The sequence below is a fragment of the Streptomyces sp. WMMB 322 genome (assembly GCF_900090145.1).
In the GTDB taxonomy this organism is placed as follows: Bacteria; Actinomycetota; Actinomycetes; order Streptomycetales; family Streptomycetaceae; genus Streptomyces.
Window position 1 is genome coordinate 113,075 of record NZ_FMHI01000013.1, and the last position, 57,671, is coordinate 170,745.

Annotated in this window: 41 protein-coding genes (2 of these 41 running past the window's edge); 20 read left to right on the top strand and 21 right to left on the bottom strand. The window is 71.7% G+C overall.

The genetic code is table 11. From position 1 onward, the window contains the following. Together H180DRAFT_RS20265 and boxB are read left to right on the top strand one after the other, a co-directional pair. Positions 1-1,041, top strand: the 3' portion of a protein-coding gene (locus H180DRAFT_RS20265; RefSeq protein WP_055487513.1) for an NAD(P)/FAD-dependent oxidoreductase. Its footprint begins 597 nt before the window's first position; the window shows 1,041 of its 1,638 coding nt (coding positions 598-1,638); the start codon falls outside the window, past its left edge; its stop codon occupies positions 1,039-1,041. Positions 1,042-1,435: 394 nt separating this feature from the next. Further along, the gene (boxB, locus tag H180DRAFT_RS20270) at positions 1,436-2,914 is read left to right on the top strand and encodes a benzoyl-CoA 2,3-epoxidase subunit BoxB (protein ID WP_055487514.1); all 1,479 of its coding nucleotides are present in this window, start codon (positions 1,436-1,438) and stop codon (positions 2,912-2,914) included. An 84-nt stretch (positions 2,915-2,998) separates the two neighbouring features. On the opposite strand, the gene H180DRAFT_RS20275 is transcribed toward boxB, so the two are convergent. Then, a complete protein-coding gene (locus tag H180DRAFT_RS20275; protein ID WP_107097710.1) occupies positions 2,999-3,868 on the bottom strand; it encodes a PaaX family transcriptional regulator in 870 nt (289 codons plus the stop codon). A gap of 165 nt (positions 3,869-4,033) precedes the next feature. On the opposite strand from H180DRAFT_RS20275, the gene boxC reads away from it, so the two are divergent. From boxC to H180DRAFT_RS20305, 6 genes are read left to right on the top strand one after another with little or no spacing between them, the layout of a single operon-like run. Further along, positions 4,034-5,782 (top strand): 2,3-epoxybenzoyl-CoA dihydrolase, encoded by a 1,749-nt coding sequence (gene boxC, locus H180DRAFT_RS20280; protein ID WP_055487515.1) that lies wholly within the window; start codon positions 4,034-4,036, stop codon positions 5,780-5,782. A gap of 39 nt (positions 5,783-5,821) precedes the next feature. After that, positions 5,822-7,483, top strand: coding sequence for a benzoate-CoA ligase family protein (locus H180DRAFT_RS20285; RefSeq protein ID WP_074466891.1), 1,662 nt, complete (start codon positions 5,822-5,824; stop codon positions 7,481-7,483). Positions 7,484-7,509: 26 nt separating this feature from the next. Continuing rightward, complete coding sequence (locus H180DRAFT_RS20290; protein WP_055487516.1) at positions 7,510-8,550, top strand: NAD(P)/FAD-dependent oxidoreductase; 1,041 nt, start codon at positions 7,510-7,512, stop codon at positions 8,548-8,550. Positions 8,551-8,563: 13 nt separating this feature from the next. Next, the gene (gene fdxA / locus H180DRAFT_RS20295) at positions 8,564-8,905 is read left to right on the top strand and encodes a ferredoxin (RefSeq protein ID WP_055487517.1); all 342 of its coding nucleotides are present in this window, start codon (positions 8,564-8,566) and stop codon (positions 8,903-8,905) included. 17 nt (positions 8,906-8,922) lie between these two features. Further along, the gene (locus H180DRAFT_RS20300) at positions 8,923-9,789 is read left to right on the top strand and encodes an amidohydrolase family protein (protein WP_055487518.1); all 867 of its coding nucleotides are present in this window, start codon (positions 8,923-8,925) and stop codon (positions 9,787-9,789) included. A 3-nt stretch (positions 9,790-9,792) separates the two neighbouring features. Further along, on the top strand, positions 9,793-10,347 hold the full coding sequence (locus H180DRAFT_RS20305; RefSeq protein WP_055487519.1) for a gamma carbonic anhydrase family protein: 555 nt from the start codon (positions 9,793-9,795) through the stop codon (positions 10,345-10,347). A gap of 105 nt (positions 10,348-10,452) precedes the next feature. Here H180DRAFT_RS20305 and H180DRAFT_RS20310 read toward each other — a convergent pair whose 3' ends face one another. From H180DRAFT_RS20310 to H180DRAFT_RS20335, 6 genes are all read right to left on the bottom strand, one after another. Continuing rightward, positions 10,453-12,147, bottom strand: a complete 1,695-nt coding sequence (locus tag H180DRAFT_RS20310) for a thiamine pyrophosphate-binding protein (protein WP_055487520.1) — start codon at positions 12,145-12,147, stop codon at positions 10,453-10,455. A gap of 94 nt (positions 12,148-12,241) precedes the next feature. Further along, positions 12,242-13,573 (bottom strand): MFS transporter, encoded by a 1,332-nt coding sequence (locus tag H180DRAFT_RS20315; protein WP_199822504.1) that lies wholly within the window; start codon positions 13,571-13,573, stop codon positions 12,242-12,244. A gap of 488 nt (positions 13,574-14,061) precedes the next feature. Then, complete coding sequence (locus tag H180DRAFT_RS20320) at positions 14,062-14,523, bottom strand: lamin tail domain-containing protein (protein WP_055487522.1); 462 nt, start codon at positions 14,521-14,523, stop codon at positions 14,062-14,064. Between the two features lie 452 nt (positions 14,524-14,975). Then, positions 14,976-16,193 (bottom strand): glycosyltransferase, encoded by a 1,218-nt coding sequence (locus H180DRAFT_RS20325; protein ID WP_055487523.1) that lies wholly within the window; start codon positions 16,191-16,193, stop codon positions 14,976-14,978. Between the two features lie 299 nt (positions 16,194-16,492). Beyond that, positions 16,493-17,896: an SLC13 family permease gene (locus H180DRAFT_RS20330; RefSeq protein ID WP_055487524.1), complete on the bottom strand. Its 1,404-nt coding sequence runs from the start codon at positions 17,894-17,896 to the stop codon at positions 16,493-16,495. Between the two features lie 15 nt (positions 17,897-17,911). After that, positions 17,912-19,099, bottom strand: a complete 1,188-nt coding sequence (locus H180DRAFT_RS20335) for a CaiB/BaiF CoA transferase family protein (RefSeq protein ID WP_055487525.1) — start codon at positions 19,097-19,099, stop codon at positions 17,912-17,914. A 134-nt stretch (positions 19,100-19,233) separates the two neighbouring features. On the opposite strand from H180DRAFT_RS20335, the gene H180DRAFT_RS20340 reads away from it, so the two are divergent. Beyond that, positions 19,234-20,133, top strand: coding sequence for a LysR family transcriptional regulator (locus H180DRAFT_RS20340; RefSeq protein ID WP_159033591.1), 900 nt, complete (start codon positions 19,234-19,236; stop codon positions 20,131-20,133). Between the two features lie 63 nt (positions 20,134-20,196). Here the strand turns inward: H180DRAFT_RS20340 and H180DRAFT_RS20345 are convergent, their stop codons facing one another. The 7 genes from H180DRAFT_RS20345 to H180DRAFT_RS20375 form a co-directional block, all read right to left on the bottom strand. Continuing rightward, the gene (locus H180DRAFT_RS20345) at positions 20,197-20,514 is read right to left on the bottom strand and encodes an SCO5918 family protein (RefSeq protein ID WP_055487527.1); all 318 of its coding nucleotides are present in this window, start codon (positions 20,512-20,514) and stop codon (positions 20,197-20,199) included. Between the two features lie 264 nt (positions 20,515-20,778). Continuing rightward, entirely contained in the window at positions 20,779-22,281 is a 1,503-nt protein-coding gene (locus H180DRAFT_RS20350) for a DEAD/DEAH box helicase (RefSeq protein ID WP_055487528.1), read from the bottom strand. A 297-nt stretch (positions 22,282-22,578) separates the two neighbouring features. Further along, positions 22,579-22,782 (bottom strand): cold-shock protein, encoded by a 204-nt coding sequence (locus H180DRAFT_RS20355; RefSeq protein ID WP_055487529.1) that lies wholly within the window; start codon positions 22,780-22,782, stop codon positions 22,579-22,581. Positions 22,783-23,276: 494 nt separating this feature from the next. Next, on the bottom strand, positions 23,277-24,398 hold the full coding sequence (locus tag H180DRAFT_RS20360) for a M20 family metallopeptidase (RefSeq protein ID WP_055487530.1): 1,122 nt from the start codon (positions 24,396-24,398) through the stop codon (positions 23,277-23,279). Continuing rightward, the gene (locus H180DRAFT_RS20365) at positions 24,395-25,708 is read right to left on the bottom strand and encodes an MFS transporter (protein WP_055487531.1); all 1,314 of its coding nucleotides are present in this window, start codon (positions 25,706-25,708) and stop codon (positions 24,395-24,397) included. The genes H180DRAFT_RS20360 and H180DRAFT_RS20365 overlap by 4 nt, the downstream gene beginning before the upstream one ends. Positions 25,709-26,071: 363 nt before the next feature. Next, a complete protein-coding gene (locus H180DRAFT_RS20370) occupies positions 26,072-26,941 on the bottom strand; it encodes an ABC transporter permease (protein ID WP_055487532.1) in 870 nt (289 codons plus the stop codon). Further along, positions 26,938-29,637, bottom strand: coding sequence for an alpha/beta fold hydrolase (locus H180DRAFT_RS20375; protein ID WP_055487533.1), 2,700 nt, complete (start codon positions 29,635-29,637; stop codon positions 26,938-26,940). Before H180DRAFT_RS20375 ends, H180DRAFT_RS20370 begins: the two co-directional genes overlap by 4 nt. 438 nt (positions 29,638-30,075) lie before the next feature. Here H180DRAFT_RS20375 and oxc point away from each other — a divergent pair, with 438 nt between their 5' ends. After that, a complete protein-coding gene (oxc, locus tag H180DRAFT_RS20380; protein ID WP_055487534.1) occupies positions 30,076-31,806 on the top strand; it encodes an oxalyl-CoA decarboxylase in 1,731 nt (576 codons plus the stop codon). A gap of 147 nt (positions 31,807-31,953) precedes the next feature. Here oxc and H180DRAFT_RS20385 read toward each other — a convergent pair whose 3' ends face one another. Beyond that, the gene (locus H180DRAFT_RS20385; protein ID WP_055487535.1) at positions 31,954-32,952 is read right to left on the bottom strand and encodes an RNA polymerase subunit sigma-70; all 999 of its coding nucleotides are present in this window, start codon (positions 32,950-32,952) and stop codon (positions 31,954-31,956) included. Between the two features lie 98 nt (positions 32,953-33,050). Between H180DRAFT_RS20385 and H180DRAFT_RS20390 the strand changes: the two genes are divergently transcribed. Beyond that, positions 33,051-33,488 carry a VOC family protein gene (locus H180DRAFT_RS20390; RefSeq protein WP_055487536.1) on the top strand — a complete coding sequence of 146 codons (438 nt, stop codon included), beginning with the start codon at positions 33,051-33,053 and terminating at the stop codon, positions 33,486-33,488. 301 nt (positions 33,489-33,789) lie between these two features. On the opposite strand, the gene H180DRAFT_RS20395 is transcribed toward H180DRAFT_RS20390, so the two are convergent. From H180DRAFT_RS20395 to H180DRAFT_RS20420, 6 genes are all read right to left on the bottom strand, one after another. Continuing rightward, on the bottom strand, positions 33,790-35,250 hold the full coding sequence (locus H180DRAFT_RS20395; protein ID WP_055487537.1) for a sodium:solute symporter family transporter: 1,461 nt from the start codon (positions 35,248-35,250) through the stop codon (positions 33,790-33,792). After that, positions 35,247-35,732, bottom strand: coding sequence for a hypothetical protein (locus H180DRAFT_RS20400; RefSeq protein ID WP_055487538.1), 486 nt, complete (start codon positions 35,730-35,732; stop codon positions 35,247-35,249). The genes H180DRAFT_RS20395 and H180DRAFT_RS20400 overlap by 4 nt, the downstream gene beginning before the upstream one ends. Next, the gene (locus tag H180DRAFT_RS20405) at positions 35,729-36,511 is read right to left on the bottom strand and encodes a LytR/AlgR family response regulator transcription factor (protein ID WP_055487539.1); all 783 of its coding nucleotides are present in this window, start codon (positions 36,509-36,511) and stop codon (positions 35,729-35,731) included. The genes H180DRAFT_RS20400 and H180DRAFT_RS20405 overlap by 4 nt, the downstream gene beginning before the upstream one ends. Next, the gene (locus H180DRAFT_RS20410) at positions 36,508-37,602 is read right to left on the bottom strand and encodes a sensor histidine kinase (protein WP_254666096.1); all 1,095 of its coding nucleotides are present in this window, start codon (positions 37,600-37,602) and stop codon (positions 36,508-36,510) included. Before H180DRAFT_RS20410 ends, H180DRAFT_RS20405 begins: the two co-directional genes overlap by 4 nt. A 188-nt stretch (positions 37,603-37,790) precedes the next feature. Next, positions 37,791-39,470 carry a solute symporter family protein gene (locus H180DRAFT_RS20415; RefSeq protein WP_055487540.1) on the bottom strand — a complete coding sequence of 560 codons (1,680 nt, stop codon included), beginning with the start codon at positions 39,468-39,470 and terminating at the stop codon, positions 37,791-37,793. Then, positions 39,467-39,841 carry a DUF485 domain-containing protein gene (locus H180DRAFT_RS20420; RefSeq protein WP_055487541.1) on the bottom strand — a complete coding sequence of 125 codons (375 nt, stop codon included), beginning with the start codon at positions 39,839-39,841 and terminating at the stop codon, positions 39,467-39,469. The genes H180DRAFT_RS20415 and H180DRAFT_RS20420 overlap by 4 nt, the downstream gene beginning before the upstream one ends. Positions 39,842-40,342: 501 nt before the next feature. Here H180DRAFT_RS20420 and H180DRAFT_RS20425 point away from each other — a divergent pair. The 9 genes from H180DRAFT_RS20425 to H180DRAFT_RS20465 all read left to right on the top strand — a co-directional run. After that, positions 40,343-40,549 carry an MbtH family protein gene (locus H180DRAFT_RS20425; RefSeq protein ID WP_055487542.1) on the top strand — a complete coding sequence of 69 codons (207 nt, stop codon included), beginning with the start codon at positions 40,343-40,345 and terminating at the stop codon, positions 40,547-40,549. A 607-nt stretch (positions 40,550-41,156) separates the two neighbouring features. Further along, positions 41,157-42,194: a 3-oxoacyl-ACP synthase gene (locus tag H180DRAFT_RS20430; protein WP_368073136.1), complete on the top strand. Its 1,038-nt coding sequence runs from the start codon at positions 41,157-41,159 to the stop codon at positions 42,192-42,194. Continuing rightward, complete coding sequence (locus H180DRAFT_RS20435) at positions 42,191-42,448, top strand: acyl carrier protein (RefSeq protein WP_055487544.1); 258 nt, start codon at positions 42,191-42,193, stop codon at positions 42,446-42,448. The genes H180DRAFT_RS20430 and H180DRAFT_RS20435 overlap by 4 nt, the downstream gene beginning before the upstream one ends. Next, the gene (locus H180DRAFT_RS20440; RefSeq protein WP_055487545.1) at positions 42,445-43,650 is read left to right on the top strand and encodes an acyl-CoA dehydrogenase family protein; all 1,206 of its coding nucleotides are present in this window, start codon (positions 42,445-42,447) and stop codon (positions 43,648-43,650) included. The genes H180DRAFT_RS20435 and H180DRAFT_RS20440 overlap by 4 nt, the downstream gene beginning before the upstream one ends. Continuing rightward, a complete protein-coding gene (locus H180DRAFT_RS20445; protein WP_055487546.1) occupies positions 43,647-44,729 on the top strand; it encodes an HAD-IIIC family phosphatase in 1,083 nt (360 codons plus the stop codon). Before H180DRAFT_RS20440 ends, H180DRAFT_RS20445 begins: the two co-directional genes overlap by 4 nt. A gap of 12 nt (positions 44,730-44,741) precedes the next feature. Next, on the top strand, positions 44,742-46,712 hold the full coding sequence (locus H180DRAFT_RS20450; RefSeq protein ID WP_055487547.1) for a non-ribosomal peptide synthetase: 1,971 nt from the start codon (positions 44,742-44,744) through the stop codon (positions 46,710-46,712). 66 nt (positions 46,713-46,778) lie between these two features. Further along, positions 46,779-52,607, top strand: a complete 5,829-nt coding sequence (locus H180DRAFT_RS20455) for a condensation domain-containing protein (RefSeq protein ID WP_055487548.1) — start codon at positions 46,779-46,781, stop codon at positions 52,605-52,607. A 37-nt stretch (positions 52,608-52,644) separates the two neighbouring features. After that, positions 52,645-53,637 carry a 3-hydroxyacyl-CoA dehydrogenase family protein gene (locus tag H180DRAFT_RS20460; RefSeq protein ID WP_074466899.1) on the top strand — a complete coding sequence of 331 codons (993 nt, stop codon included), beginning with the start codon at positions 52,645-52,647 and terminating at the stop codon, positions 53,635-53,637. After that, positions 53,630-57,671, top strand: the 5' portion of a protein-coding gene (locus H180DRAFT_RS20465; protein ID WP_055487549.1) for a non-ribosomal peptide synthetase. 3,245 nt of this gene lie beyond the right edge of the window; only the first 4,042 of its 7,287 coding nucleotides appear in the window; it begins with the start codon at positions 53,630-53,632; its stop codon lies beyond the right edge, outside the window. Before H180DRAFT_RS20460 ends, H180DRAFT_RS20465 begins: the two co-directional genes overlap by 8 nt.

Here is a 57,671-nt window from a genome sequence, read left to right on the forward strand (position 1 = left end):
TTCGTCCAGCCCGGACTGCCCGATCTCGCGCGTGCGCTCGGGGTCAACGTCACCAACGACGTCGACGTCTGCGACGTGGCGGTCGTCGGTGCGGGACCGGCCGGGCTGACGGCGGCCGTCTACGCGGCGTCCGAGGGCCTCGACACCGTGCTCCTCGAGCAGGCCATCTCGGGCGGGCAGGCCGGGACGAGCCCGATGATCAGGAACTATCCGGGCTTCCCCCACGGCATCGCGGGCGGCGCCCTCATGGAGCAGACCTGCGAGCAGGCGTGGCTGATGGGGGCTCACATCGTCTTCGCACAGCGGGCGGTCGCCCTCGAGGTCCGCGGCGAGCGGCGAGTGGTGCACATGCTGGACGGCTCCCGGGTCAGCGCACGCGCGGTACTGATCGCCACGGGGGTCGACTGGCGGCGCCTCGGGGTGCCCGCCCTCGAAGCCCTGGTCGGTTCCGGTGTGTTCTACGGCTCGGTCATGGGTGAGACCCGATCGATGCGGGGCCAGGACGTCTTCATCGTCGGAGCCGGGAACTCGGCCGCCCAGGCCGCCGTCCACCTGGCCCGGTACGCCCGCACGGTCACCCTGGTGGTGCGCGGCGACAGCCTGGCGGATTCGGCCTCCGCCTATGTGGTGGATGCCGTCGGGGCGACGCCGAACATCCTCGTCCGTCACCGCACCGAGGTGGTCGACGGCGGTGGCGACGGGCACCTGGAGCACCTCACGCTCGCGGACCGGGAAGCGGGCACCGCCGAACGCGTCCCGGCGGCCGGGCTGTTCATCATGATCGGCGGCGAACCGCACACGCAGTGGCTCCGGGGCAGCGTCGCCTGCGACGGGCAGGGCTATGTGCAGACCGGTCGCGAAGTCCTCCAGGAGGCCTCCGCGGAATGGCCGCTGCACAGGGAACCCATGCCGCTGGAGACGAGCATGCCGGGCGTCTTCGCGGCGGGAGACACCCGGCGCGGATCCATCAAGCGCGTCGCCTCGGCGGTGGGCGAGGGCTCCACGGCGGTGCGCCTGATGCACGAATACCTGGGCGGCTGAGCCGCGGGCGCCCGGCGTTCCGGGCGGCGGCATCGCGGGCGGCCGCGGCCCGGCAGGCCCGGCAGCCTCCGGCGCGTGCGGGAGCGGGGGGAGCGGGCGGGACGTCCCGCGCCGGGGTGGAACCGGGTGGCCGAATCACGCCACTGCCGTCTCACGGCACGTAGTTGATCCGTAGCAGGTTCTTGCCGCGCACGGACGCGGGGCGGCGGCGCGGGGGAGGGTGGCGTTCTGCGCGCTGGCGCACATCACCGTCTGCGTGGGCAGGTTCGGGTGCCGCCGCGCTCCCGGTTGCTCCCGGGCGGGGTCGGCTGTTCACTCTACATGCTACATTCAAATGGCGTGACGGCGTGTAGACGTGGACTGAAGAGGACCCCGCACAGAAGGGCAGGAGCGGATGACGACGACGGAGGACCGCCTGGGAGCCGCGCCCGAGCCCACCGGCCCGGTGAGCAGGATCGACTACAGCGAGCGGATCCCGAACAACGTCGATCTGGCCGGTGACCGCAGGCTCCAGAGGGCGCTGGAGCGCTGGCAGCCGAAGTTCATCGACTGGTGGAAGAACCTCGGCCCGCAGGTGCCGACCAAGGAGGTCTACCTGCGCACCGCCGTCGCCATCGACCGCGACGGATGGGCCGTCTACGACTTCGTGCCGATGGAGGAGTACCGCTGGGGCATCTTCCTCGCCGAGACCGACCCGGACCGTGTGATCGGCTTCGGCCGGCACAAGGGCGAGAAGGTCTGGACCGAGGTCCCCGGTGAGTACCGCGCCGAGCTGCAGCGGCTCATCGTCATCCAGGGGGACACCGAGCCGGCCAGCGTGGAGCAGCAGCGCCGGCTGGGTGCCACCGCGCCGAGCCTGTACGACATGCGCAACCTCTTCCAGATCAACGTGGAGGAGGGGCGTCACCTGTGGGCCATGGTCTACCTGCTGCAGGCGTTCTTCGGGCGTGAGGGACGCGAGGAGGCGGAGGAACTGCTCCGCCGCAACAGCGGGGACTACGACAACCCGCGCATCCTCGGCGCGTTCAACGAGGACACCACGGACTGGCTGAACTTCTTCATGTTCACCTACTTCACCGACCGCGACGGCAAGTACCAGCTCGGCACGCTGAAGGAGAGCGGCTTCGATCCGCTGGCCCGCACCTGCGAGTTCATGCTCAAGGAAGAGGCCCATCACATGTTCGTGGGCACCACCGGCATCCAGCGTGTGGTCCAGCGGACCGCCGAGCTGATGAAGGAGCACGGCACCGACGACATCCTCCAGTACGGGGGGATACCGCTCGCCGTCATCCAGAAGTACCTGAACCAGCAGTTCTCCGCCTCCATGGACCTCTTCGGTTCCGAGCTGTCCTCCAACGCCGCCGCGTACTACACGGCCGGGCTGAAGGGCCGCTGGCAGGAGCGGCGGCGCAAGGACGACCACCGGCTGCAGGGCCGGACACGGGAGATGACGAAGGCCGGGAACGGTGAACTGGTCACCGAGACCGTCCCCCTGCTCAACGCGCTGAACCTGGACCTGCGCGACGAGTACGTCGCCGACTGCGAGAACGGCATCCGCCGCTGGAACCAGGCGCTGGAGGACGCCGGACTGCCGCACCGCCTGACGCTCCCGCACGAGGGCTTCAACCGCCAGGTCGGTGTGTACGCCGGCAACCACGTCAGTCCCGGCGGTGAGGTGCTCACGCGGGAGCAGTGGGACGCCAAGGTCCACCAGTGGCTGCCCTCGGAGCAGGACATGGCCGACGTGCGTTCGCTGATGAAGCCCGTGTACGAGCCGGGCGAGTTCGCCGGGTGGATCGCGCCGCCCGCGCAGGGCATCAACAAGCTGGGCGTGGAGTTCGACTACGTGCGCTTCTGGCAGGAGGACAACTGATCCGGCACCGCGCCGCAGCGCGGCAACGCTTCCCCGCCGCCGGAGGGCGCCAGGTCCGCAGGCGGGCCGGGCGCCCTCCGGGTGTCAGGTGCGGTCGTCCGCTCCGGCGCACAGGTGCTCCCAGTACGCCTGGGCGCGGCGGTGCCAGCGCTCGTGGCGGCGGTGGAAGAGCGTGGCCGCGTCGGGGCCGGGCCAGTCGTGATCGAGGAGCTCCGCGGGAAGTGCCGGGTCCAGTGCGGGGAAGTGCCGCCAGGCGTGGACCAGTTGCACCTGGGCGACGAACGCCTCCTGCCGGCCGCTCACGTCCAGGCTGCCGAATTGTTCGACAAATTCGCCGTAGGCCGACTCGATCTTGTCGAGTGGCCAGGCGGCTGCCACGACATCCTGCGGGTCGCCGATGCCCGCCGAGGGGCCCGTCCAGGACATGGTGCTGTGCTCGATGCCGAGCTCCCGCACGATGCCCTTGACCTCCTCCGCGCGCCCCGCGTCCGGCACCACCCACAGGCCGTGTGCGGGGGACCCCATGCCGGCCCACGTGAGGCGGGTGCGCAGCTTGTGCCGCAGCCGGCGCTGCGTCTCGGGCACCGTCACGGCGAGCACCAGCCACCGGCCGTCCCAGCGGCGGGTGTGCCGCATGAACGAGTAGATCCGTTCGGTGCCTTCCTCCAGCAGCTGCTGACCGTGCGCGGTCAGGCTCCAGCGGGTGCGCCGCCCGACCCGGTCCGCGGCCAGCAGTCCCTCGGTGGCGGAGCGGGCCAGCGCCTGCCGGGCCGCCTTCTCCTCGACGCCGAGGGCCTCCAGCGCCCGCAGGAGCGCGCCCGTCCACACCGGCTCGCGGCCGGGCAGCACGAATTCCCCGAGCACGGTCAGCAGCAAGGAGCGCGCGCTCGTGGAGCCGGGCCAGGCGCGCGCCGCGCGCGGTGGGCTCTCTGCGGTGCTGCCGGCAGCGGCCACGGTGTGAAGTCCTTTCGAAGGGGCTGGTCGGGATCATCCGGATTCTAGTGCGGCCGGGAGCCGCGACGGAGCGCACCGACGGAAAAACATGCTACGCACTATTGACGACTCGACACGCCATTGTAGAGTCATAGCTCTACTGACCCGATCGTTTGGAGGAGCTCGATGACCGCCGCGGTCGAATCCAGCACCCAGCCGTCCGCCACGGAGCCGGGCGTCGCGGACGCCGAGGCGGCTCCGGTTCAACACACCGCGCCCACGGTCTCGTTCGACACCTCGCCCGAGAGGTACCGGCACTGGAAGCTCGAGACCGACGGCGAGATCGCGACGCTCACGCTGCTGGTGGACCAGGAGGGCGGGATCGCCCCCGGCTACGAGCTGAAGAGCAACTCCTACGACCTGGGCGTCGACATCGAGCTCCACGACGCCGTGCAGCGGCTCCGGTTCGAGTACCCGCAGGTCAAGGCCGTGGTCATCACGGGAGGACTGGAGCGGATGTTCTGCGCCGGCGCGAACATCAAGATGCTCGCCCAGTCCACGCACGCCTGGAAGGTGAACTTCTGCAAGTTCACCAACGAGACCCGCAACGGCTTCGAGGACGCCACGGAGCACTCCGGGCAGACCTACATCGCCGCGGTCAACGGCACCTGTGCCGGCGGCGGTTACGAGATCGCCCTGGCCTGCGACCAGATCGTGCTCGTCGACGACGGCTCGTCCGCCGTCGCCCTGCCGGAGGTGCCGCTGCTGGGTGTGCTGCCCGGCACCGGCGGCCTGACCCGGGTGGTCGACAAGCGCCACGTCCGCAAGGACCGGGCCGACGTCTTCGCCACCAAGTCCGAAGGCCTCAAGGGCGCCACAGCCGTGGAGTGGAATCTGGTCGACGCCGCCGTGCCCCGCGGCCGGTTCGACGAGGAAGTGACGTCGCGGGCCAGGGAAGCGGCGAAGCGCTCACACCGCCCCTCGCAGGGACCGGGCGTCCGGCTGACGCCGCTGGAGCGCACGGAGACGGGCGACTCGATCACCTATCGGCACGTCAAGGCGCGGCTGCTGCGCGACCGGCGCCGCGTCGAGATCACCGTCGAGGCGCCCGCCACAGCCCCGCCGGCGGATGCGTCGGCCGCGCGTGAACAGGGCGCGGACTACTGGCCGCTCGCGCTCGCCCGCGAACTCGACGACCTGATCCTGAGGCTGCGCACCAACGAACTCGAGCTCGGCACCTGGGTGTTCCGCACAGCCGGAGACGCCGACGCCGTGCTGGCCCACGACGAGCAGCTCGACTCGCTCGCCGGCGACTGGTTCGTCAACGAGGTCCGGCACTACCTCAAGCGCACCTTCAAACGCCTGGACGTCACCAGCCGCAGTCTCGTCGCGATGATCGAGCCGGGCAGCTGCTTCGCGGGGACGTTGCTGGAACTCGCGCTGGCCTGCGACCGGCAGTACATGCTGGCCGGAGTTTTCGAGGACGTCGACCCCGACGCCGAGCCTGCGGCCCTGGTCATCGGCCGGGCCAACCAGGGTGCGTACCCGATGGGCAACGGGCTGACCCGGCTCCAGTCGCGGTTCCACGCGTCCGACGAGGAGCTCGAAGCGGCGCTCAAGCGCACGGGGACCCCGCTCACCGCGGACGACGCGGCCGGGCTGGGCCTCGTGACCATGGCACTCGACGACATCGACTACGAGGACGAGCTGCGCATCGTGCTGGAGGAGCGCGCGTCGCTCTCACCGGACGCCCTGACCGGCATGGAGGCCAACCACCGCTTCGTGGGGCCCGAGTCGATGGAGACCAAGATCTTCGGGCGGCTGACCGCCTGGCAGAACTGGATCTTCAACCGTCCCAACGCCTCCGGCGCCGAGGGCGCGTTGCGCCGCTTCGGCACCGGCAGGCGGGCCGACTTCGACGTCAAGCGCGTCTGACGGACCGCGGCAGCCCACGAAGAAGGAGGCGCATCGCCCATGTCCACGCCGTCACGGTCCTTCAACGCGGCCACCTACCTGGTCGACCGGCACCTCGAGCGCGGCCGGGGCCACCACACCGCGGTCCGCCACGAGGGAGAGGACATCAGCTACGCACAACTGGCGGACGACACCGCCCGCGTGGCCGCCGCGCTGCTGCGTCTGGGCATGCATCGCGACGAGCGCGTGATGTGCTGCATGTCCGACACCCCGGAGCTGCTGACGGCCATTCTGGGCGCGTTCCGCGCCGGGCTGGTCGCCGTGCCCGTCAGCACGATGCTGACCGGCAAGGAACTCGGCGACATCCTCGCCGACTGCGGCGCACGGGTCCTGGTGTGCACACCGGAGTTCGCCGACGCGTGCGGCGAGGCCGTGTCGGCGTCGCCCGACGTGAGCCACCTGGTCGTGGTGGGCGACGCCGGACCGCAGGTGCCGCAACGTGTGGTCCGCCTCTCGTGGGCCGAGTTCACCGGCGGTCTCGCGCCGGAGGACGGCGCCGTCGCGGGCACGGTCGAGGACACACCGGCGCTGTGGCTCTACACCTCCGGAACGACCGGCATGCCGAAGGCCGCCATGCACCGGCACGCCAACATCCGGCACGTGTGCGAGACGTACGGGCAGCAGGTGCTGGGAATCCGCCCCGACGACCGCTGCCTGTCGGTCGCGAAGCTCTTCTTCGCCTACGGCATCGGGAATTCGGCGTTCTTTCCCCTCTCAGCCGGTGCCACGACCGTGCTGGAGCGGCGCCGTCCCACCCCGGCGGTGATCGCCGAACGGGTGGGTGCAGACCGGCCCACCCTGTTCTTCGGCGTGCCCACGTTCTATGCGGCGATGCTCTCCGCGGAACTGCCCGGCGAGTTGATGTCGCCGGTGCGGCTGGCCGTCTCGGCGGGCGAGGCGCTGCCCGCGCCGCTGCTGCGCCGCTGGCAGGACCACTTCGGCGTGAAGATCATCGACGGTCTGGGTTCCACCGAGGCCCTGCACATCTTCCTGTCGAACCGGCCCGACGACATCGGCCCCGGCACGAGCGGTTTCCCCGTCCCCGGCTACGAGTTGCAGATACGCGACGAGGAAGGCACCGTGCGCCCGCCGGGCGAGCCGGGTTCGCTGTACGTCAAGGGACAGTCGATCGCCACGGGTTACTGGTGCCGCACCGAAACCAGCCGCCACGTCTTCCAGGGGGACTGGCTGGCCACCGGAGACACCTACGTGCAGGACGACGAGGGCCGCTACACATGCCTGGGCCGCTCCGACGACATGCTCAAGGCAGGCGGCATCTGGGTCTCGCCGAGCGAGGTCGAGAGCCGCCTGACCGAACACGAGGACGTCGTCGAGGCCGCCGTCGTCGGTGTGCCCGACGGTGAGGGCCTGGACAAGCCGGTGGGCTACGTGGTGCTCGCGAAGGGCGCCGCCGCGACACCCGAGGACCTGATCGGCTTCTGCCGGGACGGCCTCGCCCACTTCAAGGCGCCCCGGCGAGTGGTGTGCGTGGAGGCGCTGCCGCGCACCGCCACCGGCAAGCTCCAGCGCTTCAAGATCCGTCAGATGGCCGCTGACGCCGGCACGGACGCCGACGCCGACGCCGGCCCCGCGGACACCGCGGAGGGCGCCCCGGCGCAACGTCCGTCCCGCGCGTCCGCCGAGCCCGAAGCCGTCAGTTGAGCGCGAGCACCACGCAGGAGGAAGAGATGACGAGTGGGGAGCGGATTGCCTCCGGCGGCCACCACGAGGTGGACCTCGTGCTCGTGGGAGCGGGACCGGTCGGCCTGTACGGCGCGTACTACGCGGGTGTCCGCGGGCTGCGCGTCGCCCTGGTGGACTCGCTGCCCGAACCGGGCGGCCAGGTCACGGCGATGTACCCGGAGAAGCCCATCTACGACATCGCCGGGTTCCCCAGCGTGCGGGGGCGGGAACTCGTCGACAACCTCGTCGGACAGGCGGACCGTTACAGCCCGTTGTACCTCCTCGGCCGGCAGGCCCGCTCGCTGGAGAGCGTCGCGTCCGGCGGGGGCCCGGGCCGGTTCCGGCTGACGGCGTCCGACGGAACGGCGATCGACTGCGGTGCCGTGGTCGTGACCGGCGGCATCGGCACCTTCACGCCCCGGCCGCTGCCGGCCGGCGAGGAGTTCCTCGGGCGCGGACTGTCGTACTTCGTGCCGTCGCCCGGCGACTTCGAGGGCACCGACGTCGTCGTGGTCGGCGGCGGCGACAGCGCCTGCGACTGGGCACTGGCACTGAAGCCGGTCGCCCGGTCGGTGACCCTCGTGCACAGGCGGGCAGCCTTCCGCGCGCACGCCGCCACCGTCGAGGCCGTGCGCTCCTGCGGCGCCACGGTGATCACCGACGCACAGGTCACCCGCATCGAAGGGGGCGCAGCGATGGAGAAGGTCGAGGTGACCCCCAGGAACCAGGAGCCCTTCTCGCTGCCCGCACAGCGGGTCGTCGCCGCGCTCGGCTTCCTCGCCGACCTCGGACCGGTGCGCGAGTGGGGCTTCGACCTGCACGACAACCGCCACCTCGTGGTGGATTCGACAATGGCGACGGACCTGCCCGGCGTCTACGCGGCGGGGGACATCGCCGAGTACCCGGGGAAGGTGCGGCTGATCTCGGTCGGCTTCGGCGAGGTGGCCACCGCGGTCAACAACGCGGCGGTGCACCTGGACCCCGAGGCCTCGCTGTTCCCCGGGCACAGCACCGACGAGGCGCCCGTCGCCGCGGCCGCGGCCTGAGGAGGAGACCACGATGCCCTACGTGATCATGTCGGACTGCATCGACATCACCGACCAGTCCTGCGTCGAGGAGTGCCCCGTCGACTGCATCTACGTCGGCGAGCGCAAGCTCTACATCAACGGCAAGGAGTGCATCGACTGCGGTGCCTGCGAACCCGTGTGCCCCGTCGAGGCGATATCGCAGGACCGCCGGGTACCGGAGGAACAGCAGGAGTTCATCGAGGACAACAAGACCTTCTTCACCCAGGTGCTCCCGGGGCGCCAGGAGCCGATAGGAACACCCGGCGGCTCACGGCTGACCGGCGACATCGGCGTCGACACCCCGCTCGTGGCGAAGCACCCGAGCAACGACTAGGCAGGAGTCCCCCACGAATGCTGGACGGTCATCTCCTCATCGACGCCCATGTCCACGTGCCCGTGCTGTCCTCCATCGCCCCCGCATGGTCGCAGTGGGCACGCGATTTCGGACCCGAGGGAGTGCTGGGACTGGTCTGGGACGCCGACGGCAGGCCGGACCCGGCGAAACTGGACGGGCTGTTCGCCGCCGAAGGCGTCGACGTGGCGCTGCTGTTGTGCGAGTACAGCCCGAAAGCCACCGGCTACCAGCACTTCGACGACCTGCTGCCGCTCGTCGAGCAGAACCCGCGGCGCTTCCGTCCGGTGGCCAACGTCAATCCGCACCTGCACTTCCCGGTCGACCGGGAGCTGCGGCGCCAGCTCGACAAAGGAGCGGCCGCGCTCAAACTGCACCCCGTGCACGGGGGTTTCCGCCTGGACGATCCCGCGCTCTTCCCGGCGTACTCGGTGCTCGTCGAGCGGAACGTCCCGCTCGTGACGCACTGCGGGACCTCGTCCTTCCCGGGGTCGATGAACGAGAACGCGGACCCCACGCAGCTCTACCCCGTGCTGCGGCACTTCCCCGGCCTCAAGGTCGTCCTCGCACACGGGGGCCGGGGGTGGTGGTACGACGCGGCGGCGTTCCTCGCGCTCTCGCACGAGAACGTGTGGATCGAACTGTCGGGGCTGCCCCCCAAGCGCCTGACGACGTACTACGCGCGCCACGACCTGAACCGGCTCGCACGCAAATGGATCTTCGGCACCGACTGGCCCGGAGTCCCCGGAACCGCCGTGAACGCACGGGCGGTCGCCGGGCTGGGGTTCGCCGGCGATACGGTGCCGCTGGTGCTCGGGGAGAACGCCCTGCACGTCTACCACGGCCTCGACCCCGAAAGGGACTGACGCATGCCGATCTACGCCTTCGACGGAGTACGTCCGCGGGTGGGCGCCGGGGCCTACGTCCACCCCGACGCGGTGCTGATCGGGCACGTCACGCTCGGCCCCGAGTCGTCGGTGTGGCCGGGGGCGGTCCTGCGGGGCGACCACGGCAGGATCGAGGTCGGCGCGCGGACATCCGTCCAGGACGGCACCGTCGTTCACACCACCAGGCAGTGGCCCACGGTCATCGGTGACGAGTGCGTCGTCGGGCACAACGCGCACCTGGAGGGATGCACGGTCGCCGGCCGCTGCCTGGTCGGGTCCATGTCGGTGGTGCTCAACAGGGCCGTGATCGGCGGCGGTTCGGTCGTCGCAGCCGCGGCGCTCGTACCCGAAGGGCTCGACGTGCCCGAACGGTCGATGGTGGTGGGCGTCCCCGGCCGCGTGAAGCCGCTGCCCGACGAGCGGATGAAGGACCGGATCGAGCACGGGGTGGACGTCTACGTCGACTTCGCCCGCCGCTATCCGCAGGCGCTGACCCGCGTCGACCTGGCCGAGTGCCGCGTGGACGGACCCGGCTGAGGCGGGCCGGGGCAAGTCCGGGAAAGGGGGCGGGCATTCGGCCTCCCGGCCCGGTGGCCGAGGCAGTCCCGTCAGCGGAACGGGGGAGAGCCGCTCGGCGTCCGGTCAGTGCCCGTGGAAGGCCTCCTTCAGCCACCAGGAGCCCTGCTCGGATGTGATCTTGGCGTCGACGAGAAGCGGCGTGCTGCGCGGCCCGTTCACCCACGCGGCGACGGACGCCAGATCGTCTTCGCCTCGTACGGTGACCGCCGTGAAGCCGAGGCCGCGGGCAAGCGCGGCGATGTCGGTGTCGGGGAAGGTCACGGTGCTCAGGTCGGTGCCCCCGCCGGCGAAGTGGTGCACCTCGGCGCCGTACGCGCGGTCGTTGTAGACGACGACCGCCATGGGCAGGCCCAGCCTGACGACTGTCTCCAGCTCCGAGACACCCATGAGCGCACCGCCGTCGCCGAGCGCGGCCACCGGAAGGCGGTCCGGCCTGGCCAGAGCCGCTCCGATCGCCGTGGCCAGGCCGAGACCGATCGACTGGAAGGCCTGCGTGAAGCAGAATCCCCGCTCGTCCGGCACCGAAAGGAACATGGCCGGATAGCCCATGAAGTTGCCCGAATCGACGGCGAGTACGCGCTCGCGCGGCAGCAGTTCGTCGAGCCGGACGGACAGCGTGCGCGGATCGATGCTGCCGCCTGCCGAATCGTCCGTGTACGCAACGGTCCGCCAGGCGAGTTCGCGCTCGATGCGCGCCCGCACCTCGGGGGAGCGGTAACCGTGCCGGCCGTCCTGCGGCGGGTCCTCCGCGGGCGACGGGCCGCCTCCGGTGAACAGCGCCGTCACCGCCGAGGCCGTCGCTGCCGCATCGCCCACGACACCGAGGTCGACGGGCCGGTGGGCTCCGATCGCCTCGGCCTCGACGTCGACCTGCACCAAGGACGCGTCCGCAGCGATCAGCGAACCGTGGCGCGTCGTCCACTTGTTGAGCGCGCATCCCCAGCCGACGACGAGGTCGGCCCCTGAGATCAGCTCGGCCGCCAGCGGCGAGGAGAAGCCGCCGGCGACGTCGAGGGACCACGGGTCGCCGTGGAAGAGACCGCGCGCGACGGCCGAGGTGGCGAGCAACGCGCCGGTGGCGGCGCCGAGTTCGCGCAAGGCCTCCGCGGCGGGCCTTCCCTGTGAGCAGGGCCCGCGGAGCGCACCGCGGCCGGCGATGAAGACGGGACGCCGCGCCCGCGCGAGCAGCCCCGCGAGTTCGGCCACCGCTTCCTGCGCCGGAGCCGGGCTGTGCAGCCGCGGCGCTTCGGGTTCCGGCAGCGGCAGGGCAACTTCCCGGCTCTGCACATCGGTTGGAAGGTTCAGCACCACTGTGCGCCGCCCCGAGACCGCCAGACGGCAGGCCCGTACCGTGTCGGCGACGGCCGTGTCCGGTCCGTGCACCCGTTCCGGGCGCGCGCCCACGGCCCGGGCCAACGCGTCCTGGTCGATGCGGAAGTTGGAGCGCAGATCGGCTGCCGGGGTGTCGGCGGCCAGAACGACCAGCGGGGTGCGGCTCTTTGCCGCTTCGGTGATGCCGGTCAGGGCGTTGGTCAGACCGCAGCCCTGATGCACCGTGACGACACCGAGCCTGCCCGACACTCTCGCGTAGGCGTCCGCCATGACGGCCGCGCCGCTCTCGTGCCTCGCCGCCACGTACCGGGCGCCCGCGGCGACCATGGCGCCGGTGACGTGGAAGTTGCCGCTGCCCACCACTCCGAATGCTCTGTCGGCGCCGAGCCGGACGAGAGTGCGGCCCACGGCTTCCGCGACGATCACCAGCTCGTCTCCCCTCTCCCCGGGTCACGGACCTCCCCGGGCCTCGAACCGGCCCGTGAAGGCTGACCTGTGTTGATACGCGTCGATACCCGCTTCACTTCCGCAGCGCGGGTATCAGCAGCATGGCGACCGCGCCCAGCACGGCCGGCGCCGCGAACGCGTAGAAGTTCGCATCCAGCCCCCACCCGGAGGCGAGGATGAATGCACCGTAGATCGGCCCGAGGACGGCGCCCAGCCGTCCCACACCCAGGGCCCAGCCGAGACCGGTGGCCCGCATGTGGGCGGGGTAGAAGTTCGCCGTGTAGGCGTTCACCAGGATCGTCGTCCCGATCGTGCACGCACCTGCGATGCCGACCAGCACGAACAGCACGAACCCCGGCAGTTCGAAGCTCAGCAGGAAGATGCACAGCGCGGCCGCGAGGAACATGCCCACAGTCACCGGCTTCGACCCGACGCGGTCGGCCAGCGCGCCGAACAGCGGAGTGCCGAGGATGGCGCCCAGGTTGAGCACGAGCAGGAAAGCCAGCGCCGACCCCAGCGGATAGCCGGCCTCCCGCATGATCTGGGCGAGCCAGGTGTTGAGGCCGTACACGAGCAGCAGTCCGACACCGGTACCGAGCCAGAACAGCAGCGTGCCGGCCACGTAGCGCGGGACGAACAGCGCCTTCAGGGTGGACAGTCCGCGAGGGGCGCTGTCCGTGTGCGCCGGCGGCTCCTCCAGGGCGAGGCGGTAGCGGCGCGCCAGCCTCTCGGCCTCTTCCCTGCGGCCGCGTGCGAGCAGGAAGCTCGCCGACTCGGGCAGCATTCGCCATGCGACCGGGAGGAGCGCGACGCCCAGCGCGACGCCGATCCAGAACATCGCGCGCCAGCCCAGCTGCGGCAGCACGACGATGGCCGTGAGCGCGGCCAGGATGCCGCCGACGGAATAGCCGGAGAACATCAGGCCGTTGGTGCGGCTGCGGTGCCGCGGGTGGGCGTACTCGATCGTCAGCGCGATGGCGGTGGGCACGACGCCGCCGAGCCCGAGGCCGGCGAGGAACCTCGCCGCACCGAAGAAGCCCGGTGTCGGCGCGATCGCGGCGAGCCCCATGGCCGCCGTGAACCAGGTGATGCAGCCCAGCATGATGCGCCGGCGGCCCACGAGGTCGGTGACGGTGCCGGTCAGCATCGCGCCGAAGAGCATGCCGACGAGCGCATAGGCCCCGATACGTCCCGTCTCGGCCTCGGAGAGCTTCCACTCGGCCGAACCGTCGAGAAGGCTGGGCACGACGGTGCCGTAGACGATCAGGTCGTAGCCGTCGATGACGATCGTCGCGCAGCACAGGGCGACGACGAGAGCTCGTGAGCGGGTACGGGCTGCGGGCTCGGGCCGGGACGGCACCGGTCCGGAGGGTGTGGGTTCGGCGGGGGCGGGATCAGAAGTCACGCGATCTCCGGCGGGAGCGGTGCGTGCGCCCGCATTGCGGCGCGCACTGGGGACGGCATGGCCGGGGGAGGCCCTGGTGAGGCGCGTGGGGGCCACAGGAAACCACGCCGGGAAGCGCGGCGGAAGACTCTGGCGCCGCCGGAGACCGTGCGCGAGTTTTCACCGACCTGGCATCGCCTCGCGGTTGAGGGCCAGTTGCGGGTGCTGCCACGCAGCCGAGCGTGCGCGGCGGACGGGGCGGCCTCGTACGGAGGGAGCGGTCGTGCCTGCGCTCCCACGGCAGGCATGCGGTCGTTCGAAGACCGAACACCCGGGACGGGCGGACGAGTTGGCATCGTCCCTCATCGTCCCTCCGCCAACCGCGCCTTCTCACACAGTGGTTGCCCCGCACCCGCCGTCAACGGGACGCCGGCGTCCCGCTCGACGGACAGCCCTGCGCCCCACGGTCCGGATCCGGACCGTGGGGCGCAGAGCGGATGTGTTACCGGTCAGCGGCGGTGGTGGCGGCCCCAGGACTTGGTGTCGATCCAGCGGCCGCGGGCGTCGCGGAGGGTGGCTGCGTCGTTGTGGTCCCACACCTGGGCGCGGCGGCCCTGGTAGACGTGCCGGCTGTTGTCGCGGCCGAAACCGGTGTGGACCCGGACCGAGTCATGGCCCCGCAGCCACAGGTGGCGGAAGCGGTAGCGGTTCCCGTCGCGGTCGGTGAGGGTCCAGCCCTTCAGCCTCACCGTGTGGCGGCTGGTGTTGCGCACCTCGACCCACTCGGCATTGAGGCTGCGGTTGGAGTGGTGGCCCCAGCGGGGGCTTTCGTACTGCACCTGTCCGATCTTCACGGCCGAGCGGGGCGCGTGAGAGAAGTCGGAGGCCGTCGCAGGCAGGGCCGCTGCGCCCAGAAGGGCGCCGGAGGCCAGAAGCGTCGCCGCGAAGCGGAACGGACGGGAAGCAGCCATGTGGTGTCTCCTCGAAGTCATGCACACACGGCCGCCCTTGACCGGCCGGTGCGATCGGATTCCCGGCCGAGTGCCGAGAGGCACCAATGTGGTGGGGCATCACTCCCAGGAAGGGATACACGAGGGCGTATTACAGAATGCGGACAAATCTGCAATCTGCCGGTGGCCGTGTGCAGCGGCACCCCGCACCGGCCCGGCGAGCTGCGGCACCCGCACCGCTACCGGCCGCTCCTCGTGGGTCGGTTGCTGAGAGGCGTCCACAGTGGGTGCGCGAACGGGTCCCCGAACACGTCCCGTTCGGCCCCCGGCAGTGCGTTTCCGCCCGCCGGGGACTCTTCTTCGCCCCCGGGCACGCCTCGTGGTTGCCGGTTCAAGGCGTCACGACTCGCAGGGTGTCCACTTCCGGGGGGCCCGCTCGACGATCCGCACGGGCTCACGCGCACCCCGCCCTCTTACCGGCCGACCGCGTCGAGCAGCGACTTCGCGGCCACCGCGGCCCCGTCGGTGCGAATCTTGCAGGCCACGCTGGTCGCCCGTGCGCGGGCACCGGAGCTCAATGCGACTTCGAGCGCGGCAGACAGAGACTCCGAGGTCGGAACCGGACCGTCGTGTGCCGCCCCGATTCCCAGCTCGGCCACCCGTCCCGCCCAGTAGGGCTGGTCCGCCGCCTGCGGCACCACCACCTGAGGCGCACCTGCCCGGGCGGCCGTGGTCGTGGTGCCCGCGCCGCCGTGGTGCACGACGGCGGCCACGCGAGCGAACAGCGCCTGATGGTTGACCTCGCCCACGACGAAACAGTCGTCCCCGTCGTCGATCAGGGCGAGGCCGGCCCAGCCGCGGGTCAGTACGGCGCGGCGGCCCTGCGACCGGACCGCGTCGACGGCCACCCGGGCGACGTCTGCCGCGGCGTGCATCGGCATGCTGCCGAAGCCGACGTACACCGGCGGCGCACCGGCGTCCAGGAAGGCCTCCAGCTCGTCCGGTAGAGGGCGTTCGTCCGGCAGGATCCACGCGCCGGTCTGGACGACGTCGAGGTCCGGCGTCCCGTGCCACGGGTCCAGTACCGGGTCCGTCGCCAGCCACGGCCGCAGTCCGATCACGTAGTCGCGGACGCTGTCCACCGGCGAAAGGCCGGCCGACGCCCGGTTCGAGTTGAGCGCCTCACCGAACAGCGCGTCGATGCTCCGGGCGTCCAGGTCCCACAGGACCCGGTTGTCCGTCACCTCGGGCGGGTGCGGCCGTCCCGGATACTCCAGCGGCCGGCGGTGCGGCGAGGGCAGGGTGAGCTGCTGGAAGGTCACGGACGCAGAGGGCACGCCCAGTTTCTCCGCCACCGACAGAGCGCCCGCCGCAGCCGGCATCACGCCGGTCGCGACCAGGGCGTCGCATCCCTCGGCCGCCGCTTCGGTCACGGCGTCCAACTGGGCGGCGATCAGCTCGGCAGCGCGCCGGGGCAGCGACGACGGCGGCGGCGCCGCCTTCGTCAGTGAGCGCGCCGACAGCCAGACGGGCACCAGCGGCACGCCGGCACCGTCCAGGCGCCGGGCGAAGTCCTCGTCCGGCGGCGCACACACGCAAACCTCCGCGCCCAGTGTCCGCAACTCCACCGCGAGTGCCACCAGCGGTTCGACATCCCCCCGCGACCCGTACGTCGACAACAGCACGCGCATTCCGCATCCCCCGCTCTCCGGCCTCTTCCGGGCTTCGGCCGGTGATTCTGCGGCACAAGAGGGGCCTTGCCGCAAGGCCCCCTGTGCGCTATACGTTGAGAGTGGCAAGGAGCGGACGACCTCCTTGCCTTTCCTTTTGCACCCCGGTCGCGGACGATTCGCCGGGCAATCGGCAGCTGACGGTCGACTTCCCCTGGGGGAGGGGCAGTTCGGTGTGAGGCGGATCCGATGTCCGTACGGGCCGGGGCGCCGCGGTGCCCCGGCCCGCAGGTGCGGCACGGCTCGTCAGCCCGGCCGGCTCACCACCAGCCGAAGGCCAGCCAGGCGAGGAAGGGCGCCACGACGATCGACACGAGCCCGTAGGTGAGGAGCTGGCGGAAGAGGCGTGGCCGTGCGGACGGTTCCGCGGCCCCCAGGATCAGGCCGCCGGTGATGCCCAGCGGGTTGATGTCGACCAGTACCGATGCCAGCGCCAGGGCGAGCACGCCGCCCACGGGGGAGAGGCCGTCGGCAACCAGCGGGGGCAGCAGCGGCATCGCGGTGACGAACACGGCGATCGAGCTGGCGGCGAACGAGGTGATGCCCGCTATGTAGCAGAGCACCAGCAGGCTGAGAACCGGCGACCCGTGGACCTGGAGCAGGTCGCTGATCTTCTTGAACGCACCGAGGTCCTCCATGAGGCCCACGTACGTCAGCAGGCCGCCGATCAGCAGCACCACTCCCCACGGGATCCGCGAGACGACCGCCCCGGGCTTCAGGCGCAGCACAAGCTGGAGAAGCATCGCCGCGGTCAGACCGAGGTACCCCACGTTCATCTCCAAGCCGACCGACAGCACGACGACGGTGAGCAGGCAGAACACCGTGAGGGTGCGGGTTCCGCGGCTTGCACGCGGTGCTTCGGACAATGGCGGCGCGTCCGCCGGGCCGGAAGGCGCGTCTGACGCGCCGGCAGGACGGGGGTGTGCGGGTGCTTCCTGCGGATCCGGTGAGGTGCCCTCGGCCCGGCCGCCCCCGGCAGGCGCCGCCGGTGCGGCAGCGCCGACGCGTGCGGCCCGGGCACCCGCGCCGGCCGGTGCGGCGGCCCTGCCTTTCGGCACGGCACCGGTCCGCGAAGCGACGAAAAGGCAGCCCGTGCACACCGCCAGACCTGTCAGCACCCCGCCGAGGAGGAAGGTCACCGGAGCCGAACCGGGCAGGCCGACGCCGAGCTTGGTGCTCAGCTCGCGGGCGGTGACGCCGTAGACCGCGAGTGGCGAGAGCAGCCCGCTGATGATTCCGGTGACTCCGAGGACGGCCGCCACCAGCGGCGAGATCCCGTACCGCGCGGCGAGGCCGAGCGCGATCGGGGCGACGATGGCGGTCGCGGCGGCCGGCAGCGTGCCGACCGCGGTGAGCACGGCACCGATGACGAACGGAACCAGCGCAATCAGCACCAGCCGCCCGCCGACCAGCCGCAGCAGCAGGTCGAGCAGCCAGTCGAGCGTGCCGTTGAGGTGGGCGACGGCGAACAGGGCCGTCACGCCGACGATGAGCACGAAGAAGTCCGCCGGGAAGAAACCCGTCACGTCGTCAGCCGGCACACCGGCGGCGATACCGAGGAGGAACGCGGCCGACAGGGCGGCCAGCCCCAGGTCGAACCCGCGTATCAGGGTCGCCGCGAAGAGGACGACCAGCACGATGATGGACAGGACTGCGACTGTCATGAGCAAGCTCTTTCCTCAGACCACTCCGCGGTGGCGCAGATCATCGATCTCCGGCTCGGTCAGCCCGGCAAGGTCCCGCAGCACTTCGGTGGTGTGCTGACCGAGGGCCGGGGCGTCGCGGCCGACCGTGCTCCCGAAACCCGAGAAACGGCCGGCCGGAGCCTGCATGAGACGGGGACGTCCCCCGTCTTCGTCCGGTACCTCCACCACCGACCCGCGGAAGCGGATGTGCGGGTCGGCGCAGATGTCCGCCGCCGAGTTCACCGGTCCCGCGGCGACACCGGCCTCCACGAGCAGGGACATCAGCGGTTCCAGGTCGTGAGCCGCGACGAAGGAGGCGACTCGCGCCTCGATCTCCTCGCGGTGCTTCAGACGCGCGGTCATGGAGTCGTGGACGGCGAGATCCTCGGCGCCCATGACGGTGACCAGACGCCGCCACATCTGCTCCGTCGACGCGGGCAGGGCCAGCCAGCGGCCGTCGCGCGTGCGGTAGAGGCTGTTGGGGCTGATGTGGGGGTTCTGGTTGCCCTGACGTTCGCGGCTCTCACCCGTCGCGCCGTACTCGACGACGAAGTCCTCCATCATGCGGAGCAACGGCTCGTAGAGGGGGATGTCGGCGAGCTGTGCCTGCCCGGTCAGGTCCCGCTGACGCAGCGCCAGCATGGCCGCGAACGCCGCATAGATGCCGGTGACGCCGTCGGCGACCGGATAGCCGGCGAAGAACGGCGGCTGCTCCGGTGAACCGGTGCGGTGGGTCAGGCCGGCGAAGGCCTCCGCGACGCGTGCGAACCCCGGGCGGTCCGCGTAGGGGCCGGTGCGGCCGTATGCGCTGACGTGAACCATCACCAGGTCCGGCCGGTAGGCGCGGAGGTCGTCGAAGTCGATCCGGAAGCGGCGCAGCGTCGCCGGGCGGAAGTTGGTCACCACGATGTCCGCGGCTCCGGCCAGCCGTCCGACCACTTCCGCCGCGCCGTCCTGGTGCAGATCGACCGTCACGCTCCGCTTGGCCCGGCCCAGCATCGTCCAGGCCGCCGAGACGCCGTCCTCCAGCGGCGGATAGCCCCGCGCCGGGTCGCCGTCGACGGGATGCTCGACCTTGACCACCTCGGCACCGAACTCGCCGAGCAGTGAGGACGCCAGCGGTCCGGCCAGGATCGTCGAGACGTCCAGGACGCGGACTCCGTGCAGCGGACCATCGGACACTGCGTATTCCTTTCACGCCGGGACATCGGAGCGGCCCTGTCTCCAGGGCACTCGTCACAATGCCCCGCTCCGAGGGCGCCGGGAAGGCACGATCCGAGCTCACAGGTGAAAGGTTCTGCCTTTATGGTGGGCCGGTGCGGGTGGAGAGAGCGCGGTACTTCCTTGCCGCCGTCGAGACAGGGTCGCTGCGTTCGGCGGCCGTCCGGTGCGGAGTGAGCCAGCCCACCGTCGGGCAGCAGATCGCCCTGCTCGAAGAGGAACTCGACGTCGTCCTGCTCACCCGCAGCCGGCACGGTGTGCGTCCCACACCGGCCGGTCAGGCCCTCCTCGACCCGCTGGGCCGGCTGGTCGCGGCCGAGGACGCGGTGCGGGAATCGGCCATGGAATCCAGCGACGCATATCGCGGACGGGTCCAGATCGGCGGCGTCTCGGTGACCGCGGAGACGGTGATCGCTCCCGTGATCGGCGACCTTCGCCGCCACCATCCCGGACTGCGCTTCACCGTCCGTGAAGGAGCCTCGAGCGACATCGAGGCCGCCGTACTCGACGGCGGGCTGGACTTCGGAGTCATCACGACGCCGATGAGCCCGGCCGCGACGGGACTGCACCGGATACCCCTCGTCTCGGCTCCCGTCGGGATCTACGCGCGCACCGACCATCCCCTCGCCGGGCGCGGCAACGTCCACTGGCACGACCTGGAGGCCTGGCCCGTCGTCACCATGCGGAAGGGCACCGTGATGTGGGAAATGCTGCACCGGCACGTCGCCGCCCCCGACGTCGTCGTCCAGGCCATGTCGGCGCGCACCGTGAAGGTGATGGTCGGGCGGGGAGCCGGACTCGGGCTCCTCGCCGGCTTCGAGACCTCGGCCGACATCTCCGGCCTGGTCTGGCTGCCGCTGCGCGACGCGGACCCCGTCCACCTGTGCCTGACCCAGCGGCGGGAAGGCCGGCCCTCACGGTCCGCCCTGATCGTACGGCGCCTCATACGGGCCAGGGCCGACGAGTTGAGGGAGTCGGGGGAGCTGAGGGAGTAGGGCGCGGGGCGGCTCCGGGCCGGACCCTCACCGCTTCCAGCCGGGGCCGCTCGCGCCTGCCGGTCAGCTGATCTCAGGCCCGCCGAGCGTCGCGGACGCCTGCTGGAGCGGGCTGAGGGCGGGCGCGGACGCAGGCGCGGACGCAGCGGGAAGGCCGTGGCAGGTGAAGCCGAGCCGGGTCATGGCCCGGAGGACTTCGGCGGCGCTGAAATCGCGGCGGTCCTGGCGTGTGACGACCTGCCCGACCTGTTTGGCCGGGTAGGTGCGGCGGCCGATGACGACGGATTCGCCGGAGACCTGCTCGGGCTTGACGCCCTTCATCGATTCCAGGACGCCGCTCTTGGTGAGGTCGAAGGGGAAGCGGGCGATGATACAGCGCATGGTGCCTCACAGGGGAGAAGGGCCAAGGGGGACGGGTGCTGCGGCAGTGAACTGTCAGCAGTCGGCGGAGGCCGCCCGGAGCGCTGCCCGGTCCGTCAACGACAGGCAGGGCAGCGAGCCGGAGGCCGTCGTTGTCGCAGACGAGCGGGCGCCAGGAGCGAGCACCGGCCGTGACGGACAGGGTCGCCGTCGGGCACGGCCGTATTCGAAGCGGCGTCAACAGGTGCCTCCTGCATGGTGGCCGGCTTCCGGATCACGAAGTGCCTATGCCGCAGCGTCGACGGAGGACCGCCGCACGTTCCCGCGCCGCGCCCCCGAGGCGGAGCCGCGTCGGCGGCGTGGAGCCGACCCGCGCTTACGCTGCTCGGTCACCGGCGCTTTGATCGTCACGGGGATGCCGGACGGGGCCTGGGCGCCGGTGATCCGGGTGAGTGCCTCTTCGCCGGAGCGGACGGGGGTGGTCTCGGGCACGATGCCGGCGGCCGCCATGAGGCGGGTCATGTCGCGGCGCTGGTCGGGAGTGACCAGGGTGACGACTCTGCCGGACTCGCCCGCGCGCGCGGTACGCCCGCCGCGGTGCAGGTAGTCCTTGTGGTCGGTCGGCGGGTCGACGTTGACGACGAGTTCGAGGTTGTCGACATGGATGCCGCGCGCCGCGACGTTCGTCGCCACGAGCACGGTGACCTCACCGGACTTGAACTGGGCCAGGGTCCGGGTGCGTTGCGGCTGCGACTTGCCGCCGTGCAGCGCGGCGGCGCGAACGCCGCTCTTCAGCAGGTCCCGCGTCAGCCGGTCGACGGCGCGCTTGGTGTCCAGGAACATGATCACCCGGCCTTCGCGCGCCGCGATCTGCGTCGTCGTCCGGTGCTTGTCGGTCCCGTGGACGTGCAGGACGTGATGTTCCATCGTGGCCACCGCATTCGCCGACGGGTCGACGGAGTGCACGACCGGGTCGGTGAGGTAACGGCGGACGAGGAGATCGACATTGCGGTCGAGGGTCGCGGAGAACAGCATCCGCTGGCCCTCGGGGCGGACCTGGTCCAGGAGCGCGGTGACCTGGGGCATGAAGCCCATGTCGGCCATCTGGTCGGCCTCGTCCAGGACGGTGATCTCAACCTGGTTCAGCCGGCAGTCGCCGCGGTCGATGAGGTCCATGAGGCGGCCCGGCGTCGCGACGACGACCTCGGCGCCGCCTCGCAGCGCACTGACCTGCCTGCTGATCGACATTCCGCCGACGACGGTGGCCATGCGCAGCTGCACCGAGCGGGCGTAGGGGGCGAGAGCGTCGGTCACCTGCTGTGCCAGCTCACGCGTCGGTACGAGGACCAAGGCCAGCGGTTGGCGGGGCTCGGCGCGCTGTCCGGCGGTGCGGGCCAGCAGGGCCAGGCCGAAGGCGAGGGTCTTGCCGGAGCCGGTGCGCCCGCGTCCCAGGGCGTCGCGACCGGCGAGGGTGTCGGGCAGGGTCGCGCCCTGGATCGGGAACGGGACGCTCACACCTTGTGCGGACAGCGCGGCCAGCAGCCGCTCGGTGATGTCGAGGTCGGCGAACGCCTCCACGGCGGGCAGCGCGGGGGTGATCGTCTTCGGCAGGGCGAACTCGCCCTGGACCGCTGCGGGCCGCCGGCCCCGGCCGTCCGGCCGGCGCGGACCCCCGGAACGGTTCGGCGTCTTCGGGGCGAAGCGGCCGCCCCGGCCGGAGCCGGCGCCGGCAGCGGGTCCGCCGGTGCGCCTGCGGGAGGAGCGGTTGTTCGTACGTGCGGGGTTCATTCAGAACCTTCCTTGATACGGCACGCATCAAGGAAATTCCCGCAGCGGAAGAATATCGCGGGGAATCACAAGAACGAGCCGGATTGAAACGAGAATCTGGACTGCGGTGAATCCGTTGGATTTCGGGTGAAGAAATGGGCGACGTCATTGAGGGGGAATCGAGGACATCGAACGGGGGCAGATCAGAGGAGCCCCGTGCCGCTGCAGAGAGGTCTTGTCCACGGATCAACCACCGCGCGGAATCCCCGCAGCCGGTCTCCACGTCCCGGGGGGTGCGGGTCCCGGTCGCGGTCGGCGTCAGGTGGGCACGATGTTCTCGGCCGTGAGGCCCTTCTTGCCCGGTGCGATCTCAAATGTGACCTTCTGGCCTTCGAGCAGCTCACGGTAGCCCTCGGCGGCGATGTTGGAGAAGTGGGCGAAGACGTCGGCGCCACCGCCGTCCTGCTCGATGAAGCCGAAACCCTTGGCCGCGTTGAACCACTTCACGGTGCCTGATGCCATGTCATATCTCCTTCGGGGCGATGCGCCGGGAACCGCAGTGCGCGGATACCGGGTCGCTGCGATGATGCCCCGTCCGGAGAATCATCCGGAAATACAAGAGCGCTTCCAGTGGCAGGAACACCGCCGAAGGCGTCGAAAGTTTTGGGAACCAAGACTGCAACTGACGCCGACAGTAGCATGCGCCCGCGGGCCTGCGTGCGCCGAATAATTACACTCTGTCCGCCGCGCCAGGAACACTGCCCGCCCCGCGGGGCACACCCTCAACTCGCGGGCACAGATATTGTTCCCCCGGGGCTGGGGTTCTCGGCTCTCGGCTCTCGGTCCTCGGTCCTCCGTCCGGTGCGGGCGCCCGGGCAGAGCCTCCCGGGTCCGTGAGCGCAGCAGCCGCGGCCGCCGCCCCGGCGTCCTGAGGCCAGGAGTGCGCTCACGGTGCCGGCGTCGGGAGGCCGCTTCCTGTGCTGCTGCGCACTCCCGCCACCTGGCCGCTTCGGGCGTCACCGGTCGCGGCACCACCTGTCGAACAGCCGGCGGTAGACCTCGGCGGCGGCCTCGACCTTGGACGCCGAGCACCACTCGTCGACGACGTGGCACTGGTCGGGCTCGCCCGGCCCGAGCACGACCGTGGGCGCCGGGCGGTCGTCCCCGGACGGAGCGAGCAGTCGCGCGAGCACCGAGGCGTCCGTGAAGTACCGGGCGGGGGAGTGGGGTTCGTCCTCCTCGCCGGCGGCGACCAGAGCCTCGCGCACGAGACCGGCGAACGGGTCGTGCTCGTCGGTGTCGACGACGGGCAGCACCACATGGTCGTCGACCCGGACCCCGTCGCCGGCCAGTCCGGTGACGAGGGAGCGCACGTCGTCACCGTCCAGCCCCGGGACGGTGCGGACGTCGAGGAGCATCTCCGCGAAGTCGGGCACGACGTTGGGCTGGACGCCGCCGCGCAGCAGACCCACGTTCGCGGTCACCGGGCCGAACGTCGCGTGGGAGGGCCAGGCATCGTGGTCGTGCAGCGCTCCGGCGACCCGGGCCAGCCGCACGACGGCGTTGTCGCCGAGCTGGGGCGCCGAACCGTGCGCGGCGCGGCCTGTGGCGGTCAGCCGCATCCAGTGCGCGCCCTTGTGGCCGAGGACGAGACGGTTGGCCGTCGGCTCGGCCACGAGCAGCGGGCCTCCCGGCGCGAGCGACGAGCGCCGCAGACGGAGCGCTCCGGTGCAGCCGGTCTCCTCCCCGGCGGTCAGAACCAGCTGAAGGCCGCGGCAGTCGTGTGGCCGCGCGGCGTGGTCGACTGCGGCGGCGACGGCGGCGGCCACCCCCGATTTCATGTCGCTGGTGCCGCGCCCGACCACGCGGTCCCCGTCCCGTTCCGCCGCCCACGGGTCGACGGTCCACTGCGCGGGGTCGGCGGGGACGGTGTCGAGGTGCCCCGTCACCGTGAGCGGGGCGGAGCCCGAGCCGGTACGGGCGACGAGTTGTTCGCGTCCCTCCTCCCAGCCGGGCGTGGACACCTCGAAGCCGTTGCCGCGCAGCAGGCCGGCGCACAGCGCAGCCAGGGCGCCCTCGCCGGAGGCCACCGTCCTCCGCCGCACCAGCTCGGTGAGGAGGTCGAGTACGGAGGTCACCGGAGCGCCTCGTGGGCGGTCTCGCGCAGCGAGAAGATCGTCAGGAACGCGACGACCGCGCCGGCGGTGACGTAGACGAAGAACAGGTCGGGGCGGCCTGCGTTGGACAGGGAGGTGATCACCAGAGGCGCCGTGCCGCCGAAGGTCGCGACCGTGATGTTGTACCAGGCGCCGATGCCCACGCCGCGCAGCTCGGTGGGGAACAGCTCGCTCATGATGGCCGGCGCGATGGAGGACATCAGGGCGTACAGGCCCAGGCCCGTGCAGAAGACGACCAGCAGTCGCAGCAGCCCGGCTCCGGGGGTGATGAGCATGGACAGCGGGATCACCAGGCAGGCGAGTGCCGCGGACCAGAACAGCAGCTGCGGCTTGCGTCCGAACCGGTCCGACAGCTTGCCGCACGGATACTGCAGTGCGATGAACAGCGCCGTTCCGACCGAGAGCGCGATGAACACGTCGTTGTCGTCGGCTCCTTGGGTCTTCACGGCGTACGGCGTGAGCGCGCTGAAGAACACGTAGTAGTTCAGCGTGTTCAGCAGTGTGATGCCGACCAGCTGTCCGACCGCCTTGGGATGCTTGGTGATCGTGGTCAGCAGGGGCCGCTTGGTGCGCACGGCCTTGTTCTTGTTCTGCTCGAACTGCTCGGTCTCGGAGATGGTGCGCCGCAGGTACACGCCCACGACGGCGAGCAGCCCGCCGATGATGAACGGGATACGCCATCCGTAGTCGCGGAGCTGGCCGTCGGTCAGTACGGACGAGAGGAAGACCCCCAGCAGCGATGCGACCAGCAGCGCCGAGCCGGTCGAGATGTAGAAGAAGGACGAGTACCGGCCCCGGTGGCCCCGGGGGGCGATCTCGGCCAGATACGCGGAGGCGTTGGAGACCTCACCGCCGAGCGACATGCCCTGTGAGATGCGGGCCAGCAGCAGCAGGATCGGAGCCAGCCAGCCGACCTGCTCGTAGGTGGGCAGCAGTCCTATCGCCAGCGAGCCGCCCGCCATCAGCAGGATGGTCAGGATCATGGCCGCCTTGCGGCCGCGGACATCGGCGAAGCGGCCCAGCACCCACCCGCCGACCGGGCGGAAGAAGAAGGCGACCGCGTACGTCGCCGTCGTGTTCACCAGAGCGAGCTCGGGGTTGTCCGCAGGAAAGAACTGCGTCGCGAAGTAGATGAGGAACGTCGCATAGACGGTCCAGTCGTACCACTCGATGGCGTTGCCGATGCTGGCCGCGACGAGGGTCCTGACCGGCAGCTTGTGAGGGGCCGAGCCGGCGGTGGTCGCCGCCGTGTCCTGCCTGCTGTCGTTCATTGGCGCTCCGTATGTGTGAGAGCCCCCGATAGATTGGTCGAATGGCTGAGCCAAAGTAGCAGCGTCGGCACTTCCCGGCCAGGGTGTTGTCCCACCGGTGCGCTGCAACGGGCATATCCGTCAAGAGCGGATCCTCAAGGGGACGTTGGCAGCCCGGCCTGCGGCTTTCCCGCACGAAGCCACAACACTCGGTCAGCCAGGAACCACACGAGGGACCAGCGGCGCAGGGGGACGAACGGGCTGGAGGCCGGTGAGCGGTGGCCGGAATCAGCCGCGGCGGTCAGCCGAGGAGACGTCACCGGCCTTCGCGGCAGGGGTGGTTGAGCACCCACGGGGGGCGGCTCGGCGGGTGCAGTGGGCGGTTCAGGAAACGACGTCCTTCCGGGCGAACCCCCGGAACGCGAGGGCGAAGAACACCAGAGCACAGGCCACGGAAACGGAAGTGCCTTTGATCATCCCCGTCCACTCCAGCTGCGGCTGTACCGCGTCCGCCCATGCGTACTGCCAGTGCGCGGGCAGGAACTCCCGCCAGGAGCCGAGGGCTTCGACCGCGTCCAGGAGGTTGCCGACGATGGTCAGCCCGACTGCTCCGCCGACCGCGCCCAGGGGCGCGTCCGTGATGGTGGAGAGCCAGAACGCAAGTCCGGCGGTGACCAGTTGGGAGACGAAGACATAAGCGACGGCGAGCGCGAGCCTGAACAGGGCGTCGGTGGCGGGAGTCGAGCTGCCCGTCGGGCTCTGGAGCGGGTGCCAGCCGTAGGCGACCGTGCCGACGGCCAGGGAGATGGCAGGCAGCAGCACGATCGCGGCCAGGCTGAAGGCCAGCGCCACCACGAGCTTGCTCCACAGCAGCCGTGTGCGGGGCACGGGTGCGGCGAGCAGATAGCGCAGCGAGGACCAGCCGGCCTCCGAGGCGACGGTGTCTCCGAAGAACAGTGCCACCGGGATGACCAGCAGGAAGCCCGCCGAGAGGAACAGCGCCGAAGTGGCGAAGTTGAGTCCGGAGACGGTGGCGGTGTCCGTCAGGTCGATCCGCCGCTCCTGGCCGGCGCCGTCACCGCCGTCGCCTCCCCCGCCGATCGCGAAGGCCACGACGAGGACGAAGGGGAGGACGGCCAGGATCACCGCCACCACGGCCGTGCGGCGGCGGCGCAGTTGCCGTACGGCCTCGACGCGGAAGGGGAGGGTGCGGCCCGGCCGGTAGCCGGGCGCGGTCTCCGACTGGGCGGTCACGGGGTCTCTCCTTCGATCAGGGTGAGGAAGGCGTCCTCCAGTCGGCGGTGCGGACCCAGGCCGTTCACGGGGATCTCCATTCCGACGAGTTCCGCGAGCAGTTGGGACGGGCTCGCTCCGCCCAGCCGTACGAGCAGGCCGTCCTCGGACCGCATGGCGGAGACGACGCCCGGCAGCCCCGCCACCTTCCCCACCACTGCGTCCGGAAGGGGCGGGCCGTCGACTCCGACGAGCAGCGTCTCGCCGGAGCCGGTGATCTCCGCGACCGCGCCCGCCTGCACCAGGCGCCCGCGGTCCATGACGACGAGGTGGGTGCAGGTCTGCTCCACCTCGGCCAGCAGGTGAGAGGAGACGATCACGGTGCGGCCATGCGCGGCGTACCTGATCATGACTTCGCGCATCTCGCGGATCTGCGGAGGATCGAGTCCGTTGGTCGGTTCGTCGAGGACGAGCAGATCAGGCAGGCCGAGCATGGCCTGGGCGATGGCGAGGCGTTGCCGCATGCCCTGGGAGTAGGTGCGCACTGCGCGTTGGATCGCGTCTCCGAGACCGGCGATCTCCAGGGCCTCCTCGACGTGGGAGTCCCTCGCGGGACGGCCCGTCGCCGCCCAGTACAGCTCCAGGTTGGCCCGCCCGGACAGGTGGGGGAGGAAGCCTCCGCCCTCCACGAAGGCGCCGACCCGCGAGAGCACCGGTGCCCCGGGCCGCACGGCGTGCCCGTAGACCCGGATCTCGCCCTTGTCGGGCGTGACCAGGCCCATCAGCATGCGCAGGGCGGTGGTCTTGCCCGCGCCGTTCGGGCCGAGGAGGCCGAGCACCTGGCCCTTCTCGACGCGGAAGGACAGGTCGCGTACGGCGTACCGGTCGGCGGACTTCCCGTAGCGCTTCGTCAGCCCGGCGACCTCCAGGGGGACTTCGGCAAGCTCCGGATCGGGGGCCGGTGCCGGGGTGGTGCGGCGCCGTCCTCCGGTCACCAGCAGGACCGCGGCAACGGCACCGGCGGCGAGGGGGAGACCCCACACCCACGCGGGCAGCGGGGCGGCTTCGGTGGTGACACCGCGAGCGGTGGGAATGCTCAGCCCGCTCTTCACCGAGGCGGTGTACGAGTTCGGTTCGGCGGGGGACGCGTAGCCGAGGTCGGTGGCGGCGAGGACGAGCCGGAGCCGGTGGCCCGCCTCGACCTCGTGGTCCACGGCGGGCAGTCGCAGTTCCACGGTCCGGCCCTTCCGCACGCCGTCGACCCTGACGGGGGAGACGAGTTGGGAAGGCAGCGTCCGGCTGCCGTCCGGCCCGACGTCGTACACCTTCGCGAAGAGCACGGCGTCCTCGGCACGGTCGGACGTCACCCGCACCTTGACCGTGGGAGACCCCGTGATGCGCAGAGAGTTCTTCAACGGCCGGGAGTCGAAGCGCGCGTGCTGCCCCGGGAAGTCGAGGTTCAGCCCGCCGACGCCCAGGGAGGACAGCTGCGAGAGGCCGCTGCCGAGGCTGGGAACGGACGAGATCGAAGGCGGCCCCGCGCCCGGCGGGTTCTCGAAGCGTTGCTGCGCGGCGTCGAGGGCGACCGGGCGGGCACCGCTGGTCAGCCCGGGATAGGTGGCACCGGTGGCGCCTCGTGTCTGCAGGCTGCCGTCCGTGGAGTCCATCCCTCCGGTTCTGGTGACACGGAAGGCCGGTCCGGTGTCCGTGCCCTTGTCGCCCTTCAGATGGCGGTCGAACCAGGCCGTCGTACGGGTGTCGAGACGGGCCGTCTCCAGATCGCCGCCGTCGTGCCCGCCCGCGAACCAGTCGACCGAGACGGGCGCCCCGTTGGCACGGATCGCCTCGGCCATGGCGTCGGCCTGGCCGAGCGGGAAGAGGGAGTCGCTCTGCCCCTGGGCGATCAGCGCGGGAACCTTGATCCGGTCCGCGACGGCGGACGGGCTGCGCGCCTCGAGCAGTTCACGGGCGGCGGCGTCCGGCTTGCCGCTGACCGCCACCCGCTCGTACATCTCGCACAGCTCCGCCTCGAAGCGGCCGCAGCCGCCCGCCGGGGAGCCCGTGCCGAAGAAGACGCCGGCCCAGAGCTTCTTGAAGACCCCGTCCGGGAACAGGGCGTCTGCCAGGTTCCAGTAGGTCATCCGCGGCGCGACGGCGTCGATCCGGTCGTCGTGTCCGGCAGCGAGCAGGGCGATCGCGCCGCCGTAGGAGGCCCCGGCCACTCCGACCCGCGGATCGCCGCTCTTGTCGAGCCGCACTTCGGGACGCCGGGCCAGCCAGTCGATCAGGCGGGAGACGTCCGCGACCTCGTGCTCCGGGTCGTTGAGGCCGATGTTGCCCGTCGAGTCCCCGAATCCGCGTGCCGACCAGGTCAGTACGGCGTATCCCTCGCGGGCGAGGTTCTGTGCCTGCGCCCGCACCGCGTCCTTGCTTCCGCCGAAGCCGTGGCCGAGGAGCACCGCGGGCCGCTTCTCGGACCGGGAACCCGAGGTGAAGTACGAGGTGTCGATGCGCGCCCCCGGCATGTCGAACGCGCGGTCCGCCCGGTGGACGGGCGGCCGCCCGTCGGACGCCACCGCGTTCCACGTGCCCGCACCGGCGAGCGTGACGACGGCGGCTGCGCCCGCGAGCCACCGTCTCCAGCCGCCGCGTGCCGTGCCGCGAAACCGGGCTGAGAGCCGAGGCCGCCGTATCCCACGGCTCTGTCGCAGATCCATGCTCGAACCCTAGAAGGACGAGGCCCGTGGTTTCGGCGGTCTCCAGGTGGATCTTTGGTCTCCGCTCCGGGGCGTACGCTCGCGCGCCCGCATACAACCGACGGGGTACGGCACCACCCGCCCCGGCCCGGCGGGGACCGGGGCCGGGGAGGAAGGCGGCGCTCATCCCGGGCTGCCACCACCCGTCCTCTACCACCGTCAGGATCCGCCCTGACGGCCTCGGTCGGTGATCACTGCGTCGCGTGGGACGGCCGTGTGCTGCCATTCGCGCTCACCGGGGTGCGCATACCGGTGGAGCGCCGCCGGCGGTGGCGCTCCACCGCCGGGGCGGAACCGCATCTCGAGCGCTCGACGCGATCCTTGCCAGCCCACCTGAGACGAGCATACTGTATGCAGTATTCCTTGAGTCGAGCGCACCATCCAGGGAGGGTCCTCACCATGACCGCCGCTTCCGTACCGGGCACAGAGGCAGAGGGGGCCGACCACCCCGATGTCACCGACGGTATTCATCTCGTCGTCGATGCGCTCAAACTCAACGGCGTGGAGACCATCTACGGGGTCGTCGGCATCCCGATCACCGACCTGGCGCGCGTCGCGCAGGGAGCCGGTATCCGCTACATAGGCTTCCGCCACGAGAGCGACGCCGGACACGCCGCGGCAGCAGCCGGCTTCCTGACGAAGAAGCCGGGGATCTGTCTGACGGTGTCCGCACCGGGCTTCCTCAACGGGCTGGTGGGGCTGGCCAACGCCACCACGAACTGCTTCCCGATGGTCCAGATCTCCGGATCCAGCGAACGGCACCTCGTCGACCTGCAGCGCGGCGACTACGAGGAAATGGACCAGCTGGCTGCGGCCAAACCCTTCGCCAAGGCGGCCTACCGCGTCCACCGCGCGGAGGACATCGGCCGCGGCCTGGCCCGCGCCATCCGCACCGCCGTCTCCGGGCGCCCGGGCGGGGTCTACCTCGACATCCCGGCCGCAGTGCTGGGCGAAGTCATGGACGCGGAGAAGGGCGCCGCATCACTGTGGCCGGTCGTCGACCCGGCGCCGCGCCAGCTGCCCGACCAGGAAGCCGTCGACCGCGCGATGGGCCTGCTCGCCAACGCCGAGCGGCCGCTGATCGTGCTCGGCAAGGGCGCGGCCTACGCACAGGCGGACGAGCAGATCCGGGAATTCATCGAGACCACGGGAATCCCCTACCTCCCGATGTCGATGGCGAAGGGCCTCCTTCCCGACGACCACGCGGGCTCGGCGGCCACCGCCCGCTCGCTCGCGCTCCGCAAGGCAGACGTCGTGATGCTCGTCGGCGCGCGGCTCAACTGGCTCCTGGGGCACGGCGAAGCGCCGCAGTGGAATCCGCAGGCCAAGTTCATCCAGGTCGACATCGCCGCTTCCGAGATGGACAGCAACCAGCCCATCGCGGCGCCGCTGGTGGGTGACGTCGGGTCGGTGATGGAGGCCCTGACCGAGCGGAACAAGGCGGGCGCGATCACGGTGCCGGCGCAGTGGCGCGAGGAACTCGACGCCCGCTCGGCGCAGAACGTCGAGAAGATGGCCGGCCGCCTCGAGGCCGCCGCGAGCGCACATCCGATGAAGTTCCTGGGTGCGCTGCAGGCGATCCGCGACGTGCTGCAGGAGCACCCCCAGGCCTACGTCGTCAACGAGGGCGCCAACGCACTCGACCTCGCCCGCAACACGATCGGCATGCAGGTGCCGCGGCACCGGCTGGACAGCGGCACCTGGGGCGTCATGGGCATCGGCATGGGTTACGCCATCGCCACCGCCGTCGAGACCGGCGCTCCGGTCGTGGCCATCGAGGGCGACAGCGCCTTCGGATTCAGCGGTATGGAGGTCGAGACCATCTGCCGCTACAACCTCCCCATCGTCACCGTCGTGCTCAACAACAGCGGCGTCTACCGCGGCAACGAGGCCTCCCCTTCGTCCGACCCGGCACCGACCGCCCTCACGGCCCGACACGACGTCATGATGAAGGCGTTCGGCGGCAAGGGGCATCAGGCGACGACACCGGATGAGGTGGCCACGCTCCTGCGCGAGGCGCTGGCGTCGGGCACGCCGGCACTCATCGACTGCGTGATCGACCCGTCCGACGGGACCGAGAGCGGCAACATCTCCCACCTCAACCCCAAGGGCATCACCATCCAGAAGTAACGAAGCACTGCCGGACCGCCCCGGACCGACGTCATGACTGCTGGTCGAACAGCGAGGCGGGGCACGGCAATTGCCCGAAGGGTGAGTGCGAGGCGAAGTGACCGCGGCACGCGTGCCCCGGTGCCGACGCGAGCGTCGGCACCGGGACTACTCCGCGCCCTCCGGCGGGAGGCGCTCCGGGAGCCCGAGCCGCGGGAACCGGTCGTCGTGGAAGGTGACGATCTCGGTGATGGCCCCGCCGGTGACGCGCAGGACGTCGATCGTCAGTGGCAGGTACGCGCCCTCCCGCTCCTGCCAGAGGTAGAAGGCGACGGCGGGCTGCCGGTTCACGGAGGTGGGGACGGCCCGCAGACCGGTCATGCCCTCGAAGCCGTCCTCGATCCAGCTGTTCACGACCGTGTCGCGGCCGATATGCAGGCCCGGGGTGGGTGGCATCGAGCAGCGGACGTCGTCGCGCAGCATCGAGGCGAGCGCCGGGATGTCCGTGGCGATGCTGGCGTCGGTGAAGCGGCGAATCAGCTCGCGAGTCCCGGCGTCCTCATCGCCGCCGGTCCAGTCCTGCCGTTCGGCGGGCAGATGCTCCCGCATGCCGGCGCGGGCCCGCTGGAGCGCGCTGTTCACGGAGTTGACCGAGTCCCCGAGGAGCTCCGCGACGTCCTTCGCCGGCCAGCCGAGCACGTCCCTGAGGATCAGCACGGCCCGCGGGCGCGGCGCGAGGTGCTGGACCGCGACCAGGTACGCCAGCTCGATCGTCTCCCGCGCGACGGCGACGCTCTCCGGCTCCTCCGCGTCACCGGCAGGCAGCTCGTCGAGCAGCCGGTCCGGGTAGGGCTGAAGCCACAGCACCTCGCCGCCGGTCGCGGGCTGAGGGCGGCGCTTGGCCAGCAGGTCCAGGCAGGCGTTGGTGGCGATCCGGTACAGCCAGGCCCGGAACGTCGACCGTCCCTCGAAAGTCTCCCGCCGCCGCCAGGCACGCAGGAACGTCTCCTGAACGGTGTCCTCGGCGTCCTCGAACGACCCCAGCATCCGGTAGCAGTGCACGTGCAGCTCCCGCCGGTGCCGCTCGGCCAGCCCCGAGAAAGTCGGTTCGTCGACCTCGCCGAGCCCGCTCACGCCCAGCTCCTCCAGCCGTGTGTCCGCGCTCATCACGTCATCCCTCCGCCTCGTCGTGTCCCGTCGCAGGTGTGACGGGTGCGGACGCGAGAACTCATCACCAGGGTCGGCCGGGCTCGGTAACATGCGGCATGGCCATCAAACTTGAGAACGTCGGCATCGCCGTTCGGGACCTCGAAGCGGCGATCTCCTTCTTCACCGACCTGGGACTCACGATCGTCGGCCGTGACACTGTCAGTGGTGAGTGGACCGACACGGCCGTCGGCCTCGATGGCAATCACGCCGACATCGCGATGCTCCAGACGCCGGACGGTCACGGCCGCCTTGAACTTTTCGAGTACATCCACCCCGAAGCGATCGAGTCGGAGCCCACTCGTCCCAACGAGATCGGCATGCATCGCGTCGCCTTCTCCGTCGACGACATCGACAAAGCCCTTGAGACGGCCGCAAAGCACGGATGCCGTCCGCTTCGCGGTGTGGCGAACTATGAGGACGTCTACAAACTCACGTATCTCCGCGGTCCCAGCGGCATCCTTGTGATGCTCGCCGAGGAGCTGAAGCAGAACTGACGGCTCTCGCCGCCCGGACCGGCGGCGGCAGAGCAGGCGCCTGAACCGGGCGTGCCGGACCCGGGCAGGCTGGATGCCGCGTTCCGGACGGGCATCGGCGCCTTCCTCGGTGAGCAGGATGCCGGACCCCCTCCCGCTCCGGGCGTCACGTCCCCGCCGTGCGCCGTGCGCGAGGCGCAGCTTTCGCAGTCACCCCGGCCGAGGCGGAGTCGCTGGCGCGCTCGTGGAAGGCGGCCGCCCCGGCGGCACGGTACGCAGCTGCGGAGCCGCCTCCGGACGGGCCGGGCGGACCCCGGAGAGGTCAGGGTGCGTGCAACCGCAGCGCCGCACGCTCCGCGCCCTCCGGCGGCACCCCACGCCAGGACACCACGATCATGGTGAGGAAGGTCAGCGGCACCGTCCAGCACGCGGGCTGCGCCAGCAGCACCGTGACCACCCCGGAGTGCCAGTCCGTCGCCGCGGAGAGGAACGCGGCGCCCGTCGCCGACGCCGCGCCCACCGCGAGCCCTGCGCCGGCGCCCGCGACCGTGAGGCGGGGCCACCAGATACCCAGCACCAGCAGCGGGCAGAACGTCGAGGCGGCCACGGCGAAGGCCCAGCCCACGAGGACGTTGATGTCCAGATGGGAGGCGGGCAGGGAGAGCAGCACCGCGACCAGGGCGCCCGCGGCGACGGCCACCCGCAGGCGGGAGATCCCGCTGCCGAAGAGGTCGTGCGACAGGCCGCCCGCCAGGGCGAGCAGCAGCCCGGAGGATGTCGAGAGGAAGGCGGCGAAGGCGCCGGCAGCGACCAGGGCGGTGAGTACGCTGCCGAGTGCCCCGGGCACCGCGACTCCGGGCACGACGACGGTCACCGTGTCCGTGGCGTTGTTCAGCACCAGTTGCGGAGTGAGCACCCGTCCCAGCAGCCCGTAGACCACCGGGAAGAGGTAGAAGAGGCCCAGCAGGGCGATCACCCGGACCGCGACGCGTCGGGCGACTTGGGCAGTGGAGCTGGTGTGGAAGCGCATGATCACATGCGGCAGCCCGATCGCTCCCAGCGTGGTGGCCACCAGCACCGACCAGGTGGCCAGCAGCGGGTGGCCTGCACCCCCGATGTCCAGCAGCGGGCGGCTCCACCTCTCCGGCACGCTGACCGGTGTGAACGCCTCCGCCCGCGTCTCCGCTCCGACATGGATCATCAGAAACACCGCGGGCACGGCGATGAACGCCAGCTTCACCAGGTAGTGGAACGCCTGCACGTACGTGGCGGAGCGCATGCCTCCCAGTGCGATGGAGCCACTGACCACCAGGCCGGCCAGCACCACCCCCACCCAGTAGGGCGTGCCGCTGACCAGGTGGAGCACCACGCCCGCGCCCTTGAACTGCGGCACGAGGTACAGCCACATGATCACCAGCACGATCCCCCCGCACAGCCGCCGAATGCCGGGAGAGCCGAGCCGGTACTCCGCGAAGTCGGGCACGGTGAAGGCGCCCGAGCGCCGCATCGGGCCGGCGACCAGCGCCACCACGGCCACATAGCCCGAGGTGAAACCCACCGCGAACCACATCGTGCCGATCCCGTCCTTGAGCAGCAGCCCCGCGAGCCCGAGCACCGACGCGGCCGAGACGTACTCCCCGGCGATGGCCATGGCGTTCCAGCCCGGTGCGACACGGCGGGAGGCCACCAGGAAGTCCGGTGTCGTACGGGCCGCGCGCACCCCGTACAGGCCGATCGCCAGGCTCGCGGCCAGCAGGAATCCGATGACCAGCAGTCCCGTCACGGTGCGACGCCCCCGAAGCCCTGCTCCTTCCCGGCCCTGTCGTGCGCGGTGTCCGCGTCACGCGGGCCGGGCGGCACGATGTCCGGGCCCCAGTCGTGGGAGCCGGGGGAACCGGCGCCGTCCGGCTCGCCGCCTTCCCGGGCCTCGGTACGCTCCGCCACCCGCACATGCGCGACGGCGATCAGCAGCAGGAGCGGATAGGTCGCGATGGCCAGCAGCAGCCAGGAGACGGGGACGCCGCCCCAGGTCACCCGGTCGAGCACGGGCAGGGCGGCGATCACCCCGCTGGTGCCGAAGAGCACGATCCCGAGCAGGCCCATGGTGCGCAGGGCCGTCCGCCGCTGGGCGGCGAAGACCCGGCGGGCCCGCTCCGGGTCGGTGGGACCGGGCAGCGGCAGCGGCCGGGGCCGCATCCGGTGGTGGCGTGCCAGAGCGATCCGGGTCTGCGGGCTGGTGACCTTCGTTCTGCGGGGCCCCGTCATTGCGCGGCCCGCCCCAGCTCTCCGCTGCGCGCCGCATCCATCAGCCGTTCGCGCAGGCCTCGCGAGTGCCGGCGGCTGACCGGTACGTCACCGGCGGGCGTGCAGGCCACCAGCCCGGAGGAACTGGTCACGCGCAGGTCGTGCACCCAGCCGGCGGCGACCAGGTACCCGCGGTGCGCCCGTACGAAGCCGACGGGCGCCCACACCTCCTCCAGGTAGGACAGCGACAGCCGGATCAGATGCGTGCCGTCGGCCGTGTGCAGCCGCACATAGTCGCCGTGGGCCTCCGCGAACTGCACGTCGGCTCGGCGGACGAAGACGGTGTGGCGGCTGTGCTCGATCTGCACGACGTCCAGGTCGTCGTGCGGCGCCTCGTCCGTCGCCGCGCCCCCGCGCTGCCTGAGGACACGGGTGACGGATTCGGACAGCCTCTCCGGCCGCACGGGCTTGAGCAGGTAGTCGACCGCGCCGATCCCGAACGCCTCGATTGCGTGGGACTCGGAAGCGGTCACGAACACGATGGCGGGCGGTGCGGAGAGCCTGCTCAGCACCCGCGCCAGGTCCATCCCGTCCAGACCGGGCATGGAGATGTCCAGGAAGACGGCGTCGAAGGCGGGTGTCCCCAGCAGCCGTACCGCCGCTTCGCCGCTCTCCGCGGACACCACGTCGGCGATCTCCGGTATGCCGCCGAGCAGCACCGCCAGCTCCTCCCGGGTGGAGGGTTCGTCCTCGACGACGAGGACGCACAGCCCCGGGGAGGTGTGGGCCGTCCTTGTCATTCCGCCAGCACTCCTCGCATGAACCGTGGCACCCGTATGACCACCTTGGTGCCGCTGCCGGGCGCCGTCTCGATGAGCAGACCGTGTTCCGGTCCGTACACCGCACGCAACCGCTGGTCCACGTTGGCCATGCCGACCCCGCGGGCCGGCGGGCCCTTCCCGGCGAGGACCGCGCGGGCGAACTCCGGATCCATGCCGACGCCGTCGTCCTCGATCTCGATGATGCACAGCGGCCCCTCGCCGAAGCCGGACACGCTGATGTGCCCTCGTCCCGACCGGCGCTCCAGCCCGTGCCGGACGGCATTCTCCACGATGGGCTGCACCACCAGGAAGGGGATGGCGACGGGCAGGACCTCCGGGGCCATGCGCACGGTGATGTCGAAGCGGTCGTCGAAACGGGCCCGCTGGAGTTCCAGATACGTCTGGGTCGCCTGCAGTTCGGCCGCCACGGTGGCGTAGTCGCCCTGCGTGGAGAAGCTGTACCGCAAGTAGTCGGCGAAGTCCGTGAGAAGCCCGCGGGCGAGGTCCGGATCGCTGTGGACGCGGGCGGCGATCACGGCCAGCGCGTTGTGGAGGAAGTGCGGTGAGATCTGGGCGCGCAGGGTACGCAGGTCCGCGGCGGCGATACGGGCGCGCGCGGTGCGCAGTTCGGCATGGTCCAACGCGTCGGCGACCAGGGCCGCGGTTTCGGTCAGGTCCTCTTCGGCGATCTCGCCGGCGGCGATCAGGCAACCCGCCAGGTCGTTGGCGACGAGCAGCGGTGCCGCGGACAGCGGGGGCCGGCGCAGCACCGTCCCGTGTTCGTACACCTGGGAGAGGAGCGCGTCCGGCTCGCTGCCGGGGGGCAGCGCTCCGTGGCGGGCGACCGGCCCGTCGAGGTTGGCGAGGACGACGGCGTCGGCGCCCAGCAGGTGCCGTATGCGGCGCGCGGCCGCGGTGTTCCGGCCGCCGGCCAGTCCGTCCTGGAGGTCCCTGCCGAGCAGCCGGAGCTCGCGCAGCACGCCGCTGGTCGCGGCACGCGCCGCGGACGGCGACGGCGCCCCGCGGCGCAGGGGACGGCGGGCGAGGCGTTGCCAGGCGGTCCTGTTCACGGGCCGACGGTAACCCAGTGCGGGAGGAATGGGTCTGGTCAGGACGGGCGGAGGACTGCGGCACCGTGCCGGCCGCCCGTAGTCGCGGGAAGCCCGGGTCCGACGGAAGTCCGGGGCGCCGGCGGAGGGGTTGGCGCGGTCCGGAAGTGGTCCACCGTCGGACCCGGGCGTGGGCCGGTGCAGGCCCGTCAGTGCTGGGAGGCCCTTTCGGCGCCCGCACCGGTCAGGGCCCGCACCTGCAGCTGCGCGAAGCGGCGCGGGTCGTTCTCCTTGGACATCAGGGTTCCGACGATCGCGCAGAGGAGACCCAGCGGGATCGAGACCAGCCCCGGGTTGGCCAGCGGGAACCAGTTGAAGTCGGCGCCCGTGACCAGCGCCGTCTCCGAGCCGGAGACCACTGGCGAGAAGATGACCAGACCCACGGCGCTCAGCAGGCCGCCGTAGATTCCGGCCAGCGCGCCCTGGGTGTTGAACCGCTTCCAGAAGAGGCTCAGCAGCAGGGTGGGGAGGTTGGCGGAGGCCGCGATGGCGAATGCCAGCGCCACCAGGAAGGCGACGTTGAGGCTCTGGGCGAAGATCGCCAGGACGATCGCCGCGGCGCCCACCCCGAAGGCGGCCAGCCTGGCGACCTTGACCTCCTCCTGGTCGGTGGCCTTCCCCCGGCGGAGCACGCTGTTGTAGAAGTCGTGCGCCAGCGAGGACGAGGAGGCGATGGTCAGGCCCGCCACCGTGGAGAGGATGGCGGCGAAGGCCACCGCCGCGATGACGGCCAGCATGATCGCGGCCAGCCCGGAACCGCCGAAGTGGTCGCCCGCCGCCTCGGCAAGCTGGGGTGCCGCCGTGTTCCCGGCAGGGTCCTGCTTGGTGATGGCGTCCTTGCCGACCAGCGCGGCCGCACCGAAGCCCAGCACCAGCGTCATCAGGTAGAACGAGCCGATCAGGCCGATGCCCCAGTTCACCGACTTACGGGCGGTCTTCGAGTCCGGCACCGTGTAGAAGCGGATCAGGATGTGCGGAAGGCCCGCGGTGCCCAGTACCAGCGCCAGCCCCAGGCTGATCATGTCGAGTTTGTTCCACATCGTCTGCAGTGCGTCACCGGGCACCTCGGTGCCGAACCTGAGTCCCGGTTCCAGGAACGCCTGGCCGACTCCGCTGGTCTTCGCCGCGTCGCCCATCAGTTCGCCGAAGTTGAAGCCGTAGATCGCCAGCACCATGACCGTGAGCAGGAACGCGCCGCCCATGAGCATGCCGGCCTTGATGATCTGCACCCAGGTGGTGCCCTTCATGCCGCCGAAGGTGACGTAGACGATCATCAGGATGCCGACGACGACGATGCCCGCGATCTTGGCCGTGGCCGCGTCCATGCCCAGGTAGGTCTCGCCCGGCTTGATGCCCAGCAGCAGCGCTATCAGCGCGCCCGCACCGACCATCTGGGCCAGCAGGTAGAAGACGGAGACCGTGATGGTGGAGACCGCGGCGGCCGTCCGCACCGGGCGCTGCCGCATCCGGTACGACAGCACGTCGGCCATGGTGAAGCGGCCGGAGTTGCGCAGCAGTTCCGCCACCAGCAGAAGCGCCACCAGCCAGGCCACCAGGAAGCCGATGGAGTACAGGAATCCGTCGTAACCGAAGAGCGAGATCATGCCTGCGATGCCCAGGAAGGACGCCGCCGACATGTAGTCGCTGCCGATGGCGAAGCCGTTCTGCATGCCGGTGAAGCCGCGGCCGCCGGAGTGGAAGTCGGTGGCCGAGCGGGTCTGCCTGCTCGCCCACACGGTCACCGCCAGGGTCGCGGCGATCATCGCCAGGAAGAGCACCACGGTCCAGGTGCGGCCGGCGGACTCGCTCGCCTGCGCAAGGATGTTCATGCCCGCACCCCCTCTTCGCCGTCACCGGCGCCGCCCAGTTCGCCGCGGAGCTGCCCGGCCAGCGGGTCCAGCCGGCGGGCGGCGAACCGTGCGTAGAGGACGGCGATAGCGAAGGTGGAGGCGAACTGCAGCAGCCCGAGGACGAGGGCCAGATTGACCCGGCCGAAGAGCACGGTGGACATCGCGTCCCGCATGTAGGCGGACATCAGGACATACAGCAGGTACCACGCGAAGAACGCGATGCTCATGGGCAGGACGAAGGTCACGAGCCGGCGCCTGAGGTCCTGGAACCGCGGATCGCTGTGCATCGCGACGGTGTGCTCCACTGCCTCCCCCGGTGAGTGCGGTGGTGCGGGGGGCTGAGTCGACATCTGCGCCTCCTCGTCGTCAAATGGGCGGCTTTGGCCCATGGAATGGAGGCAACGTAAGCAGCGTCACCCCGGCGGGGAAGCGGCGCACAGCGCCGTGCGGCGAACGTCTCGGGTACGCGGCGAACGGTCGGGGACCGGTCGGCGGGCGGCCCGTATCGGCGCCAGGCGGTCGTCGCACCCGCCGGGCGGTCTGCTGCCGGGGAACGGGCCGGTGTGGGGGCAGACGCCGAGCCCGACCCAGTGGGCGGGCCCCGCTGCTGTGGCGAGCGCCCCACGGGTGAGCGGGACGCCCGGCCGTCTGGTCCGGCGGGGCGCTCCGCCGGGTTGTCCCTCGTGTTGAGAATCGCTCCCTGTGTGGATGAATTACCGCTTCGCCCGCACAGAGTGCGGACGGTTCCTTTCGTCCGCGAAATACTTGCGGGGGCGTCGGGGCTGCGGAAGTATGCACCGCCGAGAGCGTGGGGGAACGGCATTCCACTCGTTACCGGGGAAAGGGACCTGATGAGCAATCCATTCGACGACGAAAACGGCTCGTTCTACGTGCTCGTCAACGACGAGAGGCAGAATTCGCTCTGGCCGGCGTTCGCCGACGTGCCGGAGGGCTGGACGATCGCCTTCGGTGAGGACAGCCGTCAGGCATGCCTGGATTACGTCGAGGAGAACTGGACGGACATGCGGCCTGCTCACCTCGTGAACGGCACGGGCTGAGGCTTTCCGTCCCGGGGACCGCGGTCGCAGCGGCGGGTTCGTCCACCGCCGCGGCCGGGATGTGTGCGATCTGCCACCGGGGCGGGCAGCGAGCCGGGCCGTCCGCTCCTGCCCGGAAGACCCGCAGGTGGAGCCGCCCTTGGAGCGTGGCGGGAGGCCAGGTCGGGTTTCTCTCCCGGGCTTGTCCTGCACTCCCGCGGCGCCCCTTGAGGCGCCCCGGTTGCGTCGGCAACTCACCGGCGCCGGGGCGGCGACCGGCGCCGCGGGGAGCTCCGGCGCTGAAACGATCCTTTCCTCCCGGCGGGACGGACGGGGGCCGGAATCCTCGTCGGCTCCCCGCGGCGCGAACTTTTCCCTGCCCCGGAATGCGGGATTCCAAGTGTGTGGACACCGTAATCCGGGCAGAGTGTCCACACTCGCTGCTCTACGCGGAAAAACAACCCAGAACGAACCACGCCGCCGTCTTCGTCCATACCAATCCGGGCCGCATCGCCAATCCGATCAATGGGTCAACCATTGGCGATGAGACCGGGTTCTCATTTTCTCTCCTCCCGGCAGAGCCGGCTCGGTAGCATCCCACCCGACCAGAGAAATTGGGGGAGGATGCGTGACGCCTCAAGTCGCCGAAAACGGCGCATTTTCGGTGGCCGTGCGGGGTGCCGCCTGGCATGTGCCGGCGCCCGCCGTCGCGGTGCAGGACCTGCCGGAGCTGGCGTCGCTGGGCGAGAGCGAGCGACGTACGTGCCTCGCGCTGGGCGTCGACTCCGTCCGGGCCGACGAGGCCCTGAACTCGGCGGCTCTCGCCGAGATCGCCGCACGTGAAGCGCTCGCCCGGGCCGGCCTCGCCGCACGCGAACTGGGCGCCCTGATCGTCGTGGAGCCGCGCGCCCCGGAGACACTGCTCAGCTCCGAGGCGACCAGGCTCCAGCATCTCCTGGGAGCCGAACGGGCGGTCACGTTCACGGTGGGCGGCCTGGGCTGCGTATCGATCACACCCGCACTGCTCGCGGCGCGCGGACTCATGTGCGCCGACCGGGACATGGGCGACGTGCTCGTCGTGCACGGCAGCAAGCCGGCCGCCGCGGGCCGCTACCGCCACCCCGTCACGGTGAACGGCGACGGCGGGCAGGCGCTGGTGCTCTCCCACGGCGACTCCGTCCGCGCCCCCGTCCGGCTGCTCGACATCGCCCAGGAGACCAACGGCGAACACTGGGACCTCTTCCACGTGGAGTACCGGGACCGGCCCACCGAACAGTGGCGGGAGGTGTGCCGCGACCCCTCCACGTACTCCTTCCGCCTCGCGATGGAGACCCGGGGCAGGCTGTCGGGCCTGCTGAGCGGGCTGCTGGAGCGAAACGGGCTGAAGCCCGGCGACGTCCGCGGATACCTCAGCCAGAACCTGTCGGCGGCCGGCTTCACCTTCACCGAGGAGTCACTCGGGATCGGCATCATGCCGGTCTGCCGGGAGAACCTGAGGCGCTACGGGCATCTGGGCCCCAACGACGTCTTCCTCAACCTCTACACGGCGATGGAGCGCAGGGAACTCGCCGAGGGAGACCACGCCGTGCTGATCAACGTGAGCCCGGTGGCGGCGTGGAGCGTGCTGCTGGTCGAGATAGGACCCCAGGAGGAGCACGCACAGTGAACGACATCACCCGGGACATCACGGAGTTCCTCTCGGCTGCACTGAGACACGAAGTCGGACCGGACGACGACTACTTCGCCCTCGGCCTCGCGGACTCGCTCTTCGCGCTGGAGCTGGTGACCTTCGTCGAGGGCCGCTTCTCCCTCACCGTGGAGGTCGAGGACCTGGACCTGGAGAGCTTCCGCACGGCGAACCGCATCACCCGGTTCGTGCAGCGCAAGACGGGGTCGCCCGAGTTCACCGAGACCACGTGAACACGGAAGCGGGGACGGGGACTTCGCCGGTACGCGAGGCGGAGAGATTCGCGGCGGACGTACGCGGCCACACCGCAGCCTGGGACCGGGAGGGCTCGCTGCCCGCCGCCGTACGCAAAGAGGCGGCAGCCGCGGGCCTGCTCGCCGCCGATCTGCCGGAACACTACGGCGGAGCGGGCATCACCCCAGCTGAACTGGGCGAGATCTGCGCGCACTTGGGCGGCGTGTGCAGTGCGCTGCGCGGGCTGGTCACGGTACAGGGAATGGTCGCCGCGGCGCTGCTCCGCTGGGGCACGAAGGACCAGCGCGCCCGGTGGCTGCCGCAGCTGGCGGGCGGCGAGCTGACCGCGGCGTTCGCAGCCACCGAAGAGGCCGCGGGCAGCGCCCTCTCCGCCGTCGGCACACGCATCGAGGACGCCGGCGACGGCGAGCACGTGACGGTCACCGGACGCAAGAAGTGGATCACCTTCGGGCAGGTGGCACAGCTGTTCCTGGTGCTCGGGCAGGACGCGGGCAGACCCGCCGCGGTACTCGTCGAGGCGGACCGCGACGGAGTGAGCAGACAGGCCGTCAGCGGCCAACTGGGCATGCGGGCGGCGCAGATCGCCCACATCGGGCTGGACGCGGTGCGTGTACCGCGGAGCAATCTCGTCGCCCCCGCAGGGCTGGGTCTCTCCCACGTGGCTGCCGCCGCTCTCGACCACGGGCGGTTCACCGTGGCGTGGGGCTGCGTCGGCATGGCGGAGGCGTGCGTCGAGGACGCCACCGCGCACGCGGCCGCCCGTACGCAGGGGGGCGTCCCGCTGGCCGACCACCAGTCGGTGCGCGCGCTCCTGGCACGGGCGGCGGTCGAGACCGCGGGGGCGCGCGAACTCGCCCGGCGGGCGGCCCGGTTCCGCTCCGAAAGAGACACGGGCGCGGTGACGGAGACCATCGTCGCCAAGTACGCCGCGGCCGCGGCCGCCGCCTCCGCGAGCAGCACCGCCGTGCAGATCCTCGGCTCCGCAGGCTGCGAGCCGGACAGCCGGTCGGGGCGGCACTTCCGGGACGCGAAGGTCATGGAGATCATCGAAGGAGCGCAGCAGGTGGCCGAACTCCACATCGCCGAGCAGCTGATGCGCCGCCACGCACCGGCGGCTTCTCCCGGCTCCGCGTCCCCCGCCTCCGGCGGCGGCGCACGTATCGGGGAGGTGCGGGCATGACGGCCGCCGGCGGCGCTCCCGTCGTCAAGTGCCTCGTGTGGGACCTGGACGACACCTTGTGGGACGGGGTCGTGCTCGAGGGCGACGAACCGGAGCCGTTCCCCGACGCGCTGAAGACGCTGCGGACGCTGGACGAGCGGGGCATCCTGCACGCCGCCGCGAGCCGTGGCGAGTACGCCGTCACCTCCCGCCATCTCGACCGGCACGGCCTGGAGGAGTGGTTCAGCGACGTGCGGGTCGGCTGGGGCGCCAAGTCCGAAGCGGTGCGCCGCATCGCGGAGGGACTCAACATCGGCCTCGACACCGTGGCGTTCGTCGACAACGACCCGGTGGAACGTGCGGAGGTGGCTTCCGCACTGCCCGCCGTCCGCTGCTATCCGGCGGACCAGGCGGGAGCTCTGCCCGATCTCGCGGAATTCCAGCCGGAGTTCGTGACGGAGGAGGCGGGCAGACGCCGGCAGCTCTACCGCACGGAGCGGCGGCGCAAGGCGGCGGAGGAGGAGTTCGGCGAGGACAGGCAGGGCTTCCTCACATCGCTCGGCCTCGAGATGACCCTCCGGGAGGCGACCGAGGACGATCTGACGCGGGCGAGCGAACTGACCGTGAGGACACACCAGCTCAACACCTCGGGCCTGACCTACGACGCGGAGGAGCTGCGGAAGCTGAGCGCCTCGGCGGACCACCGCGTGCAGGTCGCCGAACTGCGCGACAAATTCGGCGACTACGGGATCATCGGCCTGGCGGTCACCGAACTGACCCCGCACGACTCGGTGCTCCGGCTGATGCTGATGTCGTGCCGCGTCGCCTCCAGAGGCGTGGGCACCGTCCTCCTGGACCACCTCATCCGGGAGGCGGTGGCGAGCGGCCGCCGGCCTGTCGCGCACTTCGTACCCACGGAGACCAACCGCAACATGCTCGTGACGCTGCGGTTCGCGGGCTTCGCACCGGCCGAGGGCGAGGACCCCGCACCGGCCGCGGGCGAGGAGGGCGGCGCAGCGCCTCTCGTCCTCGCCGTCGACCCGGGCCGCCTGGCTCCGCCGCGGAAGAGCCACGTACGAGTCGTCAGCGGAACGAACTGAGGTGGGACCACAGTGGTGCACGAGTCCGAGGAAGAGCGAGCCGAAGTGACCGCCCCGCACGCGTCGGGATCTCCCCGCGGGACGCAGGGGAGCGGGCCCCTGCCCTCGCTCCTGGAGAGGTTCCGGGGGCAGGTCCGGCACGCACCCGCGAGGACCGCGCTGATCGTCGGCGGTGTGGAGCTGACGTACCGTGAACTCGACCTGGCGTCCGCGGCGTTGGCGGACCGGCTGCGGCGGCATGGCGCCGGTCCCGGCCGCGTCGTGTGCATCCGCCTCGAACAGAACGCCCTCGCCGTCACCGCACTGATCGCCGCGCTGCGTACCGGCGCCGCCTGGGCCGTCGTGGAAGCCGACCAGCCGCCGAGCAGGCTGCGGGCGCTGCTCGCCGACACCGCCTGCGCGGTGGCGGTCGGTGCGGGGCCCGATCCGGTGCTGCAGGGCCTGCCGCATGCTCCCGCTCTCCTCGACGTCGCGGGGCTCGACGTACGTGAACTCGTCGCCGAGGGCGAGGCGTCCGCACACGTCGCGAACGGTGAGGACACCGAGGTCCCCGAGGAGGCACCCGCCTACATCGTCAGCACGTCGGGATCGACAGGCGCCCCCAAGGGCGTGGTGGTCAGCCGCGGTCAGCTGGCCACGTCCATCAGTCCCAGGGAAGGGGTCTACGGCTCCGAGCACTCCACCTTCCTCATGGCGATGCGGCTGTCGTTCGACGGGATGCTGGGGGGCATGTTCTGGTCGTTCACCAACGGCCACACGCTCCTGCTCCCCGACGACAAGCAGCTGAGGCAGGTGCACGAACTGGCCCGGCTGGCATCGGAGTTCGAGGCGACGCATCTCATCGTCGTCCCCTCCTACTACCGCGCTCTGCTCAAGGAGGGCCGGCTGCTGCCGGACACCCTGCGGCTGGTCGTCGTCGCGGGCGAGCCGTGCACGCAGGACCTGGTCCGCCTCCACCACGAGCGGCTGCCCGGCACCCGGCTGGCGAACGAGTACGGGCCCACGGAGACGACCATCTCCTGCACCGTCCAGGACGACCTCGACCCGTCCTGGCAGCGGATTCCCATCGGCAGGCCCTGGGACGGCGCCGAGGCGCGCGTACTGGACGAGCGGCTGCGCGAAGTGCCCCCGGGGGTGCGGGGAGAGCTGTACATCGGCGGCGGATTCGTGGCGCTCGGTTACGCCGGCCGGCCCGGCAGGACCGCGGAGCGCTTCGTGGCGGATCCCTACGGGCCGCCGGGCACGCGCCTCTACCGTACGGGCGACATCGCGCACGTCGACGAGGCGGGAGCGCTGCACTGCCACGGCAGGACCGACCACCAGGTGAAGATTCGCGGCACACGCGTGGAACTGGGCGAGATCGAGGCCGCGTTGGAGGCCCATCCGGGAGTCGGGCAGGCAGTCGTGGTGTACGACACCTCCGGAGCGGAACCCGGGCTCGTCGCGTTTCTCACGCCCGTCTCACCGGGCGGCTCCACACCGTCCTGGCCTCGGCTGCGCGCACACTGCGGCGAATTCCTCGTGGAGCAGGCCGTCCCCGTCCTCTTCCACACGGTGGAGCGGATGCCGCTCAACGCCAGCGGCAAGGCGGACCGTGCCGCCCTGAAAGCCCTCATCCCCGAGACGAAGGCCGCTTCGGGCGCCGCAGCGGGCACGGGGAACGGCTCCGGGACGGCGGGCCACGAGCAGGACGACGTGCCGGTGGACGACGCGGAAAGTCATCTGCGCAGCGTCACGGAGATCTGGGCGGCGGTGCTCGGGCACGGCGAATCAGGACCGCACGACAACTTCTTCGCGGTGGGCGGCAGTTCGCTCCGCGTCATCGACCTGCACAAACGGCTCGACCAGCGGTGGCCCGGTGTGCTGCGCGTGGGGGAGCTGTTCGACCTCACGACGGTCTCCGCACAGGCGGAGGCGATCACGTCACGGCTGGGTCTCCAGGCCCGGCCCGATGAAGAGGCACCCGCCGCCTATGAGTTGTGACGAGAAGGGTGCGGTGCTCGTGAGGCCGGCCGGTGCCGGTGAGGTGTCCAGGAACGGAAAGGCGATATGAGCGGCACGAACGCGACACGCGGACAGGCGGGCATCGCGGTGATCGGGATGTCCGCCCGTTTCCCGCAGGCCGACACCCTCACCGAGTTCCGGGCGAACCTGCGCGCCGGCCGCGACTCGGTGCGTGCTATGCCGCCCGGCCGGGTGGAGGCCTGCTGCCAGGATCCCTCCGCCGACTACCCGCAGCAGGGGTATCTGGACCGGATCGACCTGTTCGACCACGAGTTCTTCGGGCTGTCGCGACGCGAGGCGGAGGTCACCGACCCCCAGCACCGGCTGGCGCTGCAACTCACCCGGGAGGCCCTCGAGAACGCCGGGTACGCCGCCTCACGCATGCGCGACTCCCGCACGGCCGTCATCTTCAGCTCGCCCACGAACGGCTATGCGCCCCTGGTACGCGAAGTCGGCACCCTCAGCATGATCGGGAACATCCCCTGCGGTCTGCCGGCCCGCGTCTCGCACCTCTTCGGATTCACGGGCCCCTGCTACGGCGTGGACACCGGCTGCAACGGATCGCTCGTCGCCGTACACCAGGCCTCGCGTGAACTGCGCGACGGCGACGCCGACTTCGCCGTCGTCGGCGGGGCGAGCGTACGTCACGTCGTGCCGCCGGCGGCCACGGTCGGCGCCTTCCCCGGCATCGCCTCTCCGACGGCCAAGTGCCGTGCCTTCGACGAAGACGCCGACGGCGCGGCGGCCGGCGAGGGCGGAGCGGTGCTGCTGCTCACCACGCTGGAACGGGCCCTGGAGGAGGGTTCGTTCATCCACGCCGTGATCCGCGGCAGCGCCGTCGTGCACAACGGCCGCCACTCGGCCACCATCGCCACGCCCAGCGCCAAGTCACAGGCCGAGGTGATACGCAAGGCGTGGCGCAGCGCCGGCCTGGACATCGCGACGGCGGGCTACGTGGAAGCGCACGGGTCCGGCACCCGCCTGGGCGACGCCGTCGAGGTGGAAGGGCTGGCCCTCGCACGCTCCGGTGCCGCGGGCGCCGCCGGTGATCTTCCCATCGGCTCGGTGAAGACCAACCTCGGGCACCTCGATCATGCGGCCGGGATCGCGGGCCTCGTCAAGACGGTTCTGAGCGTGCGGCACGCCGAGCTGTATCCGACCCTGCACTTCACCCGCCCCGCCGAGGACGTCGACCTGAAGGCCGCACGGCTCGACGTGGTGACCTCGGGGCGGTCCTGGAAGGGCGACGTGCGCAGGGCGGGCGTGAGCTCCTTCAGCCTCGGCGGGATCAACGCGCACTGCGTGGTCGAGCAGCCGCCCGCCCCGGACGGGCGGGAGCCGGCCCGTGGTGAGGCCCCGCCGCAGCTGATCGGCGTCTCGGCCCGCAGCGCGGAGGACCTCGTCACGCTCTGCGAGCGGCTGTCGCTCGAACTGCGCGACCATTCCTGGCCGTTGGCGGACGTCGCGAGGACGCTGAACGAGGGACGGGACCACCACGGTCACCGCATGAGCGTGGTGGCACGTACGGTCCCGGACCTGGCGCTGAAGCTGGCCGCCCAGGTCACCTGGCGGAGGCTGGAGGCTTCCCCCGCCCCGGACGGCGAGGCCCCGGCCTCCGCCTCCGGCCTGGAGACCCCCGGGCGTGCGGGGGCCGGTTCCCTCGCGCCCCGGGTCGTCCTGCTGCTCTCCGGGGACGCTACGGGCACACCCGCCGGTGAGGGCGCCCCGCTGCCGGAGCAACTGCCGCTGCCGTCCGGCCCGGCCTCCCGCGTACGGGGCCAACTCGCCGCGCATGCACGGCTCAAGGACGCCGGAGTGCGCGTCGAGGGGCTCATCAGCTCCGGCGTCTCCCGCTACGCGGTGCGGCATCTCCAGGGCAGGCTCACGGCCGCCGACACGCAGGAACTGCAGGGCGTGAGGAACGGCTGGACCGGCGACGGCGACGCTCACGGCAACGGCACCGGCAACGGCACCGGCAACGGCGCAGGCGACGGCGTCTTCGGCGGTCCGCTGCGCAGCGACCGGCTCCACGCCGCCGTGGAGGAACAACTCGCCGCCGGGCCGGTGGTGTTCGTGGAACTCGCCACCCGCGGCGAGATCAGCGACCGGCTCGCCGAGCACCTCGACGGGCGCACCGATGCCCGGGTGATCACACTCGGGGAAGGTCCCGAGGGCGTCCTGGAGGCACTCGGAGCACTCTACGAGGCCCGGCTGGACCTCGACTGGACCGCGTTGAGGCCGACGGCCCCGGAGCCCGGGCCCCGCAGGGTCCCGCTCCCCGGCCACCCCTTCCGCGGTGTGCGGTGCTGGGCCCGCCCGCTGGGCGACATCATCCGCTTCGACGCCCCCGGCACCGCGCCGCAGCAGTCCGGGTCGGCGGCAGAGCAGCCACCCTCGGCGACCGCCCCCGGGCCTGCCACCCCGGGGCGGGACGCGGATCCCGCCCCGGAGCCGCCCGCGGCGAGCAGCACCCCGGCGGCACCCCGTGCATCCGCCCCCGCACCGCTGCCCGCCCCCGGGACCGAGCCGGCGGACAGTGCCCCCACGGTGCCCGGAGCGGCGCAGGGTGAACCGGCTGCCGCCGCCGTCACGCCGGACGGTCCCGGGCACCCCGCCGGGACCCGGGCGGCGAGGCATGCGCCGTCACAAGCCCCCGCGGCCCCCGCGGCCCCCGGTCCGGCGACGGGGGGCGCGGCCGAGGGATCGCCGCCGCCTGTCGGCGCGGACGTGCTGCCGTGGCTGCGCCGCACCCTCGCCGAACTGCTCTACGCGGACGAAGTGGCCCCCGACGCCGACTACTTCTCCATCGGCGGCAACTCCGTCATCGCCCTGCAGCTCATCGAGCGCGTCATCAGCCGGTACGGGGCACCCCTCAAGCTCGTCGACATCTACGCCCACCCCCTCGTGTCGGATCTCGCCGCCGCCGTCGCCGACCGCATGCCGCAACCGGCGGGCGACCCGGAGGAGCGGCCGGCGGCCGACGGTTCCGTGGCTGCCGCCTCCGCCGCGGACGTGCACAGGCTGCCGCCGATCCGCCCCGGCCAGGAGCCGACGCTCTCCTACGGTCAGGAGCGCATGTGGTTCCACCACCAGCTCGACCCGGACACCACCCTCTACAACCTTCCCGGCGCCTCCCGGCTGCGCGGCGAACCCGACCTCGAAGCGCTGCGCCTGGCCTGGGAGGACCTCGCCCAGCGCCATGAGGCCCTGCGCTCGAACTTCGCCGAGGTCGACGGCCGTCCGCAGCTGGTCGTGCGTCCCGAACTCGGCGACTTCTTCCGCGTACTGGACGTCTCGGGGGAGGAGGACCCGGAGGCGGCGGCCCGTGCCGCCGTGCAGAAGGAGACGCACTGGGTCTTCGACGTGGCCCACGACCCCCTGGTACGGGTCACCGTCGTACGCATCGCACCCGGCGACCACCTCTTCTGCTGGACGATGCACCACGGCGTGAACGACGGCTGGGCGCCGCAGATCCTCATGGGCGAACTGCTCCAGTTCTACGAGGCGCGCTGCGAGGGCCGTGTACACCGGCCCGAACCGCTGCCCGTGCAGTACAGCGACTACGCCCGATGGCAGCGCGACCTGCTGGAGGGCTCCCTTCTCGACGGCGAACTGGACTACTGGCGTGAGCAGTTGCGCGAGCCCCCGGCGCTGGAGCTGCCCACCGACCGGCCGCGTGCCGCACGCATGGACTTCGCCGGCGCGACGCACGGGTTCACGGTTCCCGCCGAACTCGTCGGCAAGCTGCGGGCCATGGGCAGCAGCGAGACGGCCACGCTGTTCATGGTGATCCTCACCGGGCTCAATGTGCTGCTCTCCCGCTGGTCCGGGCAGCGCGACATCGTCATCGGCACGCCCACCATCGGGCGCAGCCGTCCCGAACTGTGGGGGCTCCTCGGCTTCTTCAACAACACCATCGCCCTGCGCTCCGACCTGTCCGGCGACGCCACCTTCCGCGAACTGCTCCGCCGTGTCCGCGCCGTCGTGCTGGGAGCGATGGAGCATCAGGAGATCCCCTTCGACAGGGTCGTGCGTGAGGTCGCGCCGGACCGCGATCCCAGCCGGAACCCGATCTTCGACGTCATGTACGTCCATCAGACGCTGCCGCCGGACTTCTCCTTCGGCGAGAGCACGTTCAACCCGGGACGCCCGGGCGGGGAGGAGGACGAGACGCCGCTGTTCCCCGGACTGCCGCCGGGCACGGCCAAGTTCGACCTCACGGTGGTCGTCGCGGAACGCCCGGACGTCGAAGAGCTCGAGGTCGCCGTGGAGTACAGCACCCAGCTCTTCGACGCCGGCACCGTCACGGCGATGACCCGGTCTCTGCTGGACCTGCTGTGGGCCGCCGCCGACGACGCGGACGTCGACCACCTGGAACTGCCGGCCGGAGCACCCGCGAAGCCGGAGAGCGGGGAGCGCGGCGCAGCCGGCCGGAGCACCCCGTCCCCGGCATCGGCCGTCGACCCGGCCGCACCGGCCCCGGCACCCGCCCGGGACCGTGCGCCTGCCCCTGCCGCAGCTCCCGCACCGCCCCCGGCCCCCGAGGGCGTCTCCGCCTGCCTGCGTCTGCGTGGCGACGTCGATCCGGACGTGCTGCGAGCAGCGTTCGACGACCTGACGGAGCGGCACGACGTCCTGCGCGCCCGCTTCCCCGTCCCCGTCGAGCAGCCGCTCTCGCCCTTCGCGCGGGACGGCGCCGCCGGATTCCTCGGCGTGGCGGACGTCTCCGGCCGGACGAACCCCCAGGCAGCCGCCCGGGAGTTGGCGGCGGCCCACGGCCGTACAGCCATCGACCCGGCCACGGGCTCCCCGCTGCGGGCGCTGCTGCTGACGACCGGCACCGCCGAGCACATCCTCGTGGTCACCACACACCGCGAGGTCTACGACGGGGCACAGCCCGGAGTCTTCTTCGGTGACCTCCTCACCTTCTACGCCGCCCGCTCGGGCCACCTGACGCCGGGACCGGCCGCGCTCCCCGTCTCGTACAACGACTACGCGCGGTGGCAGCACAGCCTGCGCGCCGACGGGCTGCTGGACGGTCAACTCGCCCACTGGCAGGAGCGACTTGCCTCACTCAAGGCCTTCGAGACGCCCACCGACAGGCCGCGTCCGATGCGCGGCACGCACGCGAGCGCATCCCACGAGTTCCGCATACCGGCGCCGCTGGCCGGCGAGGTGATCCGCGACGGCGCGCGTGAGCGGCTGCTCGCGGGCATCACGGCACTGCTGACGCTGCGCTCCGGCGCGGACGAGGTGGTCGTCGGGCTCACCGAGTCGGCCCCCGACACCGATTCGCCACACCTGAGGGGCTCCGGCGCGGACCGGCCGCCCCTGGGTGAACTGCTCGGCCCGTTCGCGAACCCGCTGGCCCTGCGTATCGACACGGCCGACGAACCGGGCCTCGACGCCCTCACCGCCCGCGTCCGCGAAGTGATCGCCGCCGCCGAGGGCAACGCCGATGTGCCGTTCGAGGACGTCGTACGGGCCCTCCGGCTCCCCCGGCAGCCGGGGCGGGCACCGCTCTTCGACGTCACCTACGCCCACCATGCACTGCCTCCGGCCCTCGGCGCGGCCTCGGGGCTCGACGTGCGGGGAGTGCGCTGGCCCGGTTCGCACGCCGCCCGCCTGATGGTCCCCGCCGAGGACGGCACGAGCGCCCACGACCTGGCCTGGTCGGTGCTGGAGGGTGACGAACCCGGCGCGCTGAGCGTCTCCGTGGAGTACCGCACGGAGCTCTTCGAAGCCGGGACGGTGGCCGCCATGGCCGGCGACCTCGTGACGCTGCTGCGGCTCGGCCTGCGCGAGCCCGCCGTGCCGCTGAGCGACCTGTGGCCCGCGGCGACCCCGCCGCATGCCGGGCCGCACGCCGGCTGACCCCCCGAACGAACGCACCGAAGGAGGCCCCGCGACCGTGGGCGAACGCAAGGACATCGGGCCGGCCCGGCCGGTGGGAGTGGTCGGCGCCGGCACCATGGGCGCCGGAGTGGCCCAGTGCTTCGCACAGACCGGCCATCGCGTCGTGGTCGTCGACCCCGACGCGGAGGCCCGCCGGGGCGGTGCGGCGAGGCTGCGGGCCGGGCTGCGGCTGAAGAGCCTGCTGCGCGGCAGACAGACGGACGGTGCGCGGCGGCAGAGCGGTCTGCCGCAGAACGGCGGGACGCCAGGGCAAGCAGAGCAGTCCCGTGCCGCGGAGCGGGAAGAGCCGGCGGACCCGGCCGCACTCGTGGAGTTCACCGCCGACCTGTCCGACCTGGCGCAGGCGTCCTTCGTCGTCGAGTGCGCACGCGAACGGGAGCCGCTCAAGGAGGAGATCCTGCGCGCACTCGACGAACTGTGCCCGGCAGAGACGATCTTCGCCTCGTGCACGTCGGCCATCCCTATCGCCCGCCTCGGCTCCTTCACCGGCCGTCCCGACCGGGTCGTGGGCACGCACTTCATGAACCCCGCACCGCTCAAGGACGCCGTCGAGGTGGCACGTTCACCGCACACGAGCGACGACACCCTCGCGCGCACGCTGCGCATCCTGGAGGGCATCGGCAAGAGCCCCCTCGTCGTGGGGGACGGGCCCGGATTTGTGACCAACCGGGTCCTGATGCTCACCGTCAACGAGGCGGCGTACGTGCTGCACGGGGGAACCGCGGACGCCGAGACCGTCGACCGCGTCTTCCAGGAGTGCTTCGGCCACCCGATGGGGCCGCTGCGCACCGGCGACCTCATCGGGCTCGACACCGTCGTCGACACCCTCGACGTGCTCCGCGAACACACCGGCGACGAACGCTTCCAGCCGTGCCCCCTGCTGGCCGAGCTCGTCGCCGACGGCAGCGTCGGCCGCAAGGCCGGCAGGGGGTTCCACCACTATCCGAAGAGCCCGCTCGTCCCACGGGGAGAGACCAGTCATGGCTGACCACCGCACTGCGCGCATCCCGATGTCCCCGGCCGGACGGGAGAGTTGGCGCCGCACACCGGGCCGCGACGGCGGGCCCGGCCGGTACCTCGCCGAAGTCGTCGAGATATTCGGACCGTTGGACACCTCACTGTTCGAGCACGCGGTGCGCACGGTGACGGCGGAGAGCGAAGCGCTGCGCCTGCGCGTCGCGGGGGACGCCGCCCCGCAGGGTGATGTGCCCTCCGGCGGAGAGGCGCCGCACCTCGAGACGCACGGCGACTTCCCGCTCACGGTGCTGGACGTGAGCGCGGAGACGGACCCCGTGGCGGCGGCGCAGGAGTGGGAACGTGCCGAACTTGCACGGCCGTTGGAGCCGCGGGAGGCCCTGTCCGGCCAGGCGCTGATCCGGCTGTCCGGGGAGCGCTTCCGCTGGCTCCACCGCCATCACCCCTCCGCGCTCGACGCCTTCGGCTGTGCGCTGATCACCCGCCGGGTCGCCGAGGTGTACACGGCGTGCACGGAGGGCTGGAATCACGAGGACGACAGGCTCGTACCGCTGCCGTCCCTGGCGGCCGAGGACGCGGAGTACCGCGACAGCGAAGCACACGACGAGGACCGCCACTTCTGGCTGAGCCGGTACGGCGACCGGCCCGAGCCGCTCTCGCTCGCCACGGGCGCCGCCGGCGCTCACGGGAAGGGCGCCGCGCCGTCCGCGGACGCCTCGCCCCACGACCACGTGCGCTCCCGCACCGTCGCCCTCACCGCCGAGGCGAGCGCACGGGTGCGCGCCGCCACCCGGCACACCGGCACCGACCCCGGCGCGGTGCTGCAGGCCGCCGTGGCCGCGTACGTACACCGACTGACCGGCGGCACGGACGTGGTGCTCGGCATTCCCGTCGACGGCCGCACGAGCCGCTCCTCGCGGCGGGTTCCGGGCGCGGCAGGCGACGTCGCGGCACTGCGGACGACCGTGACGCCCGGCACCGTCTTCACCCGGCTCGTGCGGGAAGTCGCACGGGAGAGCCGCAGGGTCCGCCGCCATCAGCGCTTCCGGCACGAGGAGTTGTGCGTCCAGCTCGGCGTCGCGGACCGGGGCGGCCGCCTGTACGGACCGGTCGTCGACGTGCGCACCGCGGCACACGAGGTCCGCTTCGGCGACCACCCGGCCTCCGTGCGCCGCACCGGTGCCGAAGGAGGCGGAGAACTGCGCGTCGTCATCGACGAGGACCCCCGGCAGTGCACCTTCGGCGTCACCTTCACCGGCGCCGCCGGCCGCTTCTCGGCCGGCGAACTCGACGCGCACCGCGCGCGGTTCGAGCGTGTGCTCGCGGAGGCCGTCGCGCGTCCGGACCGCCCGGTGGGTGCCTTCGACCTGCTGGACGCCGACGAGCGGCGGACGGTGCTGTCCTGGGCGCAGGGAGGCGGGGACGCGAACGGGCAGGCGGCGCCCGCGGCCCGGGGGGCCCTCCTCCCCGGTCTGCTCGACGAGTCGGCGGCCCGGCACGCGGACTCCGTGGCCCTACTCGACCGGTCGGGCAGCAGCCTCACCTACCGGGAACTCGACGAGCGTTCCAACAGACTGGCCCGGCTTCTCATAGAACGCGGTGCGGGCCCCGAACGCGTCGTGGGCCTGATGCTGCCCCGTTCCGCCGGGACGGTCGTCGCGATGCTCGCGGTGCTCAAGTCCGGTGCCGCGTATCTGCCGCTCGACCCCGCGTATCCGGCGGAGCGGCTGCGCTTCATGGTCCGGGACGCGCGCCCTTCATGTGTGCTCACCGACGCCGCCGGAGCGGCCCGTGACATCGCCGGGTCCTCGCTGATCGTCCTCGACGACGCGGGCACCGCACAGGAGTTGGACCGCCGCTCGCCCGCCCCCCTCACCGACGCCGACCGCGCCGCACCGCTGCTGCCCTCGCACCCCGCGTACGTGATCTACACCTCCGGTTCCAGCGGGACCCCCAAGGGCGTGGTCGTCGCGCACAGCAACGTCGCTGCGCTGATCGCGTGGGCGACGGCGGAGTTCGGGCCGGGTTCGCTCGAACACACGCTGGCCGCCACGTCGTTCAGCTTCGACGTCTCGGTGGCCGAGATCTTCCCTGCGCTCACCACGGGCGGGCGCGTCGAGGTCGTGCGGGACCTGCTGTCGCTGCTGGACGGCGACCCGCCGCGCTGGTCCGGCGGACTGGTGTGCGCGATCCCGTCGGTACTCGCCAAGCTCACCGAGCAAGGGGGGCTCGAACTGGCCGCCGGGACACTGTCGATGGCCGGAGAGGCGCTTCCCGCCCCCCTCGCCGAGCGGGTGCGCGAGACGATGCCCGGCACCAGACTGCTCAACGTCTACGGGCCCACCGAGGCGACCGTGTACGCGACGGCGTGGGCGGACGGGGCGACCCCCGAGGGCGTCACACCGCCCATCGGCCGGCCCCTGGGCCACGTACGCACCTACGTACTGGACGGAGCGCTTCAGCCGGTGGAGCCCGGCAGGCCCGGCGAGCTGTATCTGGCGGGCGGGGGACTGGCCCGCGGCTATCTGCGCAGGCCGGGACTGAGCGCCGGCCGTTTCGTGGCCGACCCCTTCGGTCCGCCCGGTGAGCGCATGTACCGCACCGGTGACCTCGTGCGGTGGCTGGGGGACGGGCAGCTCGACTTCCTCGGGCGCATCGACGAACAGGTCAAGTTCCGCGGATTCCGCATCGAGTTGGGCGAAGTGGAGTCCGTACTCGGACGTCACGGCGGGGTGGCGGAGGCGGTGTGCGCCGTGCGCGAGGGCGCGGACGGCGAACCCGGGCTGGTCGCCTACGTCGTGCCGTCCGCGGCGGAGCGTCCGAAGCCCGAGGTGCTGCGGGAATGGCTGGCGGGGCGACTTCCGGCGTACCTCGTTCCCGCATCCGTCCAGGTGCTCGCGGAGCTGCCCCGTACGCCCAGCGGCAAGCTCGACCGCGAGGCCCTGCCGGCGCCGGGCCCGCTCTCCGGGCCGGTCGAGCGAGCCGAGCAGGGCGGGCAGGTCGCGTGGGCCGAGGCGTCCGCCTCCGCCGAGGGCGCCGCGCCTGCCGCACCCGCCGTGCCCGCGGACCCCGAGATCAGGTGGACGCCAACCGAGGCCGGGCAGGCAGCAGGGCCCGAGCAGGTGCCCGAGCCGGTGCCCGGGCCCGAGCAGGTGCCCGAGCGCACCGGAACCGAGAGCGCGGCGTCCCCCGCCGGGCCCGTCGCGACCCCGGACCCGGAGCCCGTCAGGTCGCGCGAGGACGTGGTGGCCGACGTCTTCGCCTCGGTGCTGCGGCTGCCCCAAGTCGCCCCGGAGGACAGCTTCTTCGACCTCGGCGGCGACAGCATCGTGTCCATCCAGCTGGTCAGCCAGCTCCGCAAGGCAGGGCTGGTGCTCACCCCGCAGGACGTCTTCGAGCACAAGACCGTCAGGGCGCTCGCGGCCGTCGCGCGTGAGACCGGGAGCGGTGCGGCCGGCGGCGGGAGCACGTCCGGCGTGGGCGAGGTGCCGCTCACCCCGATCGTGCACTGGCTGCGCGAACTCGACGGCCCGGTCGACGGGTTCCACCAGGCCGTCCTGCTCCAGGTGCCCGGCGGTCTGCGGCACGACGTACTGACGAAGGCCGTCCAGGCCCTCTTCGACCACCACGACGCGCTGCGGCTGCGCCTTGAGATGTCCGGCGGGGACTGGCGGCTCGTGGTGCGCCCGCCCGGCTCGGTTCCCGCGGCCTCCTGCATCCGCCGCGTCGACGTCTCGGGGCTCGGCGACGGCCTGGCCGAGGCGATCGGCCGGGAGGCGGCCAGGGCGAAGGAGGAACTGGATGTACAGGCAGGCACGATGGTGCGGGTCCTGTGGTTCGACGCGGGCGGGGACGCACCGGGCCGGCTGATGTTCATGGGACACCACCTGTCCGTCGACGGAGTGTCCTGGCGCATCATCGTGCCCGACCTCTCCTCCGCCTACGAGGCGCTGGAGGCCGGCCGGAAGCCGCAACTCCAGCCCGTGGAGACGTCGTTGAGGCACTGGGGGCGAGCCCTCTCGGCGCAGGCGAAGGAGGAAGCGCGCC

What these genes read in the sequence shown, in the direction of transcription:
- fdxA (WP_055487517.1), top strand. Translation starts at nt 8,564, where the DNA reads ATGCCCTACGTGATCATGTCGGACTGCATCGACATCACCGACCAGTCC.
- H180DRAFT_RS20300 (WP_055487518.1), top strand. Translation starts at nt 8,923, where the DNA reads ATGCTGGACGGTCATCTCCTCATCGACGCCCATGTCCACGTGCCCGTG.
- oxc (WP_055487534.1), top strand. Translation starts at nt 30,076, where the DNA reads ATGACCGCCGCTTCCGTACCGGGCACAGAGGCAGAGGGGGCCGACCAC.
- H180DRAFT_RS20415 (WP_055487540.1), bottom strand. Translation starts at nt 39,470, where the DNA reads ATGAACATCCTTGCGCAGGCGAGCGAGTCCGCCGGCCGCACCTGGACC.
- H180DRAFT_RS20355 (WP_055487529.1), bottom strand. Translation starts at nt 22,782, where the DNA reads ATGGCATCAGGCACCGTGAAGTGGTTCAACGCGGCCAAGGGTTTCGGC.
- H180DRAFT_RS20305 (WP_055487519.1), top strand. Translation starts at nt 9,793, where the DNA reads ATGCCGATCTACGCCTTCGACGGAGTACGTCCGCGGGTGGGCGCCGGG.
- H180DRAFT_RS20390 (WP_055487536.1), top strand. Translation starts at nt 33,051, where the DNA reads ATGGCCATCAAACTTGAGAACGTCGGCATCGCCGTTCGGGACCTCGAA.
- H180DRAFT_RS20345 (WP_055487527.1), bottom strand. Translation starts at nt 20,514, where the DNA reads ATGCGCTGTATCATCGCCCGCTTCCCCTTCGACCTCACCAAGAGCGGC.
- H180DRAFT_RS20385 (WP_055487535.1), bottom strand. Translation starts at nt 32,952, where the DNA reads ATGAGCGCGGACACACGGCTGGAGGAGCTGGGCGTGAGCGGGCTCGGC.
- H180DRAFT_RS20320 (WP_055487522.1), bottom strand. Translation starts at nt 14,523, where the DNA reads ATGGCTGCTTCCCGTCCGTTCCGCTTCGCGGCGACGCTTCTGGCCTCC.
- H180DRAFT_RS20445 (WP_055487546.1), top strand. Translation starts at nt 43,647, where the DNA reads ATGACGGCCGCCGGCGGCGCTCCCGTCGTCAAGTGCCTCGTGTGGGAC.
- H180DRAFT_RS20365 (WP_055487531.1), bottom strand. Translation starts at nt 25,708, where the DNA reads ATGAACGACAGCAGGCAGGACACGGCGGCGACCACCGCCGGCTCGGCC.
- H180DRAFT_RS20375 (WP_055487533.1), bottom strand. Translation starts at nt 29,637, where the DNA reads ATGGATCTGCGACAGAGCCGTGGGATACGGCGGCCTCGGCTCTCAGCC.
- H180DRAFT_RS20425 (WP_055487542.1), top strand. Translation starts at nt 40,343, where the DNA reads ATGAGCAATCCATTCGACGACGAAAACGGCTCGTTCTACGTGCTCGTC.
- boxB (WP_055487514.1), top strand. Translation starts at nt 1,436, where the DNA reads ATGACGACGACGGAGGACCGCCTGGGAGCCGCGCCCGAGCCCACCGGC.
- H180DRAFT_RS20455 (WP_055487548.1), top strand. Translation starts at nt 46,779, where the DNA reads ATGAGCGGCACGAACGCGACACGCGGACAGGCGGGCATCGCGGTGATC.
- H180DRAFT_RS20285 (WP_074466891.1), top strand. Translation starts at nt 5,822, where the DNA reads ATGTCCACGCCGTCACGGTCCTTCAACGCGGCCACCTACCTGGTCGAC.
- H180DRAFT_RS20330 (WP_055487524.1), bottom strand. Translation starts at nt 17,896, where the DNA reads ATGACAGTCGCAGTCCTGTCCATCATCGTGCTGGTCGTCCTCTTCGCG.
- H180DRAFT_RS20400 (WP_055487538.1), bottom strand. Translation starts at nt 35,732, where the DNA reads ATGACGGGGCCCCGCAGAACGAAGGTCACCAGCCCGCAGACCCGGATC.
- H180DRAFT_RS20420 (WP_055487541.1), bottom strand. Translation starts at nt 39,841, where the DNA reads ATGTCGACTCAGCCCCCCGCACCACCGCACTCACCGGGGGAGGCAGTG.
- H180DRAFT_RS20350 (WP_055487528.1), bottom strand. Translation starts at nt 22,281, where the DNA reads ATGAACCCCGCACGTACGAACAACCGCTCCTCCCGCAGGCGCACCGGC.
- boxC (WP_055487515.1), top strand. Translation starts at nt 4,034, where the DNA reads ATGACCGCCGCGGTCGAATCCAGCACCCAGCCGTCCGCCACGGAGCCG.
- H180DRAFT_RS20405 (WP_055487539.1), bottom strand. Translation starts at nt 36,511, where the DNA reads ATGACAAGGACGGCCCACACCTCCCCGGGGCTGTGCGTCCTCGTCGTC.
- H180DRAFT_RS20290 (WP_055487516.1), top strand. Translation starts at nt 7,510, where the DNA reads ATGACGAGTGGGGAGCGGATTGCCTCCGGCGGCCACCACGAGGTGGAC.
- H180DRAFT_RS20325 (WP_055487523.1), bottom strand. Translation starts at nt 16,193, where the DNA reads ATGCGCGTGCTGTTGTCGACGTACGGGTCGCGGGGGGATGTCGAACCG.